This is a genomic window from Pseudomonas sp. NPDC087626, assembly GCF_044743405.1.
In the GTDB taxonomy this organism is placed as follows: Bacteria; Pseudomonadota; Gammaproteobacteria; order Pseudomonadales; family Pseudomonadaceae; genus Aquipseudomonas.
In genome coordinates, this window is sequence record NZ_JBIUWJ010000040.1 from 1 (window position 1) to 52,647 (window position 52,647).

The following is a 52,647-nucleotide window of genomic DNA, read 5'->3' on the forward strand; positions in this document are numbered from 1 at the left end:
GTAACCCGGCAGGACGCCGGGTTAGCCGCCCCGCGCCATGGATGGCGCGTGGCGGCGGCCCACGGATTCAAGCCGGAGTGAGGGAACACCGAGCCCAAGCGAGGTGCCGAGTGGTGGGGTAAGAGCGTTTTGCTTACTTTTGCGCTGTTCAAAAGTGAGCCGCTGTAAAAGCGGAACCATAGGCGGCCGTTACCGAAGAAATGGATCTGCAGGGCCGCCAACCCTGCCGCCAACGGACAAGGGGCCCTGTTCAAGCGACCCCCACGGGATCAGAACAACGCCAGGGTGTAATTGACCGACACGCGGTTCTGGTCCTGGGAATACTCGCTGGGCACACCGCTGCGCATCGTGCCGTTACGCCAGCTGAACCCGACGCCCTTGAAGGTGCCGCTCTGCACCACGTAATCCAGCGCCAGGTCACGCTCCCACTCTTTCTCGTCGGACCCGCTCGCCATGCGGATATGGGTGCCCTTGAGGTAAGTGACCGACGCCACCAGCCCTGGCACACCCAAGGAGGCGAAGTTGTAGCCGTATTGGCCGAAAGCCGTGCGCTCGCCGGCCCGGGTGAAGCTGGTGATCAGGCGGTCGGTGAACAGGTAGATACTGCTGCCGGCCGCACCTTCGTTGGTATTGCCTTGGTTGGCCTGGACAAAATTGCCGCTGTCGGAGACGTTCTGGTAACCGAGCAGGAAGGAGTTGCCACCCAGGGCGTAGGTGAACATCGCGCTCCAGGTGTCGTTGTCGATTTTGCCGGGGGTGTCCCCCAGGCCACTGACCCGGTACCCGGCAGCCCGACCCGAGGCCGTGTCGTTGCGGCCATCGGCGTCGGTCTTGAAGTAACGCAGGTCGGTGGTCAGCGACTGGCCTTCACCCAAAGGCAGCACATGCACCAGGCCGCCGAAATGCTGCACGTAGTAGTCTTCCAACTGGGCTGCGTAGTATTGCAGGGTCAGTTGTTTGCTCAGCTTGTAGTCGGCGCCGGCAAACAGGAACTCATTGCTTTGCTGGGTGCCACCAGCAACCGCGAGCCCCGAACTGTTGGTCGAACCACGGCCAGTCGCGTGTTCCAGGCGACCACCGAGCAGGGTCAGGTTGTCCACTTCCTTGGAGGTGATCATGCCGCCCTCGAAGGTTTGCGGCAGCACGCGACCATCGTTGGCCACCAGGATCGGCAACTTCGGCTGCAGGGTTCCGTAGCGGGCCTCGGTCTGGGAAAAACGCACCTTGCCGGTCAGGCCCAGTCGGCTCCAATCGTCCACGGCGCTGCCATCGCTCTCATCCGGAATCATCGAGCTGCCACGGTGATTGCCTTTACCGCCATCCAGGCGCACCCCCTGCAAACCCAGCGCGTCGACACCAAAGCCGACGGTGCCGTCGGTGAAGCCGGACTTGTAATCGAGAAAGAAGCCCTGCGCCCATTCGGCGGTCTTGCTTTGCCCGGCGGGACCGGCGCGATCGCGGTAGTCGTTGTTGAAGTAGTAGTTGCGAAACCCCAGGGTGGCCTTGCCGTCCTTGATGAAGTCAGCGTGGGCCAGGGGTGACAGGAGCACCCCGCTGGTGGCGAGCAAAGACAGGCGAACGAAAGGATTTATTGTCATTTTTGTTTCTCCTAATGGGTGCGGTCGACAATCCGGGGCGCGGGGCATGAAAGGGCCCCCGGCACCTGGCTTCGACTTTCTTGTTATGGCTATGGCGGATGAAAGCGTCAGTCGGGCAGCCACTCTTGCAGCGTCAGTTCGACCGTGATGAAGGTGAGGTTTTTGCCGCGTTCCAGGCGGCCGGCGTACAGCTTGCCATCGGCATCGGCAACCACCGCCTGCAGGCGACTTGCACCGTTGAGGATTTCGCCGCTGACGCTAAGGATTTCCACCCCAGGTCCCGGGACGTGGATCTGGATCATGCCCTCGCGACCCAGGTAGCTGAGTTGCCCGTCAATCAGGCTGCCCAAGCCACCGCGAACCACCGCCAAATCAATGCCGTGCTCTTTGCACAGGGCCTCGGCGCTGTCGATAAGGTCTTCGTTGGGCTTGAGGCGGGCGATCACCAGACGGCCCAGGCGGCCGTCCTGGACCAGCGATTCTTCGGTTACGGCAACGCTCATGACAGCTCCTTGCGGACAGGATGCAGCAGGTTGAAATGGGTTTCTGCGTCAGGCTGTACCTGGTAGGCAACCTGGTCGAACAGGCACAGGCGAATCGTCAGTGGCTCGCTGCCGACAATCAGTTTGTCCAGCACCAGATGCCCGCCGTGCTGCTCGCCATCGCGGTCCAGGAAACCGGCATGGCAATGCAACAACGGCGCGCCCCGGGCGTCGCGCCCCACGGTGATGGCGCCGCTGATAAAGGTGATGTAGCCGTCCAGGACCACCGGCTGGCCGTAGTCATACGGACGCTCGGGCTGGTCGGTGACGATCATCCGGTGATAGCTCAGGTGTGCGGCACCGCCACACAGGATGCGCCCCACGGCGCTGCCGTAACGCCGACCTTCAAGCGCCTTGAGCACGCCTGCCGCGACGTTGCTCGCCAGGGGCAGGACGATGCGCAGCTCTTCGCAGCACGGTACTTCCAGGTCCAGCAGTCGCGGTGCCAGGGACGGCCCCTCATGAATAAACGTGCGTACTCCGGCACGCTCAGCGAAATGCGGCGCCATCAGGCCACCTCCTGCCGTTCTTCGAGCAACGCGCGGATCTGCTTCTTGACGATCTTGCCGTAGCCTGACTTGGGCATTTCCTCCCAGCGGACAAAACGTTTGGGCCATTTGTAGCGGGCGATTCGCGGCTCCAGATGGGCCAGCAGTTGTTCGTCGCTGACCTCGCCGGTGGTGACGATCACGGCATAGCCGGACTCGCCCCACTTCACGTCGGGCATACCCAGTACGGCGGCTTCGGTCACCGCCGGATGGCTGAGCAGGGCCTCTTCGATCTCCCGCGGGTACACGTTGGAACCACCGGAAATGTACATATCCGAAGCCCGCCCGGTGATGAACAGATAGCCGTGTTCATCCACATGACCAAGGTCGCCGGTGTGGAACCAGCCGAACTTGAAACAGCTCTCGTTGGCCTGGGGGTTGTTGTAGTAGCCGCTGAACACCGCCGGTCCGCGCACGCAGATTTCACCGTCGACTCCCGTGTCCAGTTCGTTGCCGGCGTCATCGAGAATCGCCACCTGCATGCCGGTGCGCGGGTAGCCGCAGCTACCGACCTTGGCATTCGGCGAGTCCTCGTTGTCGTGGCAATCGGCAGGCAGCACGGTGATGTTGCCCGTCACTTCACCCAGGCCGTAGTACTGCACCAGGACCTTGCCCAACTTGTCCAGGGCATGGCGCTGGTCGGCGCGATACATCGGCGCGCCCGCGTAGATCAGGTGGCGCAGGCTGCTGTGGTCGTAGCGGTCGACGGCCTCGCTTTCGGTGAGCATCTTGACGATGGTCGGCACGGTGAACAGGTTGTCCACGCGGTATTCCTGCACCAGGCGCCAGGCTTCGTCGCAGTCCAGTTTGTCGCTGGCCGGCAGGATGCAGGCAGCGCCCCGAGCGACGTTGACCAACGCATGGATGCCCGCGCCGTGGGACAGCGGGGCCAGGACCAGCGAACGCGAATGCTGATTCAGGCCCGGCATCAGGTCGGCGATATGGTTGGTGATGACAAACGCCATCTGGCCGTGGGTCAGCACCCCGGCCTTGGGATGGCCAGTGGTGCCCGAGGTGTAGAAGAACCACAGCGGGTCGTGGTACTTCACTTCGGCCGCACGGAAGCTGGCCTGCAGCGCGCTGCCCTCCTCCAGCAATTGCTCGTAGCCCAGTTCGCCGGCACGCGGCTGACCGATGGCGATGACCTGTTGCAGGCTCGGCGATGCCGCACGCACGGCGTCGACATAATGCTCCAGGCCTTCGTCATACAGCATCGCTACCGCGCCGCTGGAGCTGCCCAGGTAGGCCGCTTCCGCCGGGGTGATCCGCACGTTGGTCGGCACCCACACGGCGCCAAGGCGGAACGCGACCCAGGCACTCTCGAACAGCGGCAGGTTGTTGCGCGAATGCACCAGCAGCTTGTCGCCTTTACGCAGGCCGCGCGCGCGCAAGGCCGCAGCAACACTGTCGACCCGCCGGGAAATTTCTTGCCAGGAATGCTCACGACCGTCACGAATGAAACCCGGTGCATCCGGATAGCGACGCGCGACCTGGTTGAGCATTTCCCCCAGATTCATCACGTTGTCGATGCCCATCATTGCGCGCGCTCCAGAATGCTCACGTAGTTGGTCACAGCCGCGCCGCCCATGTTGAAGACGCCGGCGCGATCGGCCTTGGGCAACTGCATGTCGCCGGCCTGGCCGCAGAGCTGCATGGCCGCCATCACGTGCATCGACACGCCGGTGGCACCGATGGGATGGCCCTTGGACTTGAGGCCGCCCGAGGGGTTGATCGGCAGGCGCCCGTCCTTGCGGCTGATGCCCTCGGCGATGACGCGCGCACCTTGACCCCGTTCGGCCAGGCCCATGGCTTCGTACTCCAGCAATTCGGCGATGGTGAAGCAGTCGTGAGTCTCGACCAGCGACAGGTCGGCCAGGCTCAGCTCGGCCCGCTGCAGGGCCTGTTGCCAGGCGCGGGCGGCGCCTTCGAAGTAGGTGGGGTCGCGCTTGGACAGCGGCATGTAGTCGTTGACTTGCACCGCAGCACGGAAGCGCACGGCATGGCGGCGCTCACCTATCAGGTCCTCGCGGCTGATCACCAGGGCGGCCGCGCCATCGGTGATCAACGAGCAGTCGGTGCGTTTCAGTGGCCCGGCCACGAACGGGTTTTTTTCCGATGGCTGACGGCAGAATTCATAACCGAAATCCCGACGCATGTGGGCGTACGGGTTGAGCACACCGTTGGCGTGGTTCTTGGCCGCAATCATCGCCAGCGCATCGGACTGGTCGCCGTAACGCTCGAAGTAGCTGTGGGCGATGTTGCCGAACACCCCGGCAAAGCCGCCCTCGATGTCGGCTTCTTCCTTGGCGTAGCAGCACTTGAGCAGGATCTTGCCCACCTCGGCGGTGGGCAGGGTATTCATCTTCTCGAAGCCCACTACCAGTGCGTGTTGGCTTTGGCCACTGAGGACGGCTTGCAGCGCCGAGTGGATCGCAGCGGAGCCGGTGGCACAGGCATTCTCCAGCCGAACCGAGGGCGTGAAGCGCAGCGCCTCAATGTGGTTGGCCAACAGGGACGAGGGAAAGTCCTGATACACAAAGCCGGCATTGAAGTGGCCAATGTGGATGGAGTCGATCTGCTGTGGCGCGATGTCGGCATGCGCCAATGCGCCAACGGCGGCCTCGGCCATCATCATCTCGGGATCGAGTTGGTCGAACTTACCGAATGGGGAGTGATACCAGCCTGTGATAACGGGCGATCGCATAAGGGGTTCCTTGCATGAATGGTGTTTGCAAGGGCGATAGCAAGAGCGGTGCCAAGGCTTGGCAAGGCCTGCGCAGGCCTTATGGAACGGGGCTTTGCGCGATAGAGGTCAGGCCCAGGCAGCTGTCGCCCGGGGCTGGGCGGGAGACACTCCGGGAGACAGGTGTCGCTTCAGTTGTATCGTCTGGGCCAGCCGATTTGTCCGCAGCTCACCCCGCTTGCGCCTCGCGAGTCACTTGCAGGCAAGCGTGCTCTGCGCTGTCGATGAAGGTGGCGATGCAGGGGTTGTGATTATCGGCCTTCCACACCGCGACCACCTCGATGACCGGGGCATCGCGCAACGGTTTGAAGGTGGTGGTGGCCAGGCGCATGTTGCACATCGAGCGCGGCACGATCGCGATTCCCAAGCCTTCGCCCACCAGGTTGACGATGGTTTGCTGCATGTTGATTTCCAGCCCGATGTTCGGGGTGACACCGTGCTGCAGGCAGTAGTTGAAGATCATGTCGTGCAAGGCGGGAGCGATCCGTCGGGGCACGATGATGAAGGTTTCTCCGGCCAACTCCCGTGGGTCGATCAGCGCCTGCTCGAGGAGCCGATGGCCCGGCGGCAGGACCACGGTCATTTCTTCGCGAAACAGGGTCACGGTTTCCAGCCCGGAGCAGTCCTGCGGGCGGTACATGATCGCCACGTCCTTGTTGCCGCTGCTGATGTCCTGGGCCAGGTCCAGGGGCAAGGTCTCGGTGAGTTTCAGGCTGACCTGGGGAAACTGCGCAGCGTAGCGCCGGGTAATCGCCGGCGTAACGCTGTAGGCCGTCGACATCATGAACCCCACCGACAACTCGCCCGCCGCCCCCCGCGCTGCGGCCAAGGCATTGCGCTTGGCCTGCTCGAACGCGGCAAACACCGTGCCGGTGTCCAGGTAAAAACGCTGGCCGGCTTCGGTGAGTTCGACCCGTCGCCGGGAACGATCAAACAGCCTGACCCCCAGTTCGTCTTCCAGCAAGGCGATCTGCCGTGACAGCGGCGGCTGCGAGATATGCAGGCGTTCGGCGGCACGACCGAAGTGCAGGGTTTCTGCCAGGGTGCGGAAATATTGCAGATGGCGGAGCTCAATCATGATGCTCTCAAAGGTATCAATAGATGATTTATTATGGATTGGAAAATATAAGTGTGCCTCGTTATTGTCATTCAACGCCATATCGACGGCTGCATCACAAGTGCGGTGAGTCGACATAGTCACGAGCTATACAATAATAAAAGGTGACGCTGATGCCTTCTGTACACGAAAACCCTTCGTTTACCCGAGCCCACACAACCTCCGCCTACCCTGAATGCGATATTGCCCACGACTCCGACCCCTACGTGCGCCAGGCCTTTCGCCGTGCACTGCGGCTCATGGAGCGCGGCATCGCGGTGCTGATCCAGGGCGAGACCGGGACTGGCAAAGAGGTCCTCGCCCGTGCACTGCACGAGCACAGTCAGCGCCACGCCGCGCAACTGGTCGCCCTCAACTGCGCCTCAATCCCCGAAACCCTGATCGAAAGCGAACTGTTCGGCTATGCCCGCGGTGCTTTCTCCGGTGCCCTGCCCGGCGGCAAGAAAGGCAAAGTGGCCCAGGCCGACGGCGGCACCTTGTTTCTTGATGAAATCGGCGACATGCCCTTCGAACAGCAGACCCGCCTACTGCGGGTCATCGCCGAACGCGAGATCACCCCGCTGGGTGCCGAACGCAGCGTGCCAGTGAACTTCGCCTTGATCTGCGCGACCCACCAATCACTGTCCGACCTGGTGGAAAACGGCCGCTTTCGCGAAGACTTGTTCTATCGCATTGCTACCGGCGTGGTGCAATTGCCGCCCCTGCGTGAGCGCACTGATCGGGCCGAACTGGTGTGCAGCATGGTCGCCAACGAATTGCCCGGTTGCGACCCACGCCAGGTGATCAGTGCCGATGTCTGGCCCCTGCTGCTCGGCCATGCGTGGCCCGGCAACCTGCGGCAGATGCGCGCGGTTATCCGCTACGCCTGCGCGGTCAAGGAAGGCGCGCGCATCCAGCGCTGTGACCTGCCCGCTGACTTCCTCGCCCAAGCCGGTGGTCAGCCTGGGCTGCCGGTCCGCGCCCAGGTGCAGAACGTCACGCCGATTCGCCCGAGCAGGCCCACCGCCGCCCCAGTGGGTGAGCGCGAGGACGTCCTCGGCGTGCTCATCGACTGCCGCTGGAACATGACCGCGGCGGCTCGCGCGCTAGGCATCTGCCGACCCTCGCTGTATCGCGTCCTGCGGCGGCTGGACATCGCGCCGCTGAAGAACCAGTTAGCGCTGGGCAGCTTCGCCCCTTCCTGACGGTTTACCCCCTGCTGTCCATCGAAAAGCCGGCCACTTCCCGTGTATCGGGAAGGCCGACCTGCGTCCAGATCAAGGAATAACAATAATGAATGCCTCAGCCAATTTTGCGCCGATCAGTTTTTCTCTCAAGGGCCGTAACGCACTGGTGACCGGCGCCGCACGCGGCATCGGCTATGCCATCGCCGTGGCCCTGGGCCAATGCGGCGCGCGGGTCGCCATCTGCGACCTCGACCACGACGCCGCAGAACGAGCCGCCGCCCAGCTCGGTGAATTGGGCATTGAGGCCATCGGCCTGGGCGTCGACGTTGCCGATGAGCAACAGGTGCAGGCAATGGTCAGCCAGGTGGGCCTGGCGTTGGGCAGCATCGACATCCTGGTCAACAATGCCGGCATCGTCTCGACCTTGCCCCTGCTAGAAGTCAGCGCGGCAGAATGGAAACGCGTCATGGCAATCGACCTCAACAGCGTTTTCTACTGCGCCAAAGCCGTACTCCCCGGCATGATGGCCCGTCGCTGCGGACGCATCATCAACATCGCCTCCGTCGCCGGCAAACGCGGCGGCGGCCTGCTGGGCAACAGTTGTTATGCCGCCGCCAAAGGCGGCGTAATCGCCCTGACCAAGGGCCTGGCCCGCGAGGCCGGCCCCTTCAACATCACCGCCAACGCCGTCTCCCCCGCCCTGACCGAAACCGACATGACCAGCACCCTGAGCACCGAAGCACGGGCCAAAGTACTGGCAGACATGCCACTGGGACGCGCCGGAACCCCCCGCGACATCGCCGCCGCCGTGTGCTTCCTGGCATCGGATGCGGCGAGTTTTGTTACTGGGGAAATTATGGATGTGGATGGGGGGTATATGCGCGATTAGGAGAAGGCCTGCTCGCACTGCCATGGTGTTGCGCTATTGCTTTTTTCCAGACGCCAGAAACCACAAACCCCCGACTTCCTCTAGGAAAATCGGGGGTTTGTGTTTGTAGAATGTGGCGGTGAAGGAGAGATTCGAAAGCGCCCGCGCCCTGTTTTTCTCGTCGACCCCCACGGTTTACAAGGGCTGCAGAGCATCCGTCTGCGCAAAAGTGTTCCCATGGCGTTCCCATGGATGTGAGCGGCGAGAACGAAATCCCCGCCCCCATATGGGGTTTGGTGATTTTGGGGAAAGGCATCGGAAAAAGGTAAGGAAGGTAAGACCAAATGGAGGATCAGCTACAGCCCTTTGTTTTCAAGGCTTTCAGACGAAAACGGGAAGGTAATATCAAAGTAATAAGTAAGTAATGTAATTACTATTCTTTAAGGTAATACCCTATAGAGCTACACCCCTTATAAATCAATGACTTACAAAAACATTACCTAGTGAGTTACTAAAAATAACTTGTTCAAGTAATCAGTGAGACCCAATGAATACGGGGCTTTCAGGCTCTTTACCGACCCCATATTTCCTAATTACTTTTTCCCGACGCCGTTCCTGAAAATACCCTCAGCCCGTTCTCATACCTCTCATCAATCACCCCACCCTTGCAGGGTTCTGCAGGGTTTCAATGCGCTCAGAATGCCAACCAAGCGCCCAGCGTGAGCCGCCGTGACCAGGTCGCAGGCTTGCAGAAAAAACGACCCATTTAGCCCGCAGGCGAGGTGGGGGGATGACGGCGCGCGCCGGGGTGACAACACAGAGAGCGCACCTTTTTGGTGCGAACCTCAGTAGGAATGATTTTCAATGGCCTGCGGGTAGCCAATGATCGAGATATGACACATCGCCATCACAAAAGATTGTGTGGAATCGTGTGGCAGTAGAGAATGCTGGCACAAGGATGTGGGCAGTGCGTCCCGGAGCTCACTCACCGTGACCCTAGGCTGTCTGTACCCCCATTCTTGGAGAGGCTTCGATTTGAGCGAGGCTATTGAATGACGGGTAACCAACAGGGGACAGGAATTGCTTAGCCAGGTCGAAAAAGAACGTGCCGAATCTATATTTGAACTTCTGAAGGCAGCGACTACTCAGCAGGTAGTCAAAGATTTTCTTAAAGATAAAGGCGTTCATCACAGCGCAACAAACTGGGAACATATGTATGACTCCCGAGTACTGCCAGCGCTGGAAAATAAAAAGCTTGCATTAGCCGACCTAGAGTCTTTACTCCGCGATGTAGAGGAGCATGGCCGCCAGCATATTTTTCTTTTCCGATGCAAGCCTGCTGACGCCCCTCAAATGCTCTCAGAAAATCGCTTAACGCAAATTGCTAAAGCAGAGGGACTGGCCCGCCTATTGGCACAGCCTGCATACGTCAACATGCCAGATGAACCGGAAATAGTAGACATCAGGATCATAAGGGCTCCTAACGGAAATGGCGTATTAGGGCTCACCATTAAGATTGTTGAATGCCGGGAAAGCAGCAAGCTTGTAGACGACGACTTTGATCAGCACACAGGTCGAAGAACTAAAGTTTGGGAAGTTACAAAAAAACGAGCGGTAAGTGTCGCACACCTCAGCCACGAAGGTCTTTTGGAAATCCGCGTTTCCTCGCGAGAGAACTCTACCAAATATCACGAGCAGGTCTCTGAACTTATTAGACTGATAAACAAATTCATTCCAATAAACTCATTTGAACCAGTATCACTCGGAAAATCAAAAGCAACTTTACATGAGAAAAAAGATGATTTCGCAGGTGTAATTCGCTACACCAGCACAACGGCAACTAATGACATGGGTATATCGATGAACTTATCGGCCGCCAACATGTCGAATAACCTCATGCAGAACGACGGCTCTTCCGGCGCAATGAGAGAGTTCCTTGCTAAAAAAGGTTATGTGACGGGAAGCAATATTTGGTTTATAATGCCAGATGATGCCACCCGGGAAGTTCACGTAATACTAAACGGGGAAGTTCACGAGTTTGCAGTTACGGCAGCCTGCTCACCAAGAGATTATTCATATGTTCTCGGAAAAATTCTCTCCCTTAATTAAAGCCTTCCCACAAGAGGCTGATGCGTTAAGAAGATTGGCGAACCACTTCGCAGATATCGAGCGCGAGGAGGGTGAGAATGTGCTGCAGGTAATTATGCCTCCTGGTCGACTCTATGACATCTCCCAGGCAGGAAGCACTGCCCACTTTGCGAAGGTCACTACCATCCTTGTTGAGTCCGGCCTCTTTGAGCGTAAAGTCATAGTGCGCTCGCCAGGAGGCCCTGCGATTCATGAGTATGATAACTGGTTCGATTGTCCACTTGAGGTATACGACCCAGTTCGCGATGTGACGATGGAAGTAACCGATAGTGATTTAGAAACGCTGTACCGCGTGGCGAAACATGGACAAAACTAACATAATCGAGTTAGTAAGAGTATTGTGGGATGGAACAGCCGCTTCCAAAAGAAGAAAAGTATTCCGGGAGGTTCAAAAGAACATACCCGAAGAATCGCGCATACTATTCCAAGAGTTGGCGTCTCACTACTTTAATGGTGCTACCGACACTAAAGAGTCTCGCATCCTTATTTTGGTGCATGGCATTCACACCAACGGCTCATGGCAACAAGATGTGCAGGAGCAGATGATTGGAGTTCCATACCTCCGTGTGCAGGAACTAGGCTACGACTTAGTGACTGGCTTTCACTTTGCCTTATTTTCAAGGTCAGGACCGATAAAGAAAATTCTTGCCGATATAAACACAATAAAGCGCGAGGAACCGCTAGCTAAAATCTCGGTCATTGCACACAGCTTTGGCACTTACATCATTTCCAAAATACTTGAAAATAATCCAGACATTAGATTTGAGAAAATAATTACTTGTGGCTCTGTCATCTCTCGAAACTACAATTGGACAAAGCATGCTCCATTTGCTCACAGCACCGACATTATCAATGATGTTGGTGTTAGAGATGTATGGCCAGTCATAGCCAACTGCGTGACGCTTGGGTACGGCTCCTCCGGAAATCAAGGATTTAGAACTGCATCCGCCACTGACCGTTACTTCAACTATGGTCATAGCGACTTCTTTGAGCCCCAACATGATCATATACTTAAATATTGGCGACCAATATTTGAAGATCAGACGATTCCGAAATCGGAGATAAAACTACCAAAGGCAAGTGTTCCTTTACTTTGGTTTTGCCATTCCAAAAAAGGTAAGGCGATACCATTTGCATTGTATGCAGCAGCCATAATTGGAACGCTTTGGGGTTTAGCGAAGTTAATCTTTTGATGACTCGGACCGCTACTCCAGACTACCTTCAGTGTTACTGAGCAAATCAGCGGCCGGCCGTACCTGGATGTGGTCATTGGAATAACTCCGGACGAATTCAATATTTCCATCTGAATCAATTACATCACCTTCTACGAATCCCCCGAAACTCGCAGAAGGCGGTGGTGACTCTAGCATTCCTTCCCAAGCTCAAAAGGCTTGAAGCTGACAACCTCCTCGCCAAGCCAGTCGTTCACCTGGGCCAACCGCGCCTGCAACGGCTCCAGTTCGTTGACCGCCCAAACTTCAGCGGCCTCTCGTAACGAACCAAAGCCACCAGCGTTCTGCGGCACGATGCCCATCAACTGCGGAGGAATACGCAGCGCCGCGAGCAAGTCGTCGAGACTGATGTTCTTGATTGAGCTGAATTCATCCTTGGCAGCCACCTCACTCACCGGAATCAGCTGGATTCCATCCTTCTTCCCGGCCGGTGCGCAGACAAACAAGTTGCGGAAGTTGCCCAGCCAAAAAACTAACAGGCCTAGAACTTTAACCCTCGCCCACCAGTGTAGAACACTCACATACAACTACTAAACAATTAAAGATTTGAGACTCACTAGCTCTGCAGTACGACGAGGATTTGGCTATATCAATATCAAAAGTTCACGAAAAGCAGAGCGGGGAAAATAAACTTCGCTCTGCTTCACCACTTCAAATCATAAAGAATAAAGCAGCTACGCTCTCTTCATCCCCAGCCATCACTCCCGCATACACCCACACAACAAACAAAGCGAAAGATTTGCAACTACAACATAGGACAAAACTTATCTTGATAATTCTGAATCAACTCCGACTCAACACCTATTTCACTTAGCATATAACCGACAATTGTTAACTCTAAGCATTGAGATAACAAAATCAGGTCCTCCATGGGCATGGCTTTTATTAAAGTCTTTGGACGACCCACATGAGCAATTTCATTTCGCACATTGGAGATCCCTACACCAACATCGTGCTCTCCAAATCTTCCTAAGACATCCTTTACCACCTCTAGAATTTTTCTCGTCCCATACCTTACCAATGGATATTCATACTTCTTGTCTTTAATTTTATCATCATAGCTAATAGCTTCAAACTGGGTGGCAAAAAGCACCAATTCCCCGTGCAACGAATGCACCTCTCTATATCCTGTCTCATTCTGTATACTGGAAACCATTGTCGAGAAACGATCAGGCGAGCGCATCCACTCCGCAATCAAAGAAGCCAAGTCCACCTTTTTGTTAGTTATTGGCAAATGATAGTGCGAGGTTTGTTGCGAGCTAAGCGCTACTGTTTTAGCACTCAAGCTAGTAGAAGGATAAAATTTAACAAATCGTACGTTCTCATCCGCCCCCCCTATCCTCTTCACTATCTGTATGCTTTCCGGGTGAACGGGGCTATATATTAGAACCGCAAACAGATCCGCCAAATTACTAATATACTCAAATACTTTATTGTAATCAGCCCCACCATCCATTTTTAGTGAAATACGATACTCAATATCCTTTTTCAACATAAAGGTTGAGTTTGGATTTTTTTCTTTAATTTCAGCAAATGCAGATTGAAGCTCTGCAAGCGCTTGCTTGTCCCAACTATATATCTGCTTCGTAATATCGTCATGCAGAGATCCGAAACGAGCATTATTTGTAACCTGGATCTCGCCAAAGCTCGACTTTATTGTTACCAGTGGCTTTTCAGAGTACTTAACCAGCTCTTTAAATCCTTTGGGGAAAAAGAACTCCTGAAGATTCGTCAGAGAAAAATTCACATCATAAAAAAGCTCACCCTCACTTATAAAATCACCTAATAAAAGACACGCAAACCCTACTTTCCCTGATCTCATAACCAAGCCATCCTTGAAACTTATCGCCGAATCCTCAGTCGAAAATTCTCCAAGCAGGGTACACTTTTCGCCGGTTTCAAGAACGCCATGAACTACACATGAAACCAAAGGCATTTCTCTTGATGCAATCCAATACTCTAAGACAACACCCTCATCTGGGGCATAGTCAATCCTGCCATAAAACCTTTGTTCAAAATCGTCGTTAGTGAAGAACTCACCAATCCATTGTTTACTTTCAAAAAGTTCAAGCACATCACTTCTCCCGTCGGGCATCACATGATTCGACACCGGCCAAAATACGGGTGTTAATTTACAGCCATCACCCCGTACTAATCGAGTGCGTTCGTGTGATTTAGCTTCTGCCAAATTTTCAGATCCAAATGCACAACTCAGGCTACTGCGCAGGTGGACTTGATGCCTCCCCGGCGATTTCGTAGGGTTTGAACCGGATTACCTCCTCCCCCACCCAGTCATTCAGCTGCAGCATCCGCGTCTGAATGGGTTCCAGTTCGTTCGCCGCATAGATCTGCGCCGCCTCCCTAATCGATCCAAAGCCCCCAGCGTTCTGTGGCACGATGCCCATCAGTTGCGGTGGTATCCGCAGGCTGGCCAGCACATCGTCCCGCGTCTGATTCTTGATCGAGTTGAATTCATCCTTTGCCGCCACCTCGCTGACCGGGATTAGCTGAATTCCGTCTTTCTTGCCGGTCGGCGAGTAAACAAACAGGTTGCGAAAATTTCCTGGTCCCTTGGAATCCTTGAGCGCCTTGCGCAGCGCGTCGATGTCAGTCTCTGTCTGCGCGGCGTCGGTCATGTACAAGATGAAGCCAGCATGACTGCCGTTTTCGTAGTACTTGCGCCGGAATAGGGTCGCGGACTCATTGAGCAACGCCGACTGCAAGGCGCTGATCCACTCCGGCAGTCCGTAAATCTCCTGGTGCAGATCCGCCTCGCGCAGGTGAAAGACGCTACCCGGGTCAAAGGCATGCTCATTTTTGAAGCCTTGCACTTGGTAAAACCGGCCGTCTGGTCCAGCACGCATGTACTTCGCCAGCGGCGGTACCAATTGTCGCGTACTGCCAAGCACCGAGCGTCGGCGCTCCAGATAGCCATTGCCCAGGCACAACGAGTCTAGGGCGAACTGTTCAAACGCGGCGCGGGACAACATCGGGTGACGATCAAGAGCAACAGCGTCGCCGCGACCTCTTTTCGAGGATACAAGAACAAGGCCGAGGTCCATGTGCGGCCGCGCTGGGGTGACATTCAGATAGAGCTGATCGACCACCTGGACCTGCAAGAGTGGATCCAGGGGCCGCTTTCGAAAAGGCTCAAGAACAAGACTATTCGCGACATCATCAGCAATGTCCGTCAGGTGTTTAGGCTCTACCGCACCCGTAAAAAGGTCGCACACGACCCTACTGAGGGGTTATTCGTTCGTCTTCCCGATCCCGAAGCCCCCGACCCGTTCACCCGGGCGGAAATCAAACAGATCCTCGAAACGCCGACCCATCGCACTCAGGAGCTGCTGATGGTGCAATTCATGATTTGGGCAGGGCCGCGAGTTTCCGAGACCATTGCGTTGGCCTGGGAAGACGTCGACTTGAAGCTGGGAACAGTGACTTTCCGCCGATCTAAGGTTCGCGGTGCCTACCGCGTAACGAAAACTCGACGCTCGACACGTAAGGTGCGGCTGCTGGAACCCGCGTGGGACGCGCTGCGTAAGCTGGACGCGATCAACCAGCACAAGAGAGTTGAAACCGTCGATATCGTCGAGCGGGACAACAAGACGATCCGCAAGCACAAGCTGCACTTTGTTTTCCTGAACACCAAGAGCGGCTTACCCCACGTCAGTGACTTTGTCGTGAGGGACAGGTTCTTCAAAGCTCATTTGAATACGGCCGGTGTTCGCTATCGCGGGCCTGGTCAGTGCCGCCACACCTACGCCAGCCAGTTGCTGACCACAGGCGTAGCCTCAGTTGACTGGATCGCCGAGCAGATGGGCCACACCAGCGCGAACATGATTCGCCAGCACTACGGTACGTGGATCAACGAGGACGGCCCGGACGTCATCGGCATACTGCAGCACGCACTGAATCTGTAGCCACCAGGTGGTGCTGAAACTCCCCTAAATCGGGGCACAACGCAGACAGAACAGCAGCCCGTATTCCCATGGATGTTCCCATATGGGCCTTTTTTGACCCTTTGAAAACACAAAACCCCTGAAAACTTTAACGTTTTCAGGGGTTTAGTCGTTTCAAATTTGGCGGTGAAGGAGAGATTCGAACTCTCGATACAGTTTCCTGTATACACACTTTCCAGGCGTGCTCCTTAAGCCACTCGGACACTTCACCGTATCTCTTCAAACAAGTTCTGTCTGTCGAGGCGCGCTAATGTAGTCGAAAGCTTTTCTGATGGCAAACATTTTTTTCAGAATTTTCATGCGCTTAAGAGATTTGTTCGGGCGCGCGGTTTTGTGGGTAGGGCAAACCGGCCATTCTCCGGCCCGGGCCGCGCTTCTATATAGAGGGGAATGCCGGGCGGCCGTGGCCGGCCATGCCGGGCGGAGCCGGTTTGGCTGACTGGCCGGTCAGTCATGGCGCTTTACCTGGCCGACGGCCATGGGTAACGTCTGCTGCACTTCAATACAAGGAATAGCGTCATGAGTGAGTTGATTTCCTACCACCTCGAAGACGGTATCGCGACCCTGACCTTGAGCAATGGCAAGGTCAATGCCATCTCCCCGGACGTGATCGCCGCGTTTAATGCTGCGCTGGACCAGGCTGTGACGGATCGGGCGGTGGTGATCATCACCGGCCAGCCGGGCATTCTCTCCGGTGGTTATGACCTGAAGGTGATGACGGCGGGTCCCAAGGAAGCCGTGAGCCTGGTGACTGCCGGTTCTACCCTCGCCCGCCGCCTGCTGGCCCACCCGTTCCCGGTGATCGTCGCGTGCCCTGGGCATGCGGTGGCCAAGGGCGCGTTCATTCTGTTGTCGGCTGACTACCGGATCGGGGTCGAGGGGCCGTTCAGCATTGGCTTGAATGAAGTGCAGATCGGCATGACCATGCACCACGCCGGCATCGAGCTGGCCCGTGATCGCCTGCGCAAGTCGGCGTTCCACCGTTCGGTGATCAATGGAGAGATGTTCGACCCGCAAGGCGCGGTGGATGCCGGCTTCCTCGATAAGGTGGTAGCGGCCGAGGAGCTGCAAAGTGCTGCACTGGCGGCGGCCCGTCAGTTGAAGAAGATCAACATGACTGCCCACAAGAACACCAAGCTCAAGGTTCGCAAGGGCTTGCTGGATGCGCTGGACAGCGCAATCGTCCAGGACCAGGCTCACCTGGTTTAAGGTCAGGGCCTGCGCTTGCTTGCGATGAACTTAAAAACAACGCGTTTGTTCTGCCAGCATGCGTAATCGTTGACGTCCATCGCGAGCAAGCCGCAAGCGGGCACTCGCTCCTACAGTAAATCTGGCGGTCCGCAAATTTTGCGTACGGCCAGCAAACCTGTGGGAGCGGGCGTTCGATCGTACAAAGTGCGGCGTTGTCGCCAAGCATTGGGGTTTTTCCTACATCGGCAACCGAAAAGCGCTTAAACGCTCTAGCCCGCATCCATCAGCAGATGTTGGAAACATGCGCTTAAACATCGGCCATCTCCTACCTATATAGCGGCAATTGCCGAAAACAGTGCACATCCGTACACTGCGCCACCTTTTGCTCCGGTGGGCCTGTAGATGCTGTATCTGTTTCGTATGTTGTTGATGGGCCTGCATTTTGTTTTGGCGGGTGTGCTGGGTGTGTTGCTTGGGCTGTGCCGGCCGTTCAATCCGGATAACAGCCGGTTGTGCGCCCGCCTCTATGCCTGGCCGGCGATGTGCATCCTGCGCCTGCGGGTCAAGACCGACGTCGACTCGCTGACCCACAAAAAGCAAAGCTGCGTGGTGATTGCCAACCACCAGTCCAACTACGACTTGTTTGTGCTCGGCAACGTGGTGCCCCACCGCACCGTGTGCATCGGCAAGAAGAGCCTGAAATGGGTGCCGCTGTTCGGGCAACTGTTCTGGCTGGCCGGCAATGTGCTGATCGACCGCGGTAATGCCCACAAGGCCCGCCAGTCGATGCTCACCACCACCCATACCTTGCAGCACAAAGACACCTCGATCTGGGTGTTCCCCGAGGGCACGCGCAACCTGGGCAAGGAATTGCTGCCGTTCAAGAAGGGCGCGTTCCAGATGGCGATTGCCGCCGGCGTGCCGATCGTGCAGGTGTGCGTCAGCAACTACATCAACCACATGCGCCTCAATCGCTGGAACAGCGGCCAGATCCTGATCCGCTCGCTGCCGCCGATCCCTACCGCTGGCCTGACCCTGGATGACATGCCGCAACTGATCGCGCAATGCCGCGAGCAGATGCGTGAATGCATCGAGGCCATGGACCACCAACTGCAAGCCGCCTGAGCGCCGGACGCGCGCTCCGGTTTACCCTCGCCCCGACCTCCACAAGCAGGCTAAGCTGCACCCTGCTTGTCACTGCCATCGGCGAAGAAGAAGTGAATCGGAATTATGGGTAGAGTCGTTGCGGCCGCGGTCTACAGCGCCGGCAAGAAAGTCACCAATATCACCCTGGATGAAGGCGCGGCCTGGGCGGCAAAACCCGGCCACTTCGTCTGGATCGGCCTCGAAGAGCCGAGTGCGCTGGAGCTGGCCAACCTGCAACGCCAGTTCAACCTGCACGAACTGGCCATCGAAGACGCCCTGGAAAAACATAGCCGGCCCAAGCTCGAGACCTTCGGTGACGCGCTGTTTATCGTGACTTACTCACCAGTGCGCGAGAACGGCGTGCTGGAGTTCATCGAGACTCACATCTTTGCCGGCACGGGCTACATCATCACCTGCCGTAACGGCCACTCGGCCTCCTATGCTCATGTGCGCCAGCGCTGTGAGGCGCGCCCGCTGCTGCTGGAGCATGGCGAAGATTTCGTGCTGTATGCCCTGCTCGACTTCGTGATTGAAAACTACCAGCCGGTGGGCGAAGCGATTCACGGCGAAATCGACGCGCTGGAACACAACGTGCTGAACAGCGCCCTGAACGAGCGCGATATCCAGAACCTGCATGGCCTGCGTCGCGACGTGTTGCGCCTGCGTCGCTACGCCGCGCCTATGGTGGAGATCAGCGAAGAGCTGCAGAAACTCAAGTTTCCGTTTATCGACAAGAACATGCGCCCCTACTTTCGGGACGTGCAGATTCATGTCACGCGGCAAATGGAAGACCTCACCACCCTGCGCGACATTGCCAGCCAGACCATCGAGATCGGGGTGCTGCTGGAGGCGTCACGGCAAAGCGTGGTGCAACGCAAGTTCGCCGCCTGGGCGGCGATCCTGGCGTTTCCGACAGCGGTGGCGGGGATCTACGGAATGAACTTCCAGAACATGCCGGAGCTGACCTGGCACTACGGCTATTTCGCGGTGCTGGGGTTTATCAGCGTGGGTTGCGTCGCGCTGTGGGGCAGCTTTAAACGCTCGGGGTGGTTGTAGCCTGCAGCGAGCGACAACCGCTCAAACCGCATCCCATTGGCGCATGCGCAAGCGGCAATGTTTCATGGCATTGACGATGTGCTTCTCCACCAGGCTGCGGGAAATGCCCAGGTGCTCGGCAATCTCGGGGTGGGACATGCCTTCGAGCTTGCGCAACAGGAAACTCTCGCGGCACAGCGGCGGCAGTTCCGCCAGGGCGCGCTGCAACAGCTCCATGCGCTGCGCTTGCGCGAGACTGTTCTGCGGGGACGGGCTATGGAAGCGCTCTTCGCTGTCGAGCACTTCCAGCGGTTCGGCCGCGCGCGCAACATTGCGCCGATGACCATCGATCACCAGGTTCAGGGCAGTGCGATAGAGGAAGGCGCGTGGCTGTTCGATCGGCGTGTCGCTGGCGCGTTCCAGCACCCTCACGTAGGCGTCATGCACCGCATCTTCGGCCACCTGGCGGTTGCCCAGCTTGGCGTTGAGGAAACGCACCAGCTCGCGATAGTAGTTTTCCAACGTGACTCCCGACCGCTTTGATGAACGGTACCTGTCCTTGAACCTGGCCAACGCCTGAGGAAAACGATGGCGGCACGATGATGGCAAATCTGCGGCGTGTAATTTATAGTAATTCTCATATAGATTTAAAGCACTGCGTCGATTGCGCGGTAAATAATCCCGACGGGCAGCTGTAACCCTTTGTGTCAGCGCCTAAATTTGCCCGTCAATTCATCGTATTAAGGACAGTTCCCCGTAACTGCCGGGATTTCTGGCAGGGCCTGGCTGTGGTCGCGCTGTTTGCGCCAACCGGCAGGGGACGATTTCCATTGATCGGAACCCTGCATGAAACACCCGCGAAAGACCCGCCGTGCCTTGCTTGCAGGCCTTTGCCTGATCCCGGTTATTGCCCTGGCTGCCTGGCAGCTCAACGCCCCCGGCCGGGATCAGTTCGCCACGGTGCAGGTCAGCCGCGGCGACATCGAGAGTAGCGTCACCGCCCTTGGCACCTTGCAGCCACGGCGCTATGTCGACGTCGGCGCCCAGGCCTCGGGGCAGATCAAGAACATCCACGTCGAAGTCGGGGATGTGGTCAAGGAAGGTCAACTGCTGGTGGAAATCGACCCCGCGACCCAGAACGCCAAGCTCGATGCCGGGCGCTTCTCCATCGACAACCTCAAGGCCCAACTGCAGGAACAACGCGCCCAGCACGACCTGGCCCGGCAGAAATACCAGCGCCAGCAGAACCTCGCCGCCGGCGGCGCCACCCGTGAAGAGGATGTGCAGACCGCCCACGCCGAACTGCGCGCCACCGAGGCTCGCATCCAGATGTTCCAGGCCCAGATCCGCCAGGCCGAAGCCAGCCTGCGCAGCGATCAGGCCGAGCTGGGCTACACACGCATCTATGCGCCGATGGCCGGTACGGTGGTGGCGCTGGATGCCCGAACCGGCCAGACCCTCAACGCGCAGCAGCAGACGCCGTTGATCCTGCGTATCGCCAAACTGTCGCCGATGACCGTCTGGGCCGAGGTCTCGGAGGCTGATATCGGCCACGTCAAACCTGGCATGCAGGCTTACTTCACGACCCTCGCAGGCGGTACGCGACGCTGGCAAAGCACGGTGCGGCAGATTCTCCCGGTGCCGCCCAAGCCCTTGGACCAGAGTGGCCAGGGCAGCGGTGGTGGCAGCCCGTCCAGCAGCGGTAAAAGCGGCAGCGCGCGGGTGGTGCTGTACACCGTATTGCTCGACGTCGACAACGCCGACAACGCGCTGATGGCGGAAATGACCACCCAGGTGTTTTTTGTCGCCGGTGCGGCGAAAGACGTGCTCACCGCCCCGGTTTCGGCCCTGCAGAACGGCGCCAGGGCCGGCAGCCAGAGTGTGCGGGTGGTTGCCAAGAATGGCAGCATTGAAGCCCGGGAAGTCAGCACCGGCCTCAGCGACCGCTTGCAGGTGCAGATCCTCGATGGCGTGAATGAGGGCGATCACCTGCTGATCGGTCCGGTCGACGGCAACGAGGGTTGAATGCAAACGCCGCTGATCGACCTCAAACACATCCGCAAATCCTACGGCGGCGGTGACGCCCCCGAAGTCCACGTGCTGCGCGGCATCGACCTGTCGATCCATGCCGGCGAGTTCGTGGCGATTGTCGGCGCCTCCGGTTCCGGCAAGTCGACGCTGATGAACATCCTCGGATGCCTCGATCGCCCGAGCGCCGGTGAGTACCGGTTTGCCGGGGAAAACGTCGCGCAACTGGTCAGCGACGAACTGGCCTGGCTGCGCCGTGAAGCCTTCGGTTTTGTGTTCCAGGGCTACCACCTGATTCCCTCGGGCTCGGCCCAGGAAAACGTCGAGATGCCGGCGATCTACGCCGGCACCCCGGCCGCCGAACGGCATGCCCGCGCGGCCGCCCTGCTCGCCCGGCTAGGGCTGGCGGAGCGCACCGGCAACCGTCCCCACCAGCTCTCCGGCGGCCAGCAACAGCGGGTGTCGATTGCCCGCGCGTTGATGAACGGCGGCCATATCATCCTCGCCGATGAACCCACCGGCGCCCTCGACAGCCAGAGTGGCGCCGAGGTCATGACCCTGCTCGATGAACTGGCGAGCCAGGGTCACGTGGTGATCCTGATTACCCACGACCGCCAAGTCGCGGCCCGGGCCAAGCGCGTTATCGAAATCCGCGACGGGCTGATCATCAGCGACAGTGCCGCCGACAACCCGCAGGTCCAGCATTCGGCCAACCCCGGCGCCCTGCAGGCCGTCGACCTGCGCCAACGCCTGAGCCAGGGCAGCGCAGCCAGCGGCGCCTGGAAAGGCGAACTGCTGGATGCGGTGCACGCGGCCTGGCGCGTGATGTGGATCAACCGCTTTCGCACCGCCCTGACCCTGCTCGGGATCATCATCGGCGTGGCTTCGGTGGTGGTGATGCTGGCGGTGGGCGAAGGCAGCAAGCGCCAGGTGATGGCGCAGATGGGTGCCTTTGGCTCGAACATCATCTACCTCAGCGGCTCGTCACCAAACCCGCGCACGCCCCCAGGGGTAGTTACCCTCAGCGACGTCGCGGCCCTGGCCCGCCTGCCGCAAGTCAAGCGCATCATGCCGGTCAATGGCGCCGAAGCCGGGGTGCGCTTTGGCAATGCCGACCACCTGAGCTACGTCGGCGGCAACGACACCAACTTCCCGGCGATCTTCAACTGGCCGGTGGTCGAGGGCAGCTACTTCACCGAGGCCGACGAGCGCAATGCCGCGGCGGTGGCGGTGATCGGCAAGAAGGTCCGCGACAAACTGCTCAAGGACGTCGCCGACCCGATCGGCCAGTACATCCTGATCGAGAACGTGCCGTTCCAGGTGGTCGGTGTGCTGGCGGAAAAAGGCGCCAGCTCGGGCGATCAGGACAGCGACGACCGCATCGCCATCCCCTACTCCGCGGCCAGCGTGCGCCTGTTCGGCACGTACGAGCCGGAGTACATCGCCATTGCCGCCGCCGACGCGCGCAAGGTCAAGGAAGCCGAACAGGCCATCGACCAGTTGATGCGCAAGCTGCACAACGGCAAGAAGGACTACGAGCTGACCAACAACGCCGCGATGATCCAGGCCGAGGCGCGCACGCAGAATACCCTGTCGCTGATGCTCGGCTCGATTGCCGCGATTTCCCTGCTGGTGGGCGGTATCGGGGTGATGAACATCATGCTCATGACCGTGCGCGAACGCACCCGCGAGATCGGCATCCGCATGGCCACCGGCGCCCGGCAACGGGACATCCTGCGCCAGTTCCTGACGGAAGCGGTGATGCTCTCGGTGGTTGGCGGCATTGCCGGGATCGCCCTGGCCTTGCTGGTGGGCGGCGTGCTGATCCTCAGTGAAGTGGCCGTGGCGTTCTCCCTGTTCGCGGTCCTCGGCGCCTTCGGCTGCGCCCTGGTCACCGGCGTAATCTTCGGCTTCATGCCGGCCCGTAAAGCTGCCCGGCTCGACCCGGTCACGGCCCTAACCAGTGAATGATCGACCTATGAAGCCGCCTTTGAGTCTGCTCTGCGCCTGCCTGCTGCTCAGTGCCTGCGGGACCCCCGCCGAGCGCCCGGACAGCGGCATCAGCGCGCCGCCCGCCTGGCAATCACCCGTCAGCACCAAGCCCGAGAAAAACCGCCAGCAATGGTGGGCCACGTTCGGCAGCCCGGAGCTCGAGAGCCTGATCGCCGAAGCGCAGCTCGGCAGCCATGACCTGGCAGCCGCCGTGGCACGGGTGCGTCAGGCCCAGGCGACGGCGGTGATCGCCGGTGGCCCGTTGCTGCCGGAGGTCAAGGCTGGATTGAATGCCAACCGCCAGAAGCTGCTGCGCGGCAATGGCTACAGCCAGTTGGACGCCGACAGCAGCAACCAGGCGGTGGACTACTTTGACGCCAGCCTCAGCGCCAGCTACGAGATCGACTTCTGGGGCGCCCGGCACGCCGCCCGTGACAGCGCGCTGCAAGGGGTGCGCGCCAGCGAGTTCGATCAGGCAACCGTCGAGCTGACTCTGCTCAGCAGCGTGGCCAACAGTTACAGCCAAAGCCTGTCGCTGGCCGAGCAAAGCCGCATCGCCGAGTTGAACCTGGGCAACGCGCAAAGCGTGTTGAAACTGGTGCAGACCCGCTACGATTCGGGGTCAGCCACAGCCTTGGAGCTGGCCCAGCAAAAGAGCCTGGTCGCGGCCCAACAGCGGCAATTACCGCTGGTGCAACAGCAGGCCGCAGAAGCCCGGATCACCCTCGCGGCCCTGCTCGGTCGCCCGGTGCAAGCGCTGCCGCGCAGCCACCTGAACTTCGCCCAAATGAGCTGGCCGAGTATCGCCAGCGGGGTACCCAGCGACCTACTCAGCCGCCGCCCGGACATCGCCCGCGCCGAAGCGCAACTGGCCGCCGCCCAGGCCGATGTCACCGTGGCCCGTGCGGCGCTGCTGCCCAGCGTCACCCTGAGCGCCAATATCGGCTCGGGTGCCGACACCTTCGGCGACCTGTTGCGCAGTCCGTTCTACAACCTCACGGCCGGGCTGGTGGCGCCGATCTTCAACAATGGCCGCCTGAGCGCCGAACGCGACCGCGCCACCGCGCGCCAGCAAGAGCTGCTGGAAAGTTATCGCGGGGCGATCATCAATGGCTTTGCCGACGTCGAAAAAGCCCTCGCCAGCATCCGCGGCCTTGATGAGCAACGCCAATGGCAAGGCGAGGAACTGGCCCAGGCCCAGACCGCCTTCGACATCGCCCAGAGCCGCTACCAGGCCGGTGCCGAGGATTTGCTCAGCGTGCTGGAAACCCAACGCACCCTGTTCGCCGCTCAGGACTTGAACGTGCAACTGCGCCTGGCGCGGTTGCAGGCCAGCATTGGCTTGTACAAGGCGCTGGGGGGCAATTGGTGATGACACGGCAGGGCTGCGCGTCTGCATCACCGACCTGATTGTGAAAATTTCGTAAAAAACCTCATCAAGCCTTTCCGGTTTTTCCAAGGGCTCGCGTCTTACTAACAGAAGGTACAAATAATTCTCAGTCAACGCATTGAAGAGTAAAAGAATAATGCCCGCACCACACGGACTCCACCCACTGGCCAAGGCCCTGCTGATCCGCCATTCCTTTCGTCCACGGCTGCCGATCCTGTGCGCCCTGGTACTGACCGCGCCGCTGATCGGCCAGGCCCAGGCGCAAGTGGTCGAGGTCAACATCCAGGCCCAGCCACTGGGTAGCGCGCTGCAGGAATTCGGTCGCCAGACCAACCTGCAAGTGCTGTACAGCCCAGACGATGTCGCCGGCCTGCGCAGCACCGCGATCAAGGGCAGCCTGGATTCCAACGCGGCAATCGCCCAGTTGCTGCAAGGCACCGGCATCAACTACAGCGTCCAGGGCAATACCTTGACCCTGCGCACCCGCAGCAGCGCGAACTCGTTGGACCTGGACCCGACCAACATTTCTGCGACCCAGGAATCGGCATGGGGGCCGGTTGACGGGATTGTGGCCAAGCGCAGCGGCACCGGGACCAAAACCGATACACCGCTGAATGAAATCCCGCAGACCGTCAACGTGGTCACCGCCGACGAAGTCAAATCCCGTGGCGCGCAGACCGTCACCGAAGCCCTGCGCTACACCGCGGGCATGACCGGCGGCGGTTTCTCCGACCGCGTGGGGATTTTCGACGAGCCGACCTCCCGCGGTTTCACCCCGACCCCGGTGTACCTCGACGGCCTGCACCTGCCCTACGGCGGCGGCAGTACCGGCGGCTCGCTGCAGATCGACCCCTACACCCTGGAGCGCATCGAAGTGTTCAAGGGGCCGGCCTCGGTGCTCTACGGACAAAACCAGCCAGGCGGGATCGTCAACCTGGTGGGCAAGCGCCCGACCGCCACGCCGCTGCATGAAGTGGTCCTGGGCACCGGCAGTTACGACCGCAAGTACGGCGCCTTCGACTTCGCCGGCCCGATCGACGACCAGGGCGAGTTGCTCTATCGCCTGACCGGCCTGGCCAGCGACGCTAACTCGAACATCGACTACGCCGACACCAACCGCATGCTGCTGGCGCCGAGCCTGACCTGGCTGCCGAACGAGCGCACCAGCGTGACGCTGTTCGCCCAGTACCAGAAAGACCGCGACACCCCGGAAGCCCAGGGCCTGCCGGCAGAAGGCACGGTGTTCAAGAGCCCCAATGGCAAGATCAGCCGCGACCTGTTCCTCGGTGAGCCAGGCCTGAACAAATACGACCGCGAGCAATTTGTGGTCGGCTATGACGCGGCCTACGAACTCAACGACATCTGGACCCTCAAGCAACGCACCAGCTACGCCTACGTGGATGACCAGTACGTCGCGCCGCTGCACGGCTACGCCTACATTCCCAACCCGGCCACCGGCGTTGCCGACAACCGCTACCAGAAACGCTTCGGCGTGGACTGGTCGCAGACCAACAAGGTCTACGGCATCGATAGCACCGCCCAGGCCAAGTTCAAGACCAGTGAGCTCGACCACACCGTACTGCTGGGCGTGGACTACTACCACTTCAACACCAGGTTCCTCGGCCTGTACGACCGCAACGGCCCGGCCATCGACCTGTTCAACCCGGTCTATGGCAGCGAGTTCACCTTCAGCCAGCCGTACCGCTGGGACAACACCGTCAAGCAGACCGGCCTGTACGTGCAGGACCAGATGCGGTGGGACAAGTGGTTCCTGACCCTCGGTGGGCGTTATGACTACGCCACCACCGAAAACACCCAGCCAGGCAGCACCATGGCTGACACCAAGTCCACGGATGAGAAGTTCACCGGCCGGGCCGGCTTTGGCTACCTGTTCGAGAACGGCCTGACGCCCTACGTCAGCTACGCCGAATCGTTCCTGCCGCAAACCGGCGTGGACATGAATGAAAAAGCCTTCAAGCCAACCGAAGGCAAGCAGTATGAAGTGGGCGTCAAGTACGAGCCGACTGCGATCGACGGTTTCATCCAGTTGTCGGTGTACCAGATCGACCAGGAGAATATGCTGACCAACGACCTCGACAACCCAGGCTTCAGTATCCAGAGCGGCGCGGTGCGCTCGCGCGGCGTGGAGCTGGAAGGCAAGGTCAACGTCACCCAGAACCTGCGCGTGTTGGGTTCGGTGTCGCGCAACCAGATCAAGTGGCAGAGCACCAACGATGGTCGCGAGGGTCGAACCATAGCCATGAACCCGCCGCTGACCGCCTCGGCATGGGTTGACTACAGCTTCGACCACAGCGCCCTCGCCGGTCTCGGCGCTGGCCTGGGCGTGCGTTACGTGCGCAGCAGCTACGGCTCTGACTACGAGGAAGATTCGTTCCAGATTCCGTCCTACACCGTGTACGACGGCATGCTCTCCTACGACCTGGAAAAATCGCCCCTGCGGGTCAAAGGCGTGAAGGTCAAACTGAACCTGGAAAACATCGAAGACAAGAAATACGTCGCCGCCTGCAACAGCACGCTGGACTGTTACTACGGCGAAGGTCGCACCGTCACGGCGGACATGACCTACAACTTCTAAACCGGCAACCGCAAACGCCGCTGCCCCAGGAATGGGTCAGCGGCGTTTTTGTTATGGGAGCCATGCAGGCCAAGCAGTCCTGATCAAGCAGGCAAGCGACGATAGCTCTGGACTGCCGCCCCCAGCACCACCGCCCCCGCGACAATCGCCAGCCAGAATCCACTGCGCGCGCCAAAGGCGTCCACCAGCCAGCCGGAACCGGCGGCGCCGATGGCCACGCCGATGCTCAGGCCGGTCACCAGCCAGGTCAGGCCCTCGGTGAGCTTGGCCGGCGGCACGATGCGTTCGACCAGGGCCATGGCGACAATCAGGGTCGGGGCAAAAAACAGCCCGGCGATGAATACCGTCAGTGCCAGCCCGACAATGTTGCTCGCCAGCAGCAACGGCAGCGTGGTCAGCGCCGTCGCCACCCCGCCATAGAGGAACAGGCGCGGCAGCGGCACCTCGGTTTTCAGCGCACCAAATGCCAGGCCCGCCAGGCAGGAGCCGATGGCATACACCGAGAGCACAATGCTCGCCGCCGCCGGCTGCCCTTGCTGTTGGGCGAAGGCCACGCTGACCACGTCAACCACGCCGACGATGGTGCCCAGGGCGACCATCAGCAGGATCAACCAGCGCACGTGCACCGAGGCGATGGCCGAGCCGGGTTGCGCCTGGTCATGGGGATGCACGCCAGGCTCGGTGCTGCGCTGCAGGACAAACGCACTGACCCCGATGGCCAACGCCAGCAGCGCCGCCAGCGGCCCGGCCTCGGGAAAGGCCACCACGCACAGCCCCACCGAGAGCGGCGGGCCGACGATAAAACAGACCTCGTCCAGCACCGACTCCAGGGCGTAGGCAGTCTGCAATTGAGGCTTGCCGCGGTAGATCTCGGTCCAGCGCGCCCGCACCATCGCCGACATGCTCGGCATGCAACCGGCCAACGCGGCGAATACAAACAGGGTCCAGTGCGGCGCCTGCAAGCGGGTACAGAGCAACAGCAGCAACAGCGCACCACCGCCAAGCAACGCGGCGATGGGCAGCACCCGGCCCTGACCGTAGCGGTCGACCAGGCGCGACACCTGGGGAGCACACACCGCCGTGGCCAAGGCAAAGGTCGCGGCCACGGCACCGGCCAATGCATAACCGCCGTGCAGCTGCGACAACATGGTGATCAGGCCGATGCCGGTCATGGAAATCGGCATGCGCGCAATCATCCCGGCCAGCACAAAGGCCCGGCTGCCGGGTGCCTTGAACAAGGCCGAATAGGGGTTTGCCATCGGGTTCCATCCTCTTTTGGGGCATGCAACTTGCCATAAAGCGTCGACGTGGTAAAAATACATACGCCGCGTATGTACAAAATCATGCAAACATACGCACCGTATGTCAAACCGAAAAAACCGTGAGGGACACCATGGGCCAGCGACCACGCGCCGAAATGATCGAGCAGACCCGCGCCAAATTGATCAGCAGCGCCCGCCACGCCTTCGCCACCCAGGGCTATGGCGCCACCTCAATGGACGACTTGACCGCCGACGTTGGCTTGACGCGTGGCGCGTTGTATCACCATTTTGGCGACAAGAAAGGCCTGCTGGCGGCGGTAGTCGCGCAGATCGACGGCGAAATGGACGCCCGGCTCGACGCCATCTCAGCCGTTGCCAGCGACCCCTGGAGCGGCTTCTGCCAGCGCTGTACCGCGTACCTGCAGATGGCCCAGGAAACCGAGATCCAGCGCATCATGCTGCTCGATGCCCCGGCCGTGCTGGGCGACCTGACACTGTCGCTGCAAATGGACTGCATCGCCACCCTCACCCGCCTGCTCGAACAGTTGATGGACCGGCAGACCATCGCTGCCGCCCCACCCCAGGCCCTGGCACGCCTGATCAACGGCAGCCTGGTCCACGCCGCCCTGTGGATCGCCCGCGATCAAGCTCCCGCCGAACGCCTGGACGAAGCGTTGGCAGCTCTGGAGCTGATGTTGCGCGGCTTGCTGTTAGCACCGCGGACCTGACAGTTCTGACAGTAGGCAGGATCGAAACTTTGCGCCACAGTACGAGCGAAACCGGTCACGTGGAGCCAGGCAATGGAAGAATCGCTGATTCTGGTTGATCTGCAAGACCGCGAGATCGGCTCGGCAGGCAAACTCTACGCCCACCAGCAAGGCCTGCTGCACCGGGCCTTCTCGGTGTTCATTTTCGATAGCAACGGCCGCTTGCTGTTGCAGCAACGAGCCTTGGGCAAGTACCACTCCCAGGGGTTGTGGACCAATACCTGCTGCGGACACCCGCGGCCCGGGGAGCGCACACGTGCGGCGGCCAGGCGCCGGCTGCACGAGGAAATGGGCCTGCGCTGCCGGCTCACGCCGGTCACCACCCTGCTCTACCACGAGCCGGTGTCGAATCAGCTGATCGAACACGAGTACGACCATGTATTCGCCGGTATCAGCCGCTGCGCGCCCCTTGCCAACCCCGAGGAAGCCCACGCCTGGCGCTGGCAGAAACTCGCCGACCTGGATCGCCTCATCGCAGCCAGCCCAGAAATGTTCAGCGTCTGGTTCGTGCGGATCTTTCAGCAGGTTGGCCCCGGCGGATTGCGACGCTGGAAGGAACTCGCCCAGCGCCAGTGCTGAGCAGTGAACAGCGAAAGCTGCCGGTGAGGTAGAACGCCATGAGCCATTCCCTTGATCTTCCCTGGGTGATACCGCCCCTGCACTGCCCCGAACCGGTACGGATAAACGAGCCGCTCGGGCAGCAGGTCGACACATTGCTGATCCCCTGGGTCGAGCAAGTCGGCATTTTCGCCGGGCAGATGCCGAAATTGCGTGGCGCGCAGTTCGGTCGCTTCGCCATGCTGTGCCATCCGGACACCGACGCACCCGAGCGCCTCTTACTTTCAGCGCAGTGCATCGCCGCGCTGTTCGCGGTGGATGACTACTACTGCGATGACGAGCAGTGTGGATCGGTGCCGGAGTTGGTGGGCGCACGCCTGTCCCTGGCATTGGCTGCCCTGGAGCCTGCGCACCTGAGCTATGAGTTTGCGCCCGATCTGCACCAGGCCCTGAATGCCGACCCCGTGCTCAAGGGGTTACGTGCCTACATGGCGCATGTAGCGGGGTTCGCCACGCCGGCGCAAGTGGCGAGGGTCCGACACGAGATCATCGCCATGTTCGTGACCATGGGGGCGGAAGCCTCCTGGCGCATGACCAAACAACCACCCCGAGTCTGGGAGTACTTGGCCCACCGCCAGGTCAACAGCTTCCTGCCGTGCATGTCGTTGATCGACATCATCGGCGGTTACGAGCTGCCGGCCAGTGTGTACTCGGCGCCCTTGGTGCGCCGGGTCACCACGCTCGCGGCCAGTGCCACCATCCTGGCCAACGACCTCTATTCCGCCCACAAGGAAAGCCTCACCGAGCAGGAGGACTTCAACCTGCCGCGGCTGCTGGCCGCCCAGCAGCACTGCTCGCTAGCCGACGCCATGGGCCTGGCGGCGAAGATCCATGACGACGTCGTGTATGCCTACGAGGCGGCCGAACAGCGGGTGTTGCCAGGGGCCAGTTGGGAACTCGAGCGATTTCTCGGCGGGGTCAAAGCCTGGGTCGCCGGCAGTCGCGAGTGGCACCAACGCAGCGGGCGCTATCAGGGATGAACGACGAGCGCAGCGGCGACCCCAACGCAAATAAACCGACCTGAACCTGAACTCCCCCGCCTTTGCGTCAGTCTGCTGATTACGCTCTTTGTGCGAGGCTGACTGGACATGGCTGATCATCGTGACGAACGCCAAAGCGCGATCGACGCCCACGGCATCATTGGCGACCTGCGCAGTGCCGCGCTGGTCAACGACAAGGGCAGCGTGGATTTCTTCTGCTGGCCGGAGTTCGACAGCCCGTCGATCTTCTGTTCGTTGCTGGACACCCCCAAGGCGGGGATTTTTCAGCTGGCCCCCGACCTGCCGGACGCGCGCCGCGAACAGATCTACCTGCCTGACACCAACGTGCTGCAAACCCGCTGGCTGAGCGCCCGGGCGGTGGTGGAAATCACCGACCTGCTGGTCATCGGCGACAGTGAAGATGACCTGCCGTTGCTGATTCGCCGGGTGCGCATGGTCAGCGGCAGCGCCACCTTCGACCTGCATTGCGCGGTGCGCCACGACTACGCGCGCGCCGCCACCACGGCACGGGAGGACGGGCCGGACATCTGCTTCGAAGCCCCGCAACAGCCAAGTCTGCGCCTGCGCGCCAGCCAGCCCCTGCAGCTAGTAGACAACGCCGCCAGCGCCCGCTTCGAGTTGCAGCAGGAGCAGAGCGCCGAGTTCGTCCTCGGCGCCCTCGATGACCCGCGCTGGCAGGCCGACAACACTGACCTGTGCCTGCAGCGGACCGTGAAGTTCTGGCGCGACTGGATCGGCAAATCCACCTACCGCGGACGCTGGCGGGAGATGGTCAACCGCTCGGCGCTGGCACTGAAGTTACTGACCTCACGCAAGCACGGCGCGATCCTCGCCGCCGCCACCTTCGGCCTGCCGGAGACCCCGGGCGGCATCCGCAACTGGGACTACCGCTACACCTGGATCCGCGACGCCTCATTCACCGTCTACGCCTTCATGCGCCTGGGTTTTGTCGAGGAAGCCAATGCCTACATGCGTTGGTTGCGCGGGCGGGTCAGTGACTGTCAGGGCCAGCCGACCCGGCTGAATATTCTGTATGGCATCGATGGTCGCCAGGAACTCCCGGAGAGCGAACTCAGCCACCTGAGCGGCCACGGCAACGCGCGGCCGGTGCGCATCGGCAACCAGGCCTACGATCAGGTGCAACTGGATATCTTCGGCGAGCTGATGGACGCGGTGTACCTGGTCAACAAGTACGGCGAGGCGATCTCCCATGAGGGCTGGAAACACACGGTGGAAGTGGTCGATCAGGTGTGTGACACCTGGCAGAGCGAGGATGTCGGCATCTGGGAAATGCGCGGTGAGCAGCACCACTTCCTGCATTCGCGACTGATGTGCTGGGTCGCACTGGACCGGGCAATCCGCCTGGCCTCGAAACGCTCGCTGCCGGCGCCGTTTGCCCGCTGGGACCAGACCCGCCAGGCAATCTACGCCGACATCTGGGACAACTTCTGGAACGCCGAGCGCGGGCACTTCGTGCAGCACCTCGGCGGCACGGCCCTGGATGGCTCGATGCTGTTGATGCCGCTGGTGCGTTTTGTCAGCGCCAAAGACCCGCGCTGGCTGTCGACCCTGCAAGCGATCCAGAAATCCCTGGTGCGCGACGGCATGGTCTATCGCTACCACAACGACGACAGCCAGATCGACGGCCTCAGCGGCACCGAAGGCGCGTTTGCCGCGTGCTCGTTCTGGTACGTCGAATGCCTGGCCCGCGCCGGCCAGTTGGACAAGGCCCACCTGGAGTTCGAACAACTGCTGCGCTACGCCAACCCCCTGGGGCTATACGCCGAAGAGTTCGACAGCCACGCCCGCCACCTGGGTAATACCCCACAGGCCCTGACCCACCTGGCGCTGATCAGCGCGGCGTGTTTTCTTGACCGCAAATTGAGTGGGGATGACGGGTACTGGCAGCCGTGAGGGTTTAGGGCGCGCACCCCAAGATCAAAACACCCGCGAAAACCGCTCCCGATACACCTGCGGCACAACCCCCATGACCCGCAGAAAACCACGCCGCAACGTCTCCTCACTGCCAAACCCACACTGCACCGCGATGCGTTTGATCGGCAGCGCAGAATCACTCAACAGCCGGCGCGCAGTTTCCACCCGGATCCTCTCAATGGCACGTGCTGGGGTCTGCCCAGTGTCGGCGCGGTAGTGGCGGATAAAGCTACGTTCACTCATGCCCGCTTGCAGCGCCAGTGCCGGGATGCCGAGGTCGAGGCTGAGGTTGTCGGCGATCCAGGCGTGCAGGTCGTCGAAGCGATTGCCCTGCTGTTGCAGGTCCAGGGTCACGCTGAACTGTGCCTGGCCCCCTGGGCGCTTGAGGAACACCACCAGTTGCCGGGCGACTTCCAGGGCCATCGCGCGCCCCAGGTCGGCCTCCACCAGCGCCAATGACAGGTCGATACCGGCAGTCACCCCGGCCGAGGTCCAGACCGGGCCATCGTTGATGAAGATTGGATCGGGCTCGACCTGCAGGCGCGGGTGTTGCCGGGCCAGTTGCTCGCAACGGGTCCAGTGGGTCGCCACTCGCCGCCCATCTAGCCAGCCGCTGGCCGCCAGCAGAAAAGCCCCGGTGCAGACCGAAGCCACCCGCCGCGAAACCCTCGCCTGCTGGCGCACCCACTCCACCAGCGCGAGGTCCTGGGCCGCCGCATACACCCCCCAGCCACCGGCGATGATCAGGGTGTCGGAGGCTGTATCCGGCAAGGGTTCGGCGAGCAAGGCCAGACCGGCCGAAGACAGCACCGCCCCACCACCCGGGCTGATCACCTGGGGCGCATAGGGTGTCGGCATCCCGCGCTGGGCCGCAACATCATTGGCCGAGGCAAAGACCTGCAGCGGCCCGGAGACGTCCAGCAGTTGCACCTTGGCGAAGGCCAGCACATGAATGGGTTTCGGTGGAGTGGTGAACATTGGCGTAATTCGAGGGCTGATTGGCGTGTACGCCAAAGACTAGAAGCCTAGAGTCAAGTCGTCCACCCCTGCCGGGGACGAATTTACCAACCCAGGAGAGAGCGCCATGCCGTTGCAGATCGGTTTTCTGTTGTTCCCCCAAGTGCAGCAACTGGACCTGACCGGGCCCTACGATGTGCTGGCGTCGCTGCCGGACGTGCAGGTGCACCTGATCTGGAAAGACCTCGCGCCGGTGACGGCCAGCACCGGCCTGGTGCTGCAGCCGACCTGCCGTTTCGCCGACTGCCCGGACCTGGATGTGTTGTGCATCCCCGGTGGCAGCGGTGTCGGGCCGTTGATGGAAGATGCGCAGACGCTGGCGTTCATCCAGGCCCAGGCGACCAAGGTGCGCTACCTGACCTCAGTGTGCACCGGTGCCCTGGTGCTGGGTGCCGCCGGCCTGCTCAAGGGCAAACGTGCGACTACCCACTGGGCCTATCACTCGTTGCTTGGCCTGCAGGGGGCGATTGCGGTGCAGGAGCGGGTGGTGCGCGACGGAAACCTGTTGACCGGTGGCGGGATCACCGCCGGGATCGACTTTGCCCTGACCCTGGCGGCTGAATTGTATGGCGATGACGTCGCGCAACTGGTGCAGTTGCAACTCGAGTACGCACCCGCCCCGCCCTTTGCCTCGGGCGAACCGCAGACCGCACCCGAGGCCGTACTGCAGCGGGCCAGGCAACTGGCCGCCGACTCGCTCGCCCAGCGCACGCTGATCACCCAACGGGCGGCCGCCAGATTGAGCGAGTGAAGGGTGGACCGGCACTTTATCGCACCCATAAAAAAACCCGCCGAAGCGGGTTTCAAGACCATGACGACATCCTGTCGCTGCGTTCCTTGCATATGGCCGATCATCCATGACCCTGAGTACATCCTGTGCTCAGTCGATGGGTGAAGATTACGCTTCGGATCCAATGCGTAATAGACGACATAGCCAGTAACACGTGTAAGACATTCGCCATAAGAACGAAGGTCAACCACCCTCGGGTTGTCCAACTTCCAAGGCCAACAATGCGAGATCTGCTACCTGCAGTTGCTTGTCGGCCGCGAGCACGTCGTGATCCTCCAGGAACCAGGCGGCGGACAGGCCGGCAAACGCCAGGACCCACTGCAGTAACCGCCGCCGTTCCAGCCCTGCCTGCGCCGCGACCAACGCCACTTGCCGGGTAAAACGTAGCGGGTCGGTGGCGCTCGGCAGGTCCGGATTGCAGATCAGGTTGGCGTAGTCGTAGGTGCGCTCGCCGGTCACCCGCTTCGGGTCTATCGCCAGCCAGCCCCGCGGGCCGAAATCGAGGATGTTGCTGTGGTGCACATCGCCGTGCAGCACGACGACTTCCTGGGGCGTGGCCAGCAGGTACTCTGCGCAGGCCAGGCACTGGCGCAACCGCCCGCCATGGCGGCGCGCCGCCGGGGCCAAGGAGCGAAACCATTGCCGCATGTCGACCAATGGCGGCAGCGGTGCCGAACGGGGTGCATGCAGGCGCGCCACGGCGTCACAAATGATCCGGCTGGCCTGGTCGTCCGCCCCGTGCATAGCCATGTGCAGCAGCGAACGCCGGCCTTCGGCCCGCTCCAGCAATAGCGCCGCACCGTCATGGGCGTAGACCCGGGCAGCACCCTCTCCCGCCCACCAGCTCATCAACAGGTTGCCGAACTTTTCTTCTTCATCGAGGGCGATTTTCAACATCGCCGGCGTCCCCTGGTAACGCACCGGGAGCAGGCGGCTGCCCAGGGTGATGATGGGCTCCCCTTCGGGGAGCAACTGCCATTGGCTTAGGTAGGGTTCAAACATGCGGGGTAATTCAAGGCTCAGCGGGGGTTCAAGGGGTGGCGAGGTAGGTCTCGATATTGTTCATTTGCTCGTCCCAGCCGCGACTGTTCATGCGAAAGGCCTTGAGACGACGCTCTGCCGGGATCTTATCAAACCCCGACTCGACCACGTGCAACAAGGTGCCAGCGTCCATGTCCTCGAGTTCGAACTGCACCAGGGTCGTCGGCTCGCCAGAATAGTCGGTGCCTGCGTCCACGGCATAGGGGTGCCAGCGGAAAGCGAACACCCGCTCCGGCTCGACCCGCATGACTTCGACATCCCACACCATGTGCTCATAGCCTGGGTAGGTAATCTGCCCCTGGGTCCGCGCGCCTGCGACGAAACGCTTGCCCTCCAGGGCCACGCCAAACCACTGGCCAAAGGCTTCGGCATTGGCGATCACCCGCCAGACGGTCGAGCGCGGGGCCTTGAGCAGGATCTTTCTTTCGATGCGATCTGATGTGTGCATTGAGCACCTCCTGTGATGAACACTAGGCGCGGACGACCGAACGAGCAATCTTGCCGTTGCATTCAACAGATCCGACTCGCAGTAACGTCCATCGTTCCGAGCCCCGACAGGCCCCGGCCAACAGTGGTAACGTCAGCTTTCTACCGCTCGTCAGTCCCGTAAAGGAATACCCCATGCCCACACTCCACGGCAGTTGCCTGTGCCAGGCCATCGCCTATGCAGTCGACAGCCTCGACATGCCGATCAGCCATTGTCACTGCCATACCTGCCGCAAGGCCCATGCGGCGCCATTCGCCTCGACTGCGGGGGTCATGCGTGAGCATTTTCGCTGGACCCGGGGTCTTGAGCTGCTGTCCTGCTTCGAGTCCTCGCCCGGCAAGCTGCGGCATTTCTGCTCGCGCTGCGGCAGTCACCTGATGGCCGAGCGCCCGGCCCAGCCCCATGTGATCGTGCGGGTCGCGACCCTTGATGACGACCCGGGCCAGAAACCCCAGGCCCATATCTGGACCTCCCACGATGTGCCGTGGCTGGCCCATCAAGGCGTGGTCGAGTGCGCACAATGGCAGCCACCGGCTGACACCGGGCGCTGAAGATTTGGCCTCTGATCTACACTCACCCAACTTTTCAGCGCCAGCGAGTTTTCCCATGCGTACCGTTTTACTTCTAAGCCTCCTGCCGCTATTGGCGGCCACTGGCGTGCAGGCCGATGACTGCACCAACGCCAGCAACCAGAGCACGCTGAATGAGTGCGCGGCCAGGCAATACAAACAGGCCGACGCCCGGCTCAACACGCTGTACCAACAGATCAATGGCCATCTGAAGGACAACCCGCAAGGTAAAAAAAGCCTGCTGACGGCGCAACGCGCGTGGTTGGCGTTCCGTGATGCCGAGTGCACCTTTGCCGCGTCCGGGGTCGAAGGCGGTAGCGTTTACCCGCTGATCCACAACCAATGCCTGGCGGACCTGACGCAAAAACGCGCCGAGACACTCAAGGGCTACCTCGACTGCCAGGAAGGCGACCTCAGTTGCCCGGTGCGTTCCTGACCGCTGGATGGGCCCAGGCCACCAGTGGCCCTTTAAAAACCGCCTGCCGGGGTTTAAAGGGCCACTGATGTTTCACGTCAAGAGCATGAGCCCGTCTACCGGGTAAAGACCTGCGCCGTGGTGATCGCCATGTCGCCGCCCGGCAGCTTGATGTTGCCGATCTGCTGCATGGTCTCGGGGTCGAAGATCGCCACGTCGTTGAAGGTCCCGGCCAGGTAGATCTTGCTGCCAGCCTTGTTGAAGGAAATGCAGTAGTAGGAGTGGTCCAGGGTCGCCGCCTGAATCAGCTTCTTCTGCTTGATGTCGTACTTGGCCAGGCGATTGAGCACGCCGAACATCAGGTTGGGGTCCTTGGGCGAGCGCATGCCACTGAAGTAGATTTCGGTCAGCGGGCCGAAGTCGGTGGTCTCGGTCTTGCCGGTCTTCAGGTCGACGCTGAACAGGCCGTAGAGGTACTCGGCGGTGGCCGGGTCCTGTTTCTTGTCCTTGAATTTCGCTGCGGTGTAGAGCAGCGAGAAGTCATGGCGATAGGTCTGCTGGTTCCATACGTAGAGCACGTCCGGCGCGCTGTAGTTGGGGCGTTTCCAGTGTCGGCTGGGGATCAGCACGTCGAACTTGCCGGTCTGCACATTGACCTTGTAGACATCCGCACCGGCCACGTACAGGGTGCCGTCGTCGCCACTCTGCATGATGGTCAGCTGGCGGGGCGCCGGAAAACTGCGCACCGGCTTGGCGCTGGCACCGGCGTCGGTGGCGTAGACATCCAGGCGGGGCGCCTGCACTTCGTAGCGGTCGTTGAGCATCCGCGTCGGGTTGGCGATGGTGTAGAGCTCCTTGCCGTCGTGGCTGACGGTAAAGGCAAACATCGAGCGGGCCTTCTCCCCCGGTTGCTGGGTGATGCTGGCGTGGAATACCTGCTTGCAGCTGTCCAGCTCGATGCCATAGACGTCCGCATAGTGGTTGTTGAGCACGTAGGCGGTCTTGCGATCCGGCGACAGCTGGATGGTCCCGGGGCCGAAGGCATCGGGCAGCTTGCAGGACTTGTACAGAGTGTCGGTCTGCAGGTCGATGACGTGCAGGTTGTTGGGGTAATTGGTGGTCACCATGTATTCGTGACCGGCGTTGAGCGCCAGGTTTTCATCGGCCAGAACACTGAGCGAAACACTGCCCAGGAAGGCGAAAGCGGCCAGGCCGCAGGCTTTGGTACGAAGCATGCTGGAATCCTTCTTCTTGTCCGATTACTTGTCTTTGGGGAAGACAGTGCCGAGGTTGCGCCAGTTGTCGTTGGAGGCCTGGGCATCCTTGTTCCAGTCCGGGTAGGTGCTCATCATGTCGGGCACTTGGGCCGGCCACCAGCACGGGTCCGAGCAGCCATAGAGGTCGGCCTCCATGGGTTGGCACAACGACGACACGCCGCCAAAGGCATCGATTTCCCAACCCGGGTCGGTGGTCGAGGCGCACCCGGCGACCGAACTCATGGCCACCACTTCTTCGATGCGGTTTTCATCCGCGGCCTGATCCAGCTTCAACGCTTTGTTATTGATGGGCTTGAGATGTTTCATATCAGTGAGCCTTGCGCGGAGTGATGTAACTGCTGATGAACGCAGGGTTGTGAGCCATGATCCGGGTGTAGACCTCGATGCCGAAGTCGACCCAGTCACGCATCAGTTCGCAGTAGTGATAGGTCGGGTGCGTCGGGTCGCCGTAACGGGCGTAGCTTTCGTGGTAGCAGCCGCCGGAGCACAGGTTGCGGATCTGGCAGTCCTCGCAGCCGGTGTTGCTGCGGTCCAGGCGCTGGGACAGGAAGTCGTTCAACTCCACCTGTTTGACCCCGCTGTGGACGTTGCCAAACGTCGGCAATGACGAACCGGTGAAGCGGTGGCACAGGTTGAGTTCGCCCTTGTGGTCGACCGCCAGCATCTTCAGCCCGGCGCCACACGGCAGGGCTTTCTTGTGGCCCTCGTGGATGTCGGTGATCAACTGGTGCAGGTTGGAGAAACCGATGTTGCGGTGTTCCAGCGCGGCCTCCAGGTAGCGCCGACCGAGCCGTTTCATACTGGCGAAGACTTCGATCAATTCGTCGCTGGACAGGTTGAAGGTGCTGATATCGCCGGAGGTCACCGGGGCAAAGCCGACTTCGGCAAAACCCAGTTCGTTGAACAGGTGATCCCAGATGGTTTCAACGTCGGTGACGCCGGTGGTCAGGGTCACGCGGGCGCCGACCGGGCGACTGTTGTAGCGCGACAACAACATCTCGGCCTTGCGCCGCACCACGTCATAGGTGCCCTGCCCGCCCACGGTGATGCGGTTGCGGTCGTGCACGGTCTTCGGCCCGTCGATGCTCACCGACAAGCCAAAGCGGTGGGCGTTGAGGTAGTCCACCGTGTCCTCGGTGAGCAGCGTGGCGTTGGTGGTCATGACGAATTCGACGAACTTGCCCGCCTCGGCAAAGCGCTTTTCACAATAGTCGACCATGTACTCGATCAGCTTGCGGTTGCTCAGTGGTTCGCCGCCGAAGAACACCATGGTAAACCGCTCTTCATCGGGGGATTCGCGCAGGAGCATTTCCACCGAGGCGATGGCGGTCTCGACCTCCATCTTCTTGCCGGCCGAGGGCTTGTCGAGGTCTTCCTTGTAGCAGTAGGTGCAGCTCAGGTTGCAGCCGGTGTTGACGTTGAGCACCACGGTGTTGATGGCGGTGCGCTCGACCCGTTTGGCGGCGATGTCCGGGGTCAGCGGCGAGCCGTCGCTGACCAGTTCCAAGGCCATCAGCTCGCGCAGGGTTTCGTGGATTTCCTCGCCACCGAACTGGCTGGCCAGGCGCTGGATCAACTCGGCGCTGGAACAGCCGTGACCGCGCAGGGCATCGATGATGCTGCCGGTCAGGGCATCGCTGGCGAACAGCGAACTGCTGGGAATGTGAAACAGCATGCGGTCGGCATCCACCTGCACTTCGTGCAGGTTGCGTTCGACCAGATTCAAGATAGCGCCCATGGCAAACCTCCTGTGCAAACCCCTTTGGCGGGGCCTGCGTTCATTCCAAAAAAGTCTCTGAAAACTGCGGGGTCAGCGGCCTCACGGAATGGGTGGGTTGTTCCAGCGTTGCACGGTGACAATCATGTGGCCTTCGCCGGTCAGGGATTTTCCTGCGTCGTCGACCGCGGCAATCACCTTGAGGTTGCCGGCATTGTTGGTGGACATCTTGCGTGCCGGATTCGGGCCGGCATCGCCCGGGGTGAATACGCCACTGTCCGCCTGCATGGTGCCGGCAAACTTGACGTCTTCGTCTTCCCTGGCGCGGTCGTCGAAGGCTTCGACTTTCCACTGCGCCGGGACTATGCCAATGCGATAGAGCTTGCCGTCCGCGCCCTTGCCCCAGGCTTCGGCGTCGAAACGCCCCTGGACCTTGGGCGTCGCACCCCCGCCATCACCGATCCGGGCCACCGAGAATTCAGGCACCACCTTGACCTCGGCAATCTGCTGGTAGACCGACAGGCTCGGGCCTTGCAAGCTGCCCAAGGTCACGGCACGCACGCCCGGCTGGGCATCGGCGACGGCCTTGAGGCGGACCTTGATCTGCTCGGGGCTCTGGCTGATGACTTGGAGCACCTCGACGCCTTTACCGAAGTCCGGCTGGCCTTGCAGGCCGCTGCCGATCAGGGTCACTTCGGCTTCGCTGCCGGCCTTCAGGTAGCCCGGCTGCACTGCCAGCAAACGGCTGCTGCCCTGTTTGGCGGCGAGGAAGTCGAGCCCACGTTCATCGTGCTCGGCCTCGAACATCCGGCCTTGCAGTTCGCTGCCTTTGGCGGCGAACACCTGGCGCATCACTACGCCATCGACGGTCACGTTGCCGCGCCATTCGTAGCCGCTGTAGAGGATCGCGCTGCCGTCGCCGTTGAAGGCTGTGCCGTCGGCGTATTGACCCTTGACGCTGACCTTGAAGGTATCGTCGCCGTCGGCGCTGACGCGCATGATCCCGGCCAGCTCCCCCTTGCCCGGCAGGTGCCCGCTGAAGCTCCAGTCGCCCACCAGGGCCTGGGCCTTGGGCGCAGTTTGCTGCCAGGTTTTCCAGGCCGGGTTATCCAGTGGATAGCGCTTGGCCAACAGCGGCACCATCTCCTTGCGGGCCAGGTCGAACCAGTCGCGGTCGCGAGACAGCGCCTGGTATTCCAGCGACGGCCATTGACCGAGGTGGAAGTTCACCAGGCGCTCCCACTCCTGGGCCGGGCGACGCTGCAGGGCAACCCGCGCACCGGAGTGGCAGCGGCCGCACATCTGGCTGGTCTGCTCGTCGAATTGCTCGACGGTGTTGAGCCGCCGTTCCAGGGCATAACGCACGCCATCGGTCTCGCTCGGCGCCAGGCCCTGGGTATCGGCCAGGTATTTGACCAGGGTCCGGCGGTCGTCATCGCTGATCTGCAGGCCGTGCATGACCTGCATGCGCGCGATGCTCATCAGCCAGCCCTCCGGAGTCTTGCGTTGGTGGCTGATACGGCTCAAGGCGTTCTCGGCTTCAGGGGTATGACAGCCCTGGCAGGTCTCCTTGAGGATGGTCTGGGCGTCACGCGCGGCCATGCTTTGCGGAGCATGCAGGGCGGCACACGCGGCAAGCGCCAGGAGACTGGCGCTCATGCCTGATCGGAGTTTTCTCTTCATCAACGTCGAACCTCGCACGGTGCTTTCTTATTTTTTTGAACGGTCGTTTTTATGGTTTCTACCGCCAGCGAACATGCCACTGACGAAGGCAAGAGAAACGTCTACCAAGGACCAATACACGGAGCGTGCCAGCTTATGAATAGTTCGTTGAATCAATGCTTTGCTGGTAAACACCCGGGTAATTCCGGCAACCACCGAGGTGCCCGGCGTTTAATTTCGCGACAACTGTTGCAGGCTGAGACGAGCATAGGTGAGTGTTCCTCGTATAGGATGACCAGCTATCCGCTTAACCGCTTCAGCTACGGGAACTGCGCCATGCTCAATGCTTTGCTCTTCGACCTCGACGGCACTCTCACCGACACCGACGCGCTGCACTTGCAGGCGATGCAACAGTTGTTGCTGGAGGAGGACGGCCGGGTGTTTACCAAAGCCGAGTTCGAAGCTCATGTCAGCGGCCAGGCCAATGCCGCCATGTGCCGCTACCTGTTCCCCGAACGCTCGGTGGCCGAACACGAAGCCTTTGCTGATCGCAAGGAGCGGCGCTTTCGCCAGTTGTCCGCGCACCTGACGCCGATTGCCGGGCTGGTACGGTTACTGGATTTTGCCCAGGAGCAGGCCATCGGCGTGGCGGTAGTGACCAATGCACCACGAGCGAATGCCGAGCACATGTTGCAGGCATTGGCTCTGCGCGAGCGCTTCGAGCATGTAGTGGTTGCCGAAGAACTGCCCCGCGCCAAGCCCGACCCCCTGCCCTACCTGACCGGCCTGCAGCGCTTGCAGGCCAGCGCCGAGGTGAGCCTGGCATTCGAGGACTCGATCCCCGGCCTGACGGCAGCGGTAAAGGCCGGGATCTTTACCGTGGGCCTGGTGACCAGTCAGCGCCGCGAAACGCTGCTGGCCGCAGGGGCGCACCTGGTGATCGAAGACTTCAACGACCCGCAGTTGTGGGCGGTGATTGATCGCATGGCGGGGCGATGAGAACGGACTACCGGTGGAGGAGCAAGGCTTGCCCGCGATGAACCTGAGGGACGATCAGTTTTGTCAGGCGAAGCGCCGCCCGTCTCAGCGGTGCGTCTCAAAAATTGTCGCAATCTGCGACATCAGCACTCGCTAAAGCCCAGCCCTTTCGCCGCAAGAGCCTCTGAATACAGGCCCCGGGCAAACTGGCACAAGGGTTGCGATCAGCCTCGGCACACGAATAAGACGAGGCTCCATCATGTCGCTCCCCACTCCGCTTCCCGCCGTTTCGGCGTTCATCCAGCGCGCCCCGCGCATGCTGATCGGCGCCGAATGGGTCGAGGCCGCCGACGGCCAGACCATGCCCTTGCACAACCCAGCCACCGGCGAGGTCCTGTGCGTCGTGCCCAAAGCCACCCCGGACGACGTCGATCGGGCGGTGCTCGCTGCCCGCCAGGCGTTTGATGATTCGGCCTGGACCCGCACCCGCCCGCGCGAGCGGCAGAACCTGCTGTGGAAGCTCGCCGACCTGATGGAGCGCGACGCGCAGGTGCTGGCGCAACTTGAATGCCTGAACAACGGCAAGAGTGCCGCGGTGGCCCAGGTCATGGACGTGCAATTGTCCATCGACTTCCTGCGCTACATGGCCGGCTGGGCCACCAAGATCGAAGGCTCCAGCGTCGAAGTCTCGCTGCCTTTGATGCCCGATGAACAGTTCCACAGTTTCATCCGGCGGGAAGCGGTGGGCGTGGTTGGCGCCATTGTCGCCTGGAACTTCCCGCTGCTGCTGGCCTGCTGGAAACTCGGTCCAGCCCTGGCCACCGGCTGCACCGTGGTGTTGAAGCCCGCGGACGAAACCCCGCTGAGCGCACTCAAGCTGGCAGAACTGGTACTCGAAGCCGGCTACCCCAGCGGGGTGTTCAACGTGGTCACCGGCACCGGCATCACCGCAGGCTCCGCCCTGACCCACAACCCGCTGGTGGACAAGCTGACCTTCACCGGATCCACCGCGGTGGGCATACAGATCGGCAAGATCGCCATGGACTCCATGACCCGCGTGACCCTGGAACTGGGTGGCAAATCACCGACCATTGTCATGGCCGACGCCGACCTGGCGAGTGCCGCAGCGGGTGCTGCCAGCGCGATTTTCTTCAACCAGGGCCAGGTCTGCTGCGCCGGTTCCAGGCTTTATGTGCAGCGTAAGCATTTCGACAATGTAGTGGCTGACATCGCCGGCATTGCCAATGCGATGAAGCTGGGCAATGGCCTGGACCCGAGTGTCGAGATGGGCCCGTTGATCTCCGCGCGGCAACAGCAACGCGTCAGCAACTACATCGACATGGGCCGGGAAAGCGGCGCGACCATTGCCTGTGGCGGGGAACAGTTCGGACCTGGGTTTTTCGTCAAGCCAACGGTGATTGTCGACGTCGACCAACAGCACTCGCTGGTCCAGGAGGAAATTTTCGGGCCAGTGCTGGTGGCGATTCCGTTCGATGACGAAGCCGAGGTTTTGCGCATGGCCAATGACAGTCCTTATGGGCTGGGGGCGAGCATCTGGTCCAACGACCTGGCGGCGGTGCACCGGATGATTCCGCGGATCAAGTCCGGCTCAGTCTGGGTCAACTGCCATAGCGCCCTCGACCCGGCGCTGCCCTTTGGTGGCTACAAGATGTCCGGTGTGGGTCGGGAAATGGGGTATGCGGCGATCGAGCATTACACCGAATTGAAGTCGGTGTTGATCAAGCTGTAGCGCTATCGCGAGCAAGCTCCCACCGGGGATGTGTGATCGATCCCCCTTGTGGGAGCTTGCTTGCTGGCGAATAGACCCGCCCAGTCAGCACCCATTTCAGGGCTGGTAGCCTTGCGTCAACAACCAGCGCCTGATCAATGTTCCCTGTTCTGCCGTCAGCCCTGCCAGCGCCTCTGCGGCGGGCTGACTACGCAACCGCCGCAGCAACGGCGCCAGCTCCACTCCGTGCACATGCCAGATCCCCAATGGCTGGTCTGCGGTGATCACCACCTCGGCCTCATCGACAAAGCCGTCCTTGAGCACCGGTGCCCGCTCAATCCGCAGCGCGGCAAAGTCTGCTTCGGCGTGTGCCACTTGGCTGTCTGGCCACTGCCGGCGAGCCTGCCAGAACGGCTGTTGCGGCCAGCGCTGTTCGTCGGCATAAAAGTCCCGGCCGATCCGTGCAAACCGCAGGAACAGTTGTTCCACCCGCATCCGGTGAAATCCCTGGGCCAGCGCCGCCCGCTCGGGTTTGCGCAGCAGGGTATTGATCACCACCGGGGCCTGCAGGGCCGATGACAGGGACTGGAAAATACCGTTGCCCGACAGCGGGTCCACGGCCATCGCCGCATCACCGACCCGGATCCAGTTGTCGCCACACACCTGCGAGGACAATATGGCGGTGCTGCTGCGGGCATGCAGTTGCACGTCGAGTTGCGCTACATCGGCAAAGAATGCCCTGGCCAGTGCCGAAGCCGCTCGCCGCTGGCGACAGTAGTCGAGCAACAGTGCCTTGGCCGGCAATGTGGCGCTGGCCACGTCCACCGTCCATTGCCAATAACACTGACCGTCAGCGCGCCGGGCCATCCATGCCCAGCCCTGCTCCAGGCTTTCCACCGCACTGGCGGTACTGCCCGGCGTGCCCTGCCAGCGATTGAGCAGGCTGACAGTTTCCGGTCCGCGCAGGCCTTTGCCGAGCGCCGGGGACTGACGCCCCCGAGCCTCGATGAGGAAATCCGCCAGTAGCGGCTCACGCCCTTGGACCTCGATCCTATGTCCCGATGCGCTCGACTGAACGTTCAGCACCCGGCCTTCAATGACCTCGACGCCCGCTCGGCGCAGGTCCTCACGCAAGCCGCGGTCAAAGCTCGGGCGGTCCAGCAGGTACTCGATATTCTGCGCATGCTGCTGACCGTTCCACGACACCTGTCGCTGGGACGCCAGTGCCCCCTGCGCCAGCGCCTGTTCCAGCCCGGCGCCACGCAAGGCTTCCAGCACCCGCAGGGAAACCCCTTCGAGTGCCGCAAAGCGTCGCCATTCGCTGACCAGCGTCACTGGGTAACCCAGCCGGCGCAAGCCCAGCGCAGTGGCCGCACCGGCCGGCCCGGCACCGAGGATCAGCAGTGCGCTCATGAGCCACTCCGCCGTTCGGGGCCACGATAGTGGGCGTTATCCTGTAGCCACTGGATAACCTGGCCATTGCTGGCTTGGGGGTGGGCCAGCAGGAACGCGGCAATGTGCCCGCTTAGCGCCGCACAACCGAGGCTGGCACCCGACTGTCCTGGGTGGGTGCCCTGCACGCACGCGGCGAAATCCGCCTGGGCACTGTTGAGCCACGACCATTGCGACTCGGCACAACGGGCATCGCCAGTGCCCCGCAGCACCTGTGGATAATTGGCTGGAAACACCCCCTCGCCTTGCGCCGGGCTGGAGGCGCAAAGCAACACGCCGCGGGCCTGCGCCGCGGCGCAGGCTTGGCGCAACAGGCTGCGATCCTGACGCAGGCCGAGGCTCAGATTGATCAGGCGAACGTCCTGCGCCACCAGCCAATCGATCGCGGTGGCGATCTGCAAGGCGCTGGTGACCCCGCGCTGGTCAAACACCTGGGCCACACAAAACCGCGCTGCGGGCGCGCGCCGGCCGATGGCCTCGAGCACCGCGCTGCCATGGCCCAGCGGATCGTCACACAGCGCGCCTTCGGCCAGCCCATCGTCCAGCAGGGAGAAACGTCTTCGCGCAACCACCAGCGGCTGCTGCGCCGCCGAGTGGCCGCTGTCGACCAAACCGACCAGCAGTTCAGGCTTCATGCAGCACCGTTTTTGCAATGAGTAGGCCGTCGAGCAATTCAAAGCGTAAATCGGCATCGGCCAGGGTCGAGGGACGGTGGCTGATCAGGATCCGCGTGCGCCCGGCAAACAGTCGGTCGATGGCTTCGATAACCTCGCGCTCGGTGGTTTCATCCACCGCCGAGGTGGCTTCGTCCAGCACCAGGATCAAGGGGTCCTGCAACAAGGCGCGGGCAATCGCGATCCGCTGTTTCTGCCCACCCGAGAGCTGCTGGCCGCGCTCGCCCAATGGGCTGTCGAGGCCTTCGGGCAACGACTCGATCAGGCTCTGGAGTTGCGCCAGCCGCGCCACTTCAGCAATCGCCTGGCGGCTGGCGTCCGGCACCGCGTAGGCCAGGTTGTCGGCCAGGCTGCCGCGAAACAACACGATGTCCTGGCTGACCACGGCAATCCGCCGGCGCAATTGGAACAGGTCCAGCTCCCGCAGATCGACCTCCCCCAGCAGTACCCGACCGGACTGCGGATCGTGATGACGCTGCAGCAGGTCGATCAGGGTCGACTTGCCGACGCCGGAGCCACCGCTCAAGGCAACCTTCAAGCCGTAGGGAATGCGTGCCTGGATACCGCGCAAGGTGCTCGGGCGGCCGGGGTGGCTGAAGTGCACGTTGTCGAAACGCAGTTCACCGCAGGTCGGCATCGGTTGTGGCGTGAGCGGGCTCAGCACGCTCGGCGTTTCGCCCCGCAGCTCCATTACCCGGCCGAGGCTGACGGTCATGCGCTGGATCGCCACGTACAGGCCTAGCAGGCTCTGGACCGGCCCGACGGCCATGCCCAGGTAGGTGGAAAAGGCGATCAATGCCCCCAACTGCCAAGTGCCCTGCACCACCCAGTAGCCACCGATCAGGAAGGCACAGGCGCGTGACAAGGAGGTCAGGGTGCCCGGCACCGCCTGGGTGAAGAACTCGGTGATTTGCAGGCGCAGCAACTGGCTCATGTAACCATGGCCCAGGGATTCCAGGCGTCGCGCTTCGCGCTGTTGCTGGCCGGCGGACTGGATGAATTTCATCACCGGCAGGGTCTCGACCATGAACGAGGACATGTCCGCCGAGCGCTCGCGCAACTGCCGCACATCCCGTTCGACCTTGCGCCGCATCCAACGCAACCAGAGCACGTCGAGGGGAATCAGGATCAACGCGAGCAACGACAGTTTCCACGACAGGGTCAGCAGCATGGCCACCGCGCAGACCAGGCCGATCACGCTGGATACCGCCGAGAACAGCGAGTCCACGGCAAAGCGCTGGATCTCGGCCACGTCGCCATCCAGGCGCGACATCAGGTCGCCGATCCGCCGTTGCCCGTAGAATCCCGGCGACAGGGTTTGCAGGTGCCGGTACAGGTCGTCACGCAGGGAAAATAGAATCCGCCCCGAGAGTCGGGTGTGCAGGTAACGGTTGATCCCCGACAGTGCCGTGCCAAGCAATCCCGCGCCAATCATCAGCGCGGCGATCAGCACCAGCATGGAAAAGTCCCGGGCCAGCAAGCCGTCATCGATCAGCAGCTTGGTGAGCCAGGGCTGCACCAGGACCAGCAGCGAGGCGCACATCGACAACCCCAACAACCCGCCGATCGCCAACCGGTGCGGCCGCACGAAGCTGTAGAGCCAGGTCAGCGCGGCGTCCAGTGCCTGGGAGTTGGGGCTGTCGACCAGCCTGACAATCCAGCGCCGCATCAGCTGCGCAACTGTTTAAGCTTGCGGTACAGGGTCGCGCGACTGATGCCCAAGGCGTCGGCGGCGGCCGAGACATTACCCTGGTGGCTGTCCAGGGACTGACGAATCAGTTCCAGTTCGTTCTCGCGGATGCTGCCCGCCTGCGGGCGTTCGCTGGCGTTCAGTTCGTCGAGCATGCTGTCGGGCAGGTGATCCAGGGTCAGTACGCTGTCCCCCGGCTCGCGCATGGCCAACGCGGTGCGCAGGACCATTTCCAGTTGGCGGATGTTACCTGGCCAATGGTAGCCACCGAGCAAGCGGTTCAAGTCGTCATGCAGGACTACCGCCGGGGCCTCCAGCTTGACCAGCAGGCGGGCGAGCAAAGCGCTGAAGTCCTCGCGCTCACGCAAGGCCGGGAGCATCACGCTGATGCCGTTGACCCGGTAAAACAGGTCCTCGCGAAAATGTTTGTCTTCCACCAGGCGCTTGAGGTCGCGGTGGGTGGCGCAGATCAGCGCGACGTCGATGTCCTGTTCTTCACCGGCACCCAACGGCGCCACCTTGCGATCCTGCAGCACGCGCAACAGACGTGCCTGCAAGGCCAGGGGCATGTCGCCGATTTCATCGAGAAACAGGGTGCCGCCGTGGGCCTGCTGCAGGCGCCCGACCATGCCGCCACGCCGCGAACCGGTGAATGCGCCTTCGCGGTAGCCGAACAGTTCCGACTCGATCAGGCCTTCGGGGATCGCCGCGCAATTCACCGCGACGAAAGGTTTGTCACAACGGGCGCCGGCCAGGTGCAGGGCGCGGGCGATGACTTCCTTGCCGGTGCCGGTCTCTCCCAGCAGCAACACTGGCAATTGATTGGCCAGGCCCTGGCGGGCCATGCGCAAAGCGCGGGCATAACGCGGATTGTTGCCGGCCAGGGCTTCGAGCTCCACTGGCGCCTTGAGCGGTTTTGCGCTGCTGCGCGCGGGCGTGCTGAGGTTGATCGAACGCTGGGGGGCGCGCAGGGTTTTGTAGAAGAACTCGCCCTTGGCCGTTTGCAGGCTGCCGACACCGCCCTGCTGCAGACGCGCCAGCAGTTGCAAGCCGTCGACCCCAAGAAACTCTTCGCAGCGTCGTCCGACCAGCGCCGAACGCTCGGCGTGCAGCAACTGGCAGGCCTGGCCGCTGACTGCGAGGATCTGCCCGCCCAGGCTCACGGCCAGCAAGCCTTGCCAGGGGGATTCGAGGTATTGCCGGCGACTGTGGAAAGCCAGGACGATTTCGTCCGGATAACTGGCGTTGAACACCCGGCTTTCGATCTGGCTGACGGCCATGGCCAGCAGCGCGCTGCTGTCGTGGGCGCGGCCCAGCGGACCTTCGCGGGTCAGGTCGAGTACGCCGAGGATGTCGCCGTGGGGGCAACGAATGGGCACGGAGGTGCAGGAGAAATCGCTCAGGCGATCGAGGTAGTGTTCGCCGCAATCGATCAGCGTCGGTCGTGCTTCTACCAGGGCGGTACCCAGCGCGTTGGTGCCACGAACGGCTTCGCTCCAGCAGGCGCCGAGGGTGATGTCCTGCAGACCGCTGCCCTTGAGGCGATCGGCGCGGCCTTCGACCGCGAGGATGGTGGCATCGGAGTTGGCGAGGATAATCAGCCCTTCCTTGCCCTGGCGTTCGGCCAGGTAATCGATGGCTGGCAGGGCCGCGTCGATCAGCAGCCGATTGCTGGCCAACAGCAGGTCCAGGCTCGCGCTCGATTCCAGCGCCAGTTCATGCTTGCCATTGAAGTGCACACCGTGGCTGAGGCTGCGTCGCCATGAAGCATCGATTTCGGCGCGTAACACGCCATCGGGGACTTCGCCTTCAAGGTGCAGTTTCTCCCGGGCGAGCCGGGCTTCGTGTGGCAGCTTTGCGGTTGTTGTTTTTATAAGGCTCATCAAGCGCTCCGGATCGGTCCGCCCAGTACCTCGCCGGGCCATGTGCATACTCGCGACGAAGCACGCGAGTCATGGGCAAATGTCTACACCCGGTTCAGATGGCAGTAAAGGGAAGTTTGCCCGATGACTCGGACAACACTTTCCTCAAGCAAAACCTGCGCCATGGACAATCGGCGTCGCCTTCTACGTTTACGTTAACGTCAAGCAACTGGCAAGTGCCACGCAGGCCAACTTCATACCTGAGGGTCGCCATGAGCCTTGCTCGGGCTGGCGTATTGCGGTTTCAGGTGGCCGTCGTTGTCCAGCAGCCAGGCGTCCATGATCTGCCGCACCACGGGACCTGCGACACGACCGCCGGCCTCGCCGTTTTCGATCATCACCGAGATTACGATCTTGGGGTGTTCGGCCGGGGCAAAACCGACGAACAAGGCATTGTCGCGGTTGCGCTCCAAGGTCTTCGCCCGGTTGTAACGTTCGCCCTGCTTGATCGCTACCACCTGGGCGGTGCCGCTCTTGCCGGCGATGCGGTACTGGGCACCCGCCGCTGCCGCCCGGGCAATGCCGCGTGCATCGTGCATGACCATCTGCATGCCGTGGTTGACTTGCTCCCAGTCGCGCGGGTCTTTCAACAGGATGTTCGGCATTGGATGTTCGTCCACTGGCGCGATGCCATCGACGCTCCTGGCCAGGTGCGGACGGTTCCACACGCCCTTGTTGGCGATCAGCGCCGTGGCCTGGGCGAGCTGCAGGGGGGTGACCTGCATGTAGCCCTGGCCGATGCCGAGGATCACCGTCTCCCCCGGGAACCAGGCCTGGCGGCGCGTAGCACGTTTCCAGGCGGGCGATGGCATCAGACCGGCTGACTCTTCGAACATGTCCAGCGAGACTTTTTCGCCGAGGCCGAACATGGCCATGTAGTCGTGCAGGCGGTCGATGCCCAGCTTATGCGCCAGGTCGTAGAAGTAGGTGTCGTTGGAGCGCATGATCGCCGCGTCCATGTCGACCCAGCCGTCACCACTGTGGTTCCAGTTGCGGTATTTGTGGTCGAAGTCGGGTAATTGGTAGTAGCCCGGATCGAAGACCCGAGTCTGTGGCGTCACCACCCCGGCATCCAGGCCAGCAATCGCCACCTCTGGCTTGATGGTCGAGCCCGGCGCATACAGGCCGCGCAGCACGCGGTTGAACAGCGGGCGGTCGATGGAGTCGTGCAGCGCGGCGTATTGCTTGAAACTGATGCCGGTGACAAACAGGTTGGGGTCGAAACTCGGCTTGCTGACCATGGCCAGCACCTCGCCGGTGGCCGGGTCGAGAGCGACCACCGAACCGCGCCGGTCACCCAGTGCGGCTTCCGCAGCCTCTTGCAGTTTGACGTCGAGGCTGAGGAAGATGTTCTTCCCGGGAATCGGGTCGGTGTGCTTGAGCACCCGCAGCACGCGCCCTTGGGCGTTGGTCTCGACCTCTTCGTAACCAACGTGACCGTGCAGCTCGGACTCGTAGAACTTCTCGATGCCGGTCTTGCCGACCGACTGGGTGCCGCGGTACTCCACCGAGTCCAGGGTCTTGGATTCTTTCTCGTTGATCCGCCCGACATAACCGATGGAGTGGGCAAAGTGCGCGCCCAACGGATAGTTGCGCACAAACTGCGGTTCGACATCGATGCCCGGCAAGCGGAACTGATTGACGGCGATGATGGCGATTTGCTCTTCGCTCAACTCGTAGAACAGGGTGACGGGGACAAAAGGATGGCGCATCTGTTTCAGCGCCTTGTCGAACAATGCACGGTCTTCGCCAGGCAGGTGCAGCAAACTGATGAGGGTATCCAGTTCGCCTTTCACATCGGTAGCGCGCTCACGGGTGAGGGTGAGGTTGTAGCTGGGCCGGTTATCGGCCAGCAGCACCCCATTGCGGTCGTAGATCAGGCCACGCGTTGGGGTGATGGGCAGCACGTGCACCCGATTGTTTTCGGAGATGGTCGAGTGGTAGTCAAATTCGACGACCTGCAGGATGTACAAGCGCACCACCAGGGCGCAAGTGATGGCCGCCACGAGCAGCGCGCAGGCCATTAGCCGTTTGTTGACCAGGCGGGTTTCTTTCTCGTGGTCCTTGATGGGGATGGGTTCAGGCATTTCTACGGCAACTCTTTGACTGGATTAACCGCCGGTCCCTGGGCGTGTCATCAGTCCCTTGAAAAACGAGCTGCACCTTAACAAAACCCTGGGTCCACTTCAGGGTTAATCCACCCAATGGCGGCCCTGGAACATGAAAGATATGTCAGGTTGGCGCCGGACTTTCTCGCGGACAAAAACAAAACCCCTACCTGCATACGCAGATAGGGGTTTCGGAATTTAATCTTGACGATGACCTACTCTCACATGGGGAAA

General features: G+C 61.2%; 43 protein-coding genes, 1 tRNA gene and 2 pseudogenes. 22 read left to right on the forward strand and 24 right to left on the reverse strand.

All coding sequences use genetic code 11. The annotated features are described in order from the left end of the window. Positions 1-269: 269 nt before the first annotated feature. From ACIOVD_RS24725 to ACIOVD_RS24750, 6 genes are all read right to left on the reverse strand, one after another. Complete coding sequence (locus ACIOVD_RS24725; protein WP_095165558.1) at positions 270-1,598, reverse strand: OprD family porin; 1,329 nt, start codon at positions 1,596-1,598, stop codon at positions 270-272. A gap of 107 nt (positions 1,599-1,705) precedes the next feature. Then, positions 1,706-2,101: a PPC domain-containing DNA-binding protein gene (locus ACIOVD_RS24730; RefSeq protein ID WP_095165560.1), complete on the reverse strand. Its 396-nt coding sequence runs from the start codon at positions 2,099-2,101 to the stop codon at positions 1,706-1,708. Further along, entirely contained in the window at positions 2,098-2,649 is a 552-nt protein-coding gene (locus tag ACIOVD_RS24735; protein WP_401130752.1) for a hypothetical protein, read from the reverse strand. The genes ACIOVD_RS24730 and ACIOVD_RS24735 overlap by 4 nt, the downstream gene beginning before the upstream one ends. Continuing rightward, on the reverse strand, positions 2,649-4,226 hold the full coding sequence (locus ACIOVD_RS24740; RefSeq protein WP_401130754.1) for an acyl-CoA synthetase: 1,578 nt from the start codon (positions 4,224-4,226) through the stop codon (positions 2,649-2,651). Before ACIOVD_RS24740 ends, ACIOVD_RS24735 begins: the two co-directional genes overlap by 1 nt. Continuing rightward, positions 4,223-5,392 (reverse strand): acetyl-CoA acetyltransferase, encoded by a 1,170-nt coding sequence (locus ACIOVD_RS24745; protein WP_095165566.1) that lies wholly within the window; start codon positions 5,390-5,392, stop codon positions 4,223-4,225. The genes ACIOVD_RS24740 and ACIOVD_RS24745 overlap by 4 nt, the downstream gene beginning before the upstream one ends. Before the next feature lie 208 nt (positions 5,393-5,600). Further along, complete coding sequence (locus ACIOVD_RS24750; RefSeq protein ID WP_095165568.1) at positions 5,601-6,509, reverse strand: LysR family transcriptional regulator; 909 nt, start codon at positions 6,507-6,509, stop codon at positions 5,601-5,603. A 152-nt stretch (positions 6,510-6,661) separates the two neighbouring features. Between ACIOVD_RS24750 and ACIOVD_RS24755 the strand changes: the two genes are divergently transcribed. The 5 genes from ACIOVD_RS24755 (at position 6,662) to ACIOVD_RS24775 (ending at position 11,923) form a co-directional block, all read left to right on the forward strand. Beyond that, positions 6,662-7,732, forward strand: a complete 1,071-nt coding sequence (locus ACIOVD_RS24755; RefSeq protein WP_401130757.1) for a sigma-54-dependent Fis family transcriptional regulator — start codon at positions 6,662-6,664, stop codon at positions 7,730-7,732. 88 nt (positions 7,733-7,820) lie between these two features. After that, a complete protein-coding gene (locus ACIOVD_RS24760; protein ID WP_320332718.1) occupies positions 7,821-8,603 on the forward strand; it encodes an SDR family NAD(P)-dependent oxidoreductase in 783 nt (260 codons plus the stop codon). 1,059 nt (positions 8,604-9,662) lie between these two features. Continuing rightward, positions 9,663-10,691: a hypothetical protein gene (locus ACIOVD_RS24765; protein ID WP_401130759.1), complete on the forward strand. Its 1,029-nt coding sequence runs from the start codon at positions 9,663-9,665 to the stop codon at positions 10,689-10,691. Next, entirely contained in the window at positions 10,660-11,046 is a 387-nt protein-coding gene (locus ACIOVD_RS24770) for a hypothetical protein (protein WP_401130761.1), read from the forward strand. The genes ACIOVD_RS24765 and ACIOVD_RS24770 overlap by 32 nt, the downstream gene beginning before the upstream one ends. Next, entirely contained in the window at positions 11,033-11,923 is an 891-nt protein-coding gene (locus tag ACIOVD_RS24775; protein WP_401130763.1) for a hypothetical protein, read from the forward strand. Before ACIOVD_RS24770 ends, ACIOVD_RS24775 begins: the two co-directional genes overlap by 14 nt. A 170-nt stretch (positions 11,924-12,093) precedes the next feature. On the opposite strand, the pseudogene ACIOVD_RS24780 reads toward ACIOVD_RS24775, so the two are convergent. The 3 genes and pseudogenes from ACIOVD_RS24780 to ACIOVD_RS24790 form a co-directional block, all read right to left on the reverse strand. Beyond that, positions 12,094-12,423, reverse strand: a pseudogene (locus ACIOVD_RS24780) (Presumed portal vertex protein); the annotation flags it as partial. A 284-nt stretch (positions 12,424-12,707) separates the two neighbouring features. Continuing rightward, complete coding sequence (locus ACIOVD_RS24785; RefSeq protein WP_401130765.1) at positions 12,708-14,036, reverse strand: HEPN domain-containing protein; 1,329 nt, start codon at positions 14,034-14,036, stop codon at positions 12,708-12,710. A gap of 142 nt (positions 14,037-14,178) precedes the next feature. Then, a pseudogene (locus ACIOVD_RS24790) lies at positions 14,179-14,958 on the reverse strand (phage portal protein); the annotation flags it as partial. Here ACIOVD_RS24790 and ACIOVD_RS24795 point away from each other — a divergent pair. Next, on the forward strand, positions 14,956-15,885 hold the full coding sequence (locus ACIOVD_RS24795) for a tyrosine-type recombinase/integrase (RefSeq protein ID WP_401130767.1): 930 nt from the start codon (positions 14,956-14,958) through the stop codon (positions 15,883-15,885). The pseudogene ACIOVD_RS24790 and the gene ACIOVD_RS24795 sit on opposite strands and share 3 nt — an antisense overlap. A gap of 160 nt (positions 15,886-16,045) precedes the next feature. Here ACIOVD_RS24795 and ACIOVD_RS24800 read toward each other — a convergent pair. After that, positions 16,046-16,135: transfer RNA gene (locus ACIOVD_RS24800), tRNA-Ser, on the reverse strand. A gap of 308 nt (positions 16,136-16,443) precedes the next feature. On the opposite strand from ACIOVD_RS24800, the gene ACIOVD_RS24805 reads away from it, so the two are divergent. The 3 genes from ACIOVD_RS24805 (at position 16,444) to ACIOVD_RS24815 (ending at position 19,317) form a co-directional block, all read left to right on the forward strand. Further along, positions 16,444-17,133, forward strand: a complete 690-nt coding sequence (locus ACIOVD_RS24805; protein WP_095165585.1) for a crotonase/enoyl-CoA hydratase family protein — start codon at positions 16,444-16,446, stop codon at positions 17,131-17,133. Between the two features lie 384 nt (positions 17,134-17,517). Beyond that, positions 17,518-18,240: a 1-acylglycerol-3-phosphate O-acyltransferase gene (locus tag ACIOVD_RS24810; protein WP_159997166.1), complete on the forward strand. Its 723-nt coding sequence runs from the start codon at positions 17,518-17,520 to the stop codon at positions 18,238-18,240. Between the two features lie 105 nt (positions 18,241-18,345). Then, positions 18,346-19,317, forward strand: a complete 972-nt coding sequence (locus tag ACIOVD_RS24815) for a magnesium and cobalt transport protein CorA (RefSeq protein ID WP_095165592.1) — start codon at positions 18,346-18,348, stop codon at positions 19,315-19,317. A 21-nt stretch (positions 19,318-19,338) separates the two neighbouring features. On the opposite strand, the gene ACIOVD_RS24820 is transcribed toward ACIOVD_RS24815, so the two are convergent. Next, positions 19,339-19,869 (reverse strand): sigma-70 family RNA polymerase sigma factor, encoded by a 531-nt coding sequence (locus ACIOVD_RS24820; protein ID WP_256585398.1) that lies wholly within the window; start codon positions 19,867-19,869, stop codon positions 19,339-19,341. 273 nt (positions 19,870-20,142) lie between these two features. On the opposite strand from ACIOVD_RS24820, the gene ACIOVD_RS24825 reads away from it, so the two are divergent. From ACIOVD_RS24825 to ACIOVD_RS24840, 4 genes are all read left to right on the forward strand, one after another. Then, entirely contained in the window at positions 20,143-21,321 is a 1,179-nt protein-coding gene (locus ACIOVD_RS24825; protein WP_401130770.1) for an efflux RND transporter periplasmic adaptor subunit, read from the forward strand. Further along, complete coding sequence (locus tag ACIOVD_RS24830; protein WP_401130772.1) at positions 21,322-23,295, forward strand: MacB family efflux pump subunit; 1,974 nt, start codon at positions 21,322-21,324, stop codon at positions 23,293-23,295. A gap of 7 nt (positions 23,296-23,302) precedes the next feature. Then, the gene (locus tag ACIOVD_RS24835; protein WP_401130774.1) at positions 23,303-24,688 is read left to right on the forward strand and encodes an efflux transporter outer membrane subunit; all 1,386 of its coding nucleotides are present in this window, start codon (positions 23,303-23,305) and stop codon (positions 24,686-24,688) included. Positions 24,689-24,842: 154 nt separating this feature from the next. After that, positions 24,843-27,302 (forward strand): TonB-dependent siderophore receptor, encoded by a 2,460-nt coding sequence (locus tag ACIOVD_RS24840; RefSeq protein ID WP_401130776.1) that lies wholly within the window; start codon positions 24,843-24,845, stop codon positions 27,300-27,302. 83 nt (positions 27,303-27,385) lie between these two features. Here the strand turns inward: ACIOVD_RS24840 and ACIOVD_RS24845 are convergent, their stop codons facing one another. Continuing rightward, positions 27,386-28,561, reverse strand: coding sequence for an MFS transporter (locus tag ACIOVD_RS24845; RefSeq protein WP_401130778.1), 1,176 nt, complete (start codon positions 28,559-28,561; stop codon positions 27,386-27,388). A 134-nt stretch (positions 28,562-28,695) separates the two neighbouring features. Between ACIOVD_RS24845 and ACIOVD_RS24850 the strand changes: the two genes are divergently transcribed. From ACIOVD_RS24850 to ACIOVD_RS24865, 4 genes are all read left to right on the forward strand, one after another. After that, on the forward strand, positions 28,696-29,292 hold the full coding sequence (locus ACIOVD_RS24850; protein WP_159997176.1) for a TetR/AcrR family transcriptional regulator: 597 nt from the start codon (positions 28,696-28,698) through the stop codon (positions 29,290-29,292). 72 nt (positions 29,293-29,364) lie between these two features. Continuing rightward, positions 29,365-29,910 (forward strand): isopentenyl-diphosphate Delta-isomerase, encoded by a 546-nt coding sequence (gene idi, locus ACIOVD_RS24855; protein ID WP_095165605.1) that lies wholly within the window; start codon positions 29,365-29,367, stop codon positions 29,908-29,910. A gap of 38 nt (positions 29,911-29,948) precedes the next feature. Continuing rightward, entirely contained in the window at positions 29,949-30,929 is a 981-nt protein-coding gene (locus tag ACIOVD_RS24860) for a family 2 encapsulin nanocompartment cargo protein terpene cyclase (protein ID WP_159997178.1), read from the forward strand. Between the two features lie 108 nt (positions 30,930-31,037). Next, positions 31,038-32,864, forward strand: coding sequence for a glycoside hydrolase family 15 protein (locus ACIOVD_RS24865; protein WP_320332737.1), 1,827 nt, complete (start codon positions 31,038-31,040; stop codon positions 32,862-32,864). 24 nt (positions 32,865-32,888) lie between these two features. Here the strand turns inward: ACIOVD_RS24865 and ACIOVD_RS24870 are convergent, their stop codons facing one another. Beyond that, positions 32,889-33,863 carry a GlxA family transcriptional regulator gene (locus ACIOVD_RS24870; RefSeq protein ID WP_401130781.1) on the reverse strand — a complete coding sequence of 325 codons (975 nt, stop codon included), beginning with the start codon at positions 33,861-33,863 and terminating at the stop codon, positions 32,889-32,891. A gap of 106 nt (positions 33,864-33,969) precedes the next feature. On the opposite strand from ACIOVD_RS24870, the gene inhA reads away from it, so the two are divergent. Further along, positions 33,970-34,653 (forward strand): isonitrile hydratase, encoded by a 684-nt coding sequence (gene inhA / locus ACIOVD_RS24875; RefSeq protein WP_159997184.1) that lies wholly within the window; start codon positions 33,970-33,972, stop codon positions 34,651-34,653. Positions 34,654-34,875: 222 nt separating this feature from the next. Here the strand turns inward: inhA and ACIOVD_RS24880 are convergent, their stop codons facing one another. Both ACIOVD_RS24880 and ACIOVD_RS24885 read right to left on the reverse strand, forming a co-directional pair. After that, positions 34,876-35,694 (reverse strand): aminoglycoside phosphotransferase family protein, encoded by an 819-nt coding sequence (locus ACIOVD_RS24880; RefSeq protein WP_401130784.1) that lies wholly within the window; start codon positions 35,692-35,694, stop codon positions 34,876-34,878. A 28-nt stretch (positions 35,695-35,722) separates the two neighbouring features. Next, complete coding sequence (locus ACIOVD_RS24885; RefSeq protein WP_401130786.1) at positions 35,723-36,181, reverse strand: SRPBCC family protein; 459 nt, start codon at positions 36,179-36,181, stop codon at positions 35,723-35,725. A gap of 173 nt (positions 36,182-36,354) precedes the next feature. Here ACIOVD_RS24885 and ACIOVD_RS24890 point away from each other — a divergent pair, with 173 nt between their 5' ends. Both ACIOVD_RS24890 and ACIOVD_RS24895 read left to right on the forward strand, forming a co-directional pair. Further along, a complete protein-coding gene (locus tag ACIOVD_RS24890) occupies positions 36,355-36,771 on the forward strand; it encodes a GFA family protein (RefSeq protein ID WP_095165616.1) in 417 nt (138 codons plus the stop codon). A 55-nt stretch (positions 36,772-36,826) separates the two neighbouring features. Further along, on the forward strand, positions 36,827-37,225 hold the full coding sequence (locus ACIOVD_RS24895; protein WP_401130788.1) for a lysozyme inhibitor LprI family protein: 399 nt from the start codon (positions 36,827-36,829) through the stop codon (positions 37,223-37,225). Between the two features lie 95 nt (positions 37,226-37,320). On the opposite strand, the gene peaD is transcribed toward ACIOVD_RS24895, so the two are convergent. From peaD to peaA, 4 genes are all read right to left on the reverse strand, one after another. After that, complete coding sequence (gene peaD / locus ACIOVD_RS24900) at positions 37,321-38,439, reverse strand: quinohemoprotein amine dehydrogenase subunit beta (RefSeq protein WP_095165619.1); 1,119 nt, start codon at positions 38,437-38,439, stop codon at positions 37,321-37,323. A 24-nt stretch (positions 38,440-38,463) separates the two neighbouring features. Further along, positions 38,464-38,787, reverse strand: a complete 324-nt coding sequence (qhpC, locus tag ACIOVD_RS24905; protein WP_095165620.1) for a quinohemoprotein amine dehydrogenase subunit gamma — start codon at positions 38,785-38,787, stop codon at positions 38,464-38,466. A gap of 1 nt (position 38,788) precedes the next feature. Beyond that, complete coding sequence (peaB, locus tag ACIOVD_RS24910; protein WP_401130791.1) at positions 38,789-40,219, reverse strand: quinohemoprotein amine dehydrogenase maturation protein; 1,431 nt, start codon at positions 40,217-40,219, stop codon at positions 38,789-38,791. A gap of 81 nt (positions 40,220-40,300) precedes the next feature. Further along, the gene (gene peaA / locus ACIOVD_RS24915; RefSeq protein ID WP_401130793.1) at positions 40,301-41,881 is read right to left on the reverse strand and encodes a quinohemoprotein amine dehydrogenase subunit alpha; all 1,581 of its coding nucleotides are present in this window, start codon (positions 41,879-41,881) and stop codon (positions 40,301-40,303) included. Between the two features lie 315 nt (positions 41,882-42,196). Here peaA and ACIOVD_RS24920 point away from each other — a divergent pair, with 315 nt between their 5' ends. Both ACIOVD_RS24920 and ACIOVD_RS24925 read left to right on the forward strand, forming a co-directional pair. After that, positions 42,197-42,859, forward strand: a complete 663-nt coding sequence (locus tag ACIOVD_RS24920; RefSeq protein ID WP_401130795.1) for an HAD family hydrolase — start codon at positions 42,197-42,199, stop codon at positions 42,857-42,859. A gap of 238 nt (positions 42,860-43,097) precedes the next feature. Continuing rightward, positions 43,098-44,588, forward strand: coding sequence for an aldehyde dehydrogenase (locus ACIOVD_RS24925; protein ID WP_095165624.1), 1,491 nt, complete (start codon positions 43,098-43,100; stop codon positions 44,586-44,588). Between the two features lie 96 nt (positions 44,589-44,684). Here ACIOVD_RS24925 and ACIOVD_RS24930 read toward each other — a convergent pair whose 3' ends face one another. The 5 genes from ACIOVD_RS24930 to mrdA form a co-directional block, all read right to left on the reverse strand. Continuing rightward, complete coding sequence (locus ACIOVD_RS24930; protein ID WP_401130797.1) at positions 44,685-45,980, reverse strand: NAD(P)/FAD-dependent oxidoreductase; 1,296 nt, start codon at positions 45,978-45,980, stop codon at positions 44,685-44,687. Beyond that, positions 45,977-46,654 carry a S8 family serine peptidase gene (locus ACIOVD_RS24935; protein ID WP_401130799.1) on the reverse strand — a complete coding sequence of 226 codons (678 nt, stop codon included), beginning with the start codon at positions 46,652-46,654 and terminating at the stop codon, positions 45,977-45,979. Before ACIOVD_RS24935 ends, ACIOVD_RS24930 begins: the two co-directional genes overlap by 4 nt. After that, a complete protein-coding gene (locus ACIOVD_RS24940; RefSeq protein WP_401130801.1) occupies positions 46,644-48,362 on the reverse strand; it encodes an ABC transporter ATP-binding protein in 1,719 nt (572 codons plus the stop codon). The genes ACIOVD_RS24935 and ACIOVD_RS24940 overlap by 11 nt, the downstream gene beginning before the upstream one ends. Next, positions 48,362-50,266, reverse strand: a complete 1,905-nt coding sequence (locus tag ACIOVD_RS24945) for a sigma-54-dependent Fis family transcriptional regulator (RefSeq protein WP_095165628.1) — start codon at positions 50,264-50,266, stop codon at positions 48,362-48,364. Before ACIOVD_RS24945 ends, ACIOVD_RS24940 begins: the two co-directional genes overlap by 1 nt. 233 nt (positions 50,267-50,499) lie before the next feature. Next, positions 50,500-52,392: a penicillin-binding protein 2 gene (mrdA, locus tag ACIOVD_RS24950; RefSeq protein WP_401130804.1), complete on the reverse strand. Its 1,893-nt coding sequence runs from the start codon at positions 52,390-52,392 to the stop codon at positions 50,500-50,502. Positions 52,393-52,647: the final 255 nt, after the last annotated feature.

Coding starts and splice junctions, on each gene's coding strand:
- ACIOVD_RS24760 (WP_320332718.1), top strand. CDS start 7,821: ATGAATGCCTCAGCCAATTTTGCGCCGATCAGTTTTTCTCTCAAGGGC.
- ACIOVD_RS24825 (WP_401130770.1), top strand. CDS start 20,143: ATGAAACACCCGCGAAAGACCCGCCGTGCCTTGCTTGCAGGCCTTTGC.
- ACIOVD_RS24815 (WP_095165592.1), top strand. CDS start 18,346: ATGGGTAGAGTCGTTGCGGCCGCGGTCTACAGCGCCGGCAAGAAAGTC.
- ACIOVD_RS24870 (WP_401130781.1), bottom strand. CDS start 33,863: ATGTTCACCACTCCACCGAAACCCATTCATGTGCTGGCCTTCGCCAAG.
- peaB (WP_401130791.1), bottom strand. CDS start 40,219: ATGGGCGCTATCTTGAATCTGGTCGAACGCAACCTGCACGAAGTGCAG.
- peaA (WP_401130793.1), bottom strand. CDS start 41,881: ATGAAGAGAAAACTCCGATCAGGCATGAGCGCCAGTCTCCTGGCGCTT.
- ACIOVD_RS24775 (WP_401130763.1), top strand. CDS start 11,033: ATGGACAAAACTAACATAATCGAGTTAGTAAGAGTATTGTGGGATGGA.
- idi (WP_095165605.1), top strand. CDS start 29,365: ATGGAAGAATCGCTGATTCTGGTTGATCTGCAAGACCGCGAGATCGGC.
- inhA (WP_159997184.1), top strand. CDS start 33,970: ATGCCGTTGCAGATCGGTTTTCTGTTGTTCCCCCAAGTGCAGCAACTG.
- ACIOVD_RS24925 (WP_095165624.1), top strand. CDS start 43,098: ATGTCGCTCCCCACTCCGCTTCCCGCCGTTTCGGCGTTCATCCAGCGC.
- ACIOVD_RS24850 (WP_159997176.1), top strand. CDS start 28,696: ATGGGCCAGCGACCACGCGCCGAAATGATCGAGCAGACCCGCGCCAAA.
- ACIOVD_RS24890 (WP_095165616.1), top strand. CDS start 36,355: ATGCCCACACTCCACGGCAGTTGCCTGTGCCAGGCCATCGCCTATGCA.
- ACIOVD_RS24745 (WP_095165566.1), bottom strand. CDS start 5,392: ATGCGATCGCCCGTTATCACAGGCTGGTATCACTCCCCATTCGGTAAG.
- ACIOVD_RS24930 (WP_401130797.1), bottom strand. CDS start 45,980: ATGAGCGCACTGCTGATCCTCGGTGCCGGGCCGGCCGGTGCGGCCACT.
- ACIOVD_RS24725 (WP_095165558.1), bottom strand. CDS start 1,598: ATGACAATAAATCCTTTCGTTCGCCTGTCTTTGCTCGCCACCAGCGGG.
- ACIOVD_RS24770 (WP_401130761.1), top strand. CDS start 10,660: ATGTTCTCGGAAAAATTCTCTCCCTTAATTAAAGCCTTCCCACAAGAG.
- ACIOVD_RS24805 (WP_095165585.1), top strand. CDS start 16,444: ATGAGTGAGTTGATTTCCTACCACCTCGAAGACGGTATCGCGACCCTG.
- ACIOVD_RS24840 (WP_401130776.1), top strand. CDS start 24,843: ATGCCCGCACCACACGGACTCCACCCACTGGCCAAGGCCCTGCTGATC.
- ACIOVD_RS24895 (WP_401130788.1), top strand. CDS start 36,827: ATGCGTACCGTTTTACTTCTAAGCCTCCTGCCGCTATTGGCGGCCACT.
- ACIOVD_RS24940 (WP_401130801.1), bottom strand. CDS start 48,362: ATGCGGCGCTGGATTGTCAGGCTGGTCGACAGCCCCAACTCCCAGGCA.
- ACIOVD_RS24755 (WP_401130757.1), top strand. CDS start 6,662: ATGCCTTCTGTACACGAAAACCCTTCGTTTACCCGAGCCCACACAACC.
- ACIOVD_RS24750 (WP_095165568.1), bottom strand. CDS start 6,509: ATGATTGAGCTCCGCCATCTGCAATATTTCCGCACCCTGGCAGAAACC.
- ACIOVD_RS24845 (WP_401130778.1), bottom strand. CDS start 28,561: ATGGCAAACCCCTATTCGGCCTTGTTCAAGGCACCCGGCAGCCGGGCC.
- ACIOVD_RS24865 (WP_320332737.1), top strand. CDS start 31,038: ATGGCTGATCATCGTGACGAACGCCAAAGCGCGATCGACGCCCACGGC.
- mrdA (WP_401130804.1), bottom strand. CDS start 52,392: ATGCCTGAACCCATCCCCATCAAGGACCACGAGAAAGAAACCCGCCTG.
- ACIOVD_RS24860 (WP_159997178.1), top strand. CDS start 29,949: ATGAGCCATTCCCTTGATCTTCCCTGGGTGATACCGCCCCTGCACTGC.
- ACIOVD_RS24810 (WP_159997166.1), top strand. CDS start 17,518: ATGCTGTATCTGTTTCGTATGTTGTTGATGGGCCTGCATTTTGTTTTG.
- ACIOVD_RS24885 (WP_401130786.1), bottom strand. CDS start 36,181: ATGCACACATCAGATCGCATCGAAAGAAAGATCCTGCTCAAGGCCCCG.
- ACIOVD_RS24935 (WP_401130799.1), bottom strand. CDS start 46,654: ATGAAGCCTGAACTGCTGGTCGGTTTGGTCGACAGCGGCCACTCGGCG.
- ACIOVD_RS24740 (WP_401130754.1), bottom strand. CDS start 4,226: ATGATGGGCATCGACAACGTGATGAATCTGGGGGAAATGCTCAACCAG.
- qhpC (WP_095165620.1), bottom strand. CDS start 38,787: ATGAAACATCTCAAGCCCATCAATAACAAAGCGTTGAAGCTGGATCAG.
- ACIOVD_RS24920 (WP_401130795.1), top strand. CDS start 42,197: ATGCTCAATGCTTTGCTCTTCGACCTCGACGGCACTCTCACCGACACC.
- ACIOVD_RS24835 (WP_401130774.1), top strand. CDS start 23,303: ATGAAGCCGCCTTTGAGTCTGCTCTGCGCCTGCCTGCTGCTCAGTGCC.
- ACIOVD_RS24735 (WP_401130752.1), bottom strand. CDS start 2,649: ATGGCGCCGCATTTCGCTGAGCGTGCCGGAGTACGCACGTTTATTCAT.
- peaD (WP_095165619.1), bottom strand. CDS start 38,439: ATGCTTCGTACCAAAGCCTGCGGCCTGGCCGCTTTCGCCTTCCTGGGC.
- ACIOVD_RS24730 (WP_095165560.1), bottom strand. CDS start 2,101: ATGAGCGTTGCCGTAACCGAAGAATCGCTGGTCCAGGACGGCCGCCTG.
- ACIOVD_RS24945 (WP_095165628.1), bottom strand. CDS start 50,266: ATGAGCCTTATAAAAACAACAACCGCAAAGCTGCCACACGAAGCCCGG.
- ACIOVD_RS24880 (WP_401130784.1), bottom strand. CDS start 35,694: ATGTTTGAACCCTACCTAAGCCAATGGCAGTTGCTCCCCGAAGGGGAG.
- ACIOVD_RS24830 (WP_401130772.1), top strand. CDS start 21,322: ATGCAAACGCCGCTGATCGACCTCAAACACATCCGCAAATCCTACGGC.